Origin of the sequence: Microbacterium sp. cx-55, from assembly GCF_021117345.1 — a bacterium.
GTDB lineage: Bacteria > Actinomycetota > Actinomycetes > Actinomycetales > Microbacteriaceae > Microbacterium.
The window spans coordinates 286546-344216 of the sequence record NZ_CP088261.1; the positions used below are offsets into that span (position 1 = coordinate 286546).

A 57671-nucleotide genomic window follows, 5' to 3' on the forward strand; every position below is an offset into this window, starting at 1 on the left:
CCGCCCCGTCGGGCGCGCGAACGCGCTCGAGAACACCGTCTCGCGCATCGTGCAGACCATCCGGATCGGGGTTGTCGCGCCCGGCGAGGCGCTCCCGCCCGAGCGCTCGCTCGCGGAGCTGTACGGAGTGAGCCGCGACACCGTGCGCGAAGCGATCCGGGAGCTGGCCGACACCGGCTGGCTCGTGCCGCGGCGCGGACGCTACGGCGGCACGTTCGTGGCCGACCCGCCGCCCCGGCCCGAGACGCCCGCATCCGTCGATCCGACCGAACTCGACGACACCCTCGGGATGCGGCAGCTGCTCGAGCCGGGTGCGGCCCGGGCGGCTGCGCTCCGCACGATGACGGCGGACGAGCGCGACGCCCTCTGGCAGCGGCACACCGCCGCATCCGACGCCTCGCTCGATCAGTACCGCCGGTTGGACTCGCTGCTGCACCTGGCGATCGCCGAGGCGGCCGGGATCCCCTCGCTCGTCCCCCTCGTGGCGGACTCGCGGGCGCGGGTGAACACGTGGCTCGACGCGTTCCCGCTGCTGCCGCGCGCGATCGAGCACTCGCAGGAACAGCACGAGCGGATCGTCAGCGCGATCCTGGCGGGGCGGGCGGATGAGGCCGACGCCGCGATGCGTGACCACTTGGCCGCATCCGAAGCGCTGATGCGCGGCTTCCTGTCCTGACTGCTGGCGGGCTCTCCTCACCGCTCACGTGTCGCGATCGGTCGCCCCGCGGCGCCGATTGCGACACGTGAGCGGGTGGGGTGCGCGTTCACGTGTCGTGATGTGCGGGCGGATGCGGCGGGTTGCGACACGTGAGCCCGGGGCTCGGCGCGACTCGGAGAAGGCGGTGCGCGTTCACGTGTCGTGATGTGCTGGCGGATGCGGCGGGTTGCGACACGTGAGTGGGAAGGCGGGTGCGGCCCGGGGAAGGCGGTGCGCGCTTACGTGTCGTGATGTGCGGGTGGGTGCGGCGGGTTGCGACACGTGAGCCCGGGGATCGGCGCGAGTCGGAGAAGGCGGTGCGCGTTCACGTCTCGTGATGTGCGGGTGGGTGCGGCGGATTGCGACACGTGAGCGGGGGCTCGGGTGCGGCCCGGAGGGGGCGGGGCTCGGGCGCGAGCCGGATGGGTGGCGGATACGCTGAAGGGATGGCGAAGAAGGGCAAGAAGCGCGGGGCCCCCGAGGTCGAGTTCCGGAACACGGCGCTCGTCGACGCACTGCAGACACAGGACATGGCCGCGATCGCGTTCGCGCTCCGGCACGGGCCGACGGTCGTTCCCCTCATGCGCGCGGCTCTGCGCGACAACCCGCTCGACCAGGGCGAGGTGTGGACGTACCGCGACCCCGAGACCGGCCAGGTCGCGCTCCTGCTCTTCAGCGACGCCGCCCACAAGCCGGAGACGCTGCCACCCGCCGTCGGACTGCAGTCGCCCGAGTGGCTGCACGCCTTCCTGACGGCGTACCGCGAGGAAATCACCACGGTCTTCCTCGACATCGCCGGCCCGCATCCGGTGCAGGCGAGTCCCGCGGATCTGCTCGCGGCACTCGACGCCTGACCCGCCGGCCCGAAGCGAACTGCCTAGGGCGCTCCCGCGGGGGAAGAACGGCGTCGGGTGAGCCGAGTGGGCGGACTAGCGTCGGCCGACCGTCCGGCGCCCGACCCGACCGACCGTCCGGCGCCCGACCGGCCGACCGGACCGACCGGACCGACCGGACCGACCGGACCGTCCGCCCGGCGCCCGCCCGACTACGTCGCGAATCAGCGCACCCAGCATCCGGATGCTGCGCCTGCCCGCCGCGTCAGAAGCCGGGAAGCTCCGCGATCTCCGTGTCGTAGCGGCGTGCGGCGGCCGCCGCCGCGGATTCGCCGTACGGATCGTCGTCGGCGTCCGGCCGCTGTCGCGCGGGGCGCCCCTCGCTGCGTGCGCCGGCATCCGACCGCCGTGGCCCGGTGCGACCCGAACCCGCACGCTCGTCGGCGGCTGCGGCGGCCCGCGGCTCGAGTCCGAGACGCTCGAGGGCCGAAGTGAGGTTCTTCACTCCCGCGTCGATCAGGCCGCTGTAGCCGAGGCGGCCGGCCTCGGTGCGGCGCTGCGAGAGCTGCGCGACGGGTCGGATCTCGCCGGTGAGGCTGAGTTCGCCGACGGCGGCGACCTCGTGCCGGATCGCGCGGTCCGTCGCGGCGCTCGCGATCGCCAAAGCGATGGCGAGGTCGGCCGCGGGCTCGGTGAGCTTCATGCCGCCGACGGTCGAGACGTAGACATCGCGATCGGTGACGCGAAGGCCGGCTCGACGCTCGAGGACGGCGAGGATCATCGCGACGCGGGACGACTCGACGCCGTTCACGACGCGACGCGGATTCGGAGCCGAGGACGGGATGACGAGCGCCTGGATCTCGACCGGAAGAGCGCGACGGCCCTCGACGGCGACGGTGACGCAGGTGCCGCTGACCGGGTCGCCCTTGCTGAGGAAGAGTCCGGACGGGTCGGGGACCTCGCTGATGCCGTCGCCGGTCATCTCGAAACAGCCGACCTCGTCGGTCGGGCCGAAGCGGTTCTTCAGCGCGCGCACGAAGCGGAGCGAGGTCTGCCGGTCGCCCTCGAAATGGCAGACGACGTCGACGAGATGCTCGAGCAGACGCGGGCCCGCGATCGAGCCGTCTTTCGTGACGTGCCCGACGATCATGACCGGCAGATCGCGCTCCTTCGCGATGCGGATGAGCGTCGCGGCGACCTCGCGCACCTGGCTCGGGTGCCCCGCGAGTCCTTCGCTGAGCGACGATGACACGGTCTGCACGGAGTCGACGATGAGCAGCGACGGCTTCACCTCGTCGATGTGCCCGATCACCGTCGCGAGGTCGGTCTCGCTCGCGAGGTACAGCTCGTCGTGCATCGCCCCGGTGCGCTCGGCGCGCAGACGCACCTGCGCGGTCGACTCCTCGGCGCTGACGTAGAGCACGCGGTAGCCGTCGCGGGCCGCGCGCGCGGCGACCTCGAGCAGCAGGGTCGACTTGCCGACCCCGGGTTCGCCCGAGAGGAGGATCGCGGCGCCCGGAACAATGCCGCCCCCGAGCACGCGGTCGAACTCGGACACGCCGCTCGGGCGGCGCGGGGACTCCGCGGTCGTGAACTGCGTGATCGGTCGGGCGGCCCGCTCGGCGGTCGGCGCGACAGCGGAGAAGTTCCGCAGCACGCCGGTCTGCTGCGCGGCCTCGACGACCGTGCCCCACTGCTGGCATTCGGCGCACCGCCCGACCCACTTCGCGGTCGTCCAGCCGCACTCGGTGCAGCGGAACGGAGAAGGAGCGGGACGACGGGTGGCCATGGAATCAGGCTAGACGCCGCATCCGACACCCGATCCCGGATGCGGTCGCCTCCGGTGCGCCGCATCCGTCCCGCTCCGCGCTCACGACATCGCTCGACGCGCTACTTTGCTGCATACGCGCCACAGATCTGAGGCGCGGATGCAGGAAAGTAGCGCGCGTCGAGAGCGAACCCGAAGCCCACGCGTGAGCTCCAGCGCGAGCGCGAACCCCACCCGCCGCCGAGCGCGAACCCCACCCGCCGCCGAGCGCGAACCCCGCCCGCCTCGAGCGCGAACCCCACCCGCCGCCGAGCGCGAACCCCGCCCCGGCGCGGGGGTCAGGCGCCGAGCGCGAACCCCGCCGAGGCGCGGGGGTCAGGCGCCGAGGGCCCAGCCGCCGACGACCTCGGAGCTGAAGGGCACCGAGTAGGCCATGAGGGCGCCGGCCTGGGCGTCGCGGAAGATCCGCTGGATCGGCGACGTCAGCAGGTACCCGCCGCCGCCCCCCACCCGCACCGCCAGCGCGGCCGCCTTCTTCGCGACCTCGTTCGCCAGCATCTTCGTCTCGGTCGCGGCGGGCATCGCCTCGACAGAACGCTGGTCGGCGAGCCACGCGGTGCGCTCGGCGAGGAGCGACGCCGCGGTGACCTCGACCCACGCCATCCCGGTCTCCTGCTTCACCCACGAGGCGTCGGCTAGGCTCGCGCCGCCGCGGGAACGGGTGGCCGTCGTGGTCAGCGCGTCGAGCGCGGACTCCGCGATACCGATCGAGAGGAACGCGAATCCGACGGTGATCAGGTTCGCATCACCGGATGCGGGCGGCCCGGTCAGTCGGGAACGCAGCAGCGGGGTGCGCTCGAAGAGGATCGTGCGGCTGCGGGTCGCCCGCATGCCCATCGTCTCCTCGATCGGGGGGAACGAGATCGTGTCGTCGATGCTCACCCCGAAGAACGCGGGAGCGCCGTCGATGCGGGCGTTCAAGAACAGGTGGTCGGCGGCTTCGGATCCCGAGACGAAGAGCTTCCGACCCGTCAGGGTCCAGCCGTCGCCATCCGCGTCCGCATCCTGCTGGGAGGCGAGGAAGTGGTTGCCGCCGGCGGGCTCCGACAGGGCGTTGGAGAACCGCTTGCCCGCGCGCAGTTCGTCGGCGAAGAACGCAGCGGCGGCCTCGGGGGAGGTCGTCACGAGAGCGTGCGCGGCACCGATGTGCATGAGCCAGACGGTCGCGACCGCCGGGTGCGCGGCCGCGAGCGTGCGCACCACGGTTCCGAGCGTCGCGTACGAGAGCCCCTCGCCGCCGTGCGCCCGCGGGAGGAACGCGTTGTCGAGCCCGGTGGCGCCCAGCGCCCGGAGGTGATCGATTGGGAGTCGGGCGGCCGCATCGTCGGCGGCGACCGTCTCACGGAAGCCGGTCGCCAGCTCTCGAACGGTGTCGACCCAGTGCTGTTCGGATGCGGGAACGGAGACGGGCGAGGGACGGGTCAGCATGTCGAGGCTTTCTGGTCGGTGGGATCGGGGTCGGTCACGCGAATCGCAGCCGGCCGGCCTGACGGCGCAGCTGCGCACGCGAGGTCAGGACGAGAACGACGAGCGTCACGAGGTAGGGGAGGGTGGCGTACAGCTCGCTCGGCAGGTCGATGCCGGTCGACTGCGACAGGAGCGAGAAGCTCTGGAGGAACCCGAACAGGATGGCTCCGAGAGCGATGCCGACGGGCGTCATGCGGCCCATGATGACGATGGCCAGCACGATGTAGCCGCGCCCCGCCGTCATGCCGGGGGTGAACGAGCCGATCACGCCGAGCGAGATCGTCGCCCCCGCGAGTCCGGCGAGGGCACCGCCGATCAGGAGCGCCCGGGCGCCGACGGCGCGGGGGCGCACTCCGCGGAGCGCGGCGGATGCGGGGTCCGCCCCGACGGCACGGATCTGCAGGCCGAAGCGGGTGAAACGCGAGATCGCCCAGGCCGCGACGATCAGCAGCACGGCGGCGTAGACGAGCGGGCTCTGGCCGAAGATCATCTGCCCCACGAGCGGGATGTCAGTCAGCGGACCGAGGTCGATCCGGGCGATCGTCGGGACGCTGATGTTCGTCTGACCCGACGGGATCCACAGCTGGTACAGGTAGGTGGACAACCCGAGGCCGAGCATCGTGATCGCCAGGCCCACGACGATCTCGTTCGCGCGGAACGTGTAGACGAGCAGGTTCATCAGCAGCGCGAGGAGCGTGCCCGTGATCGCGGCGGCCAGGAGGCCCGCGGAGGGTCCGAACATGCTCGCGGCGAAGACTCCGGTGAACGCGCCGAGGATCATCATGCCCTCGATGCCGAGGTTCAACCGGCCCGCGCGTTCGACGAACCCTTCGCCGATTCCGGCGATCGCGAGCGGCGCCGCGAGAGCGAGCGCGCCGGCGAGAATCGAGGCCCACAGCTCGATGCTCATCGGGTGGCCCCTTCGGTCGTGCCGGATGCCGGACCCGGGCTCGGGCTCGGGTCGGCGCCGGGGCTCGAATCAGCGCTCGGGTCGGATGCCGCACCCGCGAACGCATCCGCATCCGGAGCCGCACCCGCATCCGCATCGTCATCCGGAGCCACGTCGTCCCCGCCCGAGGGCCTGCCCGTCGACGCGCGACCGGAGGCGAGCAGCCCGGGCCGGGAGGCGGCGATGACGGCGACGCCGAGCAGCAGCACGCCCTTGATGACGTCGGCGATGGATGCGGGGATCGTGCCGGTCGCGGACTGCATGCCGATCGCGCCGACCGTGAGCGCCGAGAAGAAGACGGCCGCCACGGCGATTCCCGCGGGCAGCAGGCCGCCGAGGAGCGCCACCGCGAGCCCGGAGAATCCGACACCGCCGGAGACCGAGCCGAGCAGTCGCTCGTTGACTCCGGCGATCTGCATCCATCCGACGATTCCGGCCCCGGCGCCCGACACGAGCATCGTGCCGTACAGGGTGCGGCTGCGGGTCGTGCCGAGCCGGCGGGCGAGGGCGGGGCGTGCGGCGAACACCGCGACGCGGGTGGCCTGCGGCGACCTCCGCCACCATTCGAAGACGATCACGGCGACGATCACCAGCAGGATGCCGACGTGCGCCCGGGTTCCGGGAATCAGATCGGGGAGTGCGGATGCCTCGGGGAGCTTCTCGCTCTGCGGCGTCGCGGTGGTGTCGGGGCTCGCGAGCCAGGTGCGGAGCGTCCAGCCGAGGAAGCCCGTCGCGACATAGTTGAGGAGCAGCGTGGAGAGGATGACGTTCACCCGCCAGCGCGCCGCGAGCCACGCGGGCAGCAGCGCGAACAGCGCCCCGCCGGCCGCGCCGGCCAGCATGCCGACCACCCAGTAGAGGGGCGCCGGGGCGGCGTCACCGGTGAGGGAGCGGACGCCGAGGATCGCGCCCGTCGCCGTGATCGCGCCGATCGTGATCTGGCCCTCCGCGCCGACGGAGAAGACCCCCGCGCGCAGGGCGGGGATCATGGTGATCGCGACCAGGGCGATCGGCGTCGCGCCCACGAGCAGCTCACCGATCCGGTACGGCGAGCTCGATACGCCCTCGACGAGCCCGCGCAGCCCCACGAGCGGGTCGGCGCCGGCGAGAACGATGAGGGCGGTCGCGACGATCAGGATGACCGCGATCACGGCCCCGGTCAGCACGGTGCCCCTCAGCGAAGTGCCCGTCAGAGAAGCGCTCGAGCGAGCGCCGGCGCGTGCGCGGATCGGCCTCATGAGTGCGACCCGTGGTCGTGGGGGATTCCGCACGCGTCGACCGGGCCGGGCAGCAGCACGTCGACGAACTGCTGGGTCGCCGCGTCGATCAGGCCGCGCTCGGTGAGCCCGAGGTCGGGAACGACGTAGAGACCCACGAACGACAGGATGATGTACGGCGAGGGGATGCGGCATCCGAGCGCGTGGGTGGCCGCGTGTCCGGCGGCCAGAGCCGCGGCGGTCTCTTCGAAGGGGGCGTCGCTCATCATGCCGCCGATCGGCAGCGGCACACGGGCGACGACCTCGCCGTCGGCGACCGTGACGAAACCGCCGTCCATGCGTCCGAGTTCTTCGACGGCGAGCCGCATCGATGCGTCGTCGGCACCGACAACGGAGATGTTCATGTTCGGGCAGTTCATCGTGATCGCGATCGCGCCGCGGCGCAGACCGAAGCCCTTCACAAAGCCGATGCCCGAAATGGCGTCCCCCTGATGGCGGTCGACGACGGCGATCTTCAACACGTCCTGCGTGGGATCCGAGACGACCTCGCCGCCCCGCACCCGCAGCGTCGCGGTGAACGCGCGCTTGAAGTAGCCGTTGTACATCTCCATCGCGCGGACGGATGCGGTGTCGGCATCCGCATCCGTGGGAACCGAGAAGAGGTCGCCGGGCAGCTCGTTGGGCAACCGCACGGTGCCGCGCGTCCACGCGGGCAGTTCGTCAGTGTTCGCGAAGAGCGCCGCGCCGTCCTGCGCGACCACCTCGCCTGCCACGATGACCGTCCGCGGGCGGACGTCGGCGAGGTCGGGGATGATCTGCAGGTCGGCGAGACGCGAGGGAGCGAGGAGCCCCAGCACCTGGTCGAGGCGGTAGTACTGGGCGGGCTGGGTCGTCGCCATCCGGTACGCGAGCTGCGGGTCGACGCCGAAGCGGATCGCCTGGCGCACGTGGTGGTCGATGTGCCCCTCGGTGTGCAGGTCGTGCACGTGCTTGTCGTCGGCGCAGAAGCTCAGGTGACGCAGCGCCGGGTCGATGGCGTCGAGATCGGCGAACAGCGGCACGGTGTTGTCGGTGAGCGACGAACCCATGACGGTGATCATCGCGCCCAGACGGGTGCGCTCGAGCACCTCGTCGACCGTGGCGGCGTTGTGATCGTCGCTGATGCCCGCGGCGAGATAGCCCCAGAGCGATTCGTGGGTCTGCGCGGCGGTGTGACCGGTGAGCCGGCGCCCGGCGACGAGCGCCTCGCGGAAGCGGCCGGTCGAGACGTCGCCGTAGTCGAACGGGTTGCTCTCGCCGAGCGTGATCGTCACGTCGTCGTGCAGACGGCCGCGGACGACCTCCTCGGAGATGACGGCGCCGCCGAGCTCGAGGTCGGCGGAGGTCGGGGTCGTCGGCGACACCTGCTGGAAGACGTGCAGGGGAGTGCCGGTCTGCAGCAGCAGGTCCATCCCCGCGGCGCCCCAGACGTTCGCGGCGCCGTTCGGGTCGGTGAGGACCGTGGTCGTGCCGCGTGCGACCGAGAGCCGGGCGAGCTCGCCCGGCGTGAGGTTCGTGTACTCGATGTGCAGGTGCGCATCGATGAACCCGGGGACGACGTGCGCGCCGCGGGCGTCGATCTCGGTAGTGGCCCCGGTCACGTGCCCCCACGGCGTGAGGGTGGCGATGTGGCGACCGGCGATCAGCACGTCGCGCTCGAGCCACTCCTCGGTGCCGGGGGACTGCACGAGTCCGCCGCGGACGATGACGTCAGGGGCCGTGTGGCCCGCGGCGACGGCGCGGAGCCGCACGAGCTCGTCGGTCGTGGGCAACAGGTCTGTCAGTTCGGTCATGAGGCATCCTGGGGGTCAGCGTGCGCAGCGGCGGCGCCTCGGTGCGCCGGGTCCGTCGGGGAAGTGTCGGGAGTAGTGCCGTCGAGCCCGGCCATCGCCGCGCCGACGCGCGCGGTGGTCGCTTCGGCGGCCGGAAGATCGGCGACGATCCGCCCGGAGAAGAGCACGACGATCCGGTCGGCCAGTCCGCGGATCTCGTCCAGATCGTGGGAGGCGACGAGCACGGCGGCACCCGCCTCGGCGGCCGCGATCAGGCGCCCGCGGATCGCCTGCGCCGCGCGCAGATCGAGACCCTGGGTGGGCCCGTACGCGAGCACGGCGCGGGGGGCGCCATCCGGGCGTCCGGGCCAGGCGCGCCCGAGTTCCCGGGCGACGAGGAGCTTCTGCTGGTTGCCGCCCGAGAGCGTCCCCGCGGCGAGTTCGGGCGAAGCGGGCCGCACGTCGAAGTCCGCGAGGTGACGAGCGGCGGCCTCCCGCGCGGGGGCCCGCCGGCGGCGCTCGCCGCGGGCGGAGTCGTAGAGCGAGAGGGTCGCCCCGAGTGGCACGGTCGGCACGATCGCGTCCCCGCGCTGCTCGGGGATCCACGCGACCCCGCCGCGAAGAAGATCGACGGCGTCCGGGTCGGTGCGCCCGTCGAACTCCACGGTGCCGGATGCGGGCGCCCGCAGGCCCGCGAGAACGTCCATGAGCGTGTTCTGACCGCTGCCGGCGACACCGGCGACACCGACGACCTCGCCCGAGCGGACGGTCAGGGAGAGATCGACGATCGCCGCATCCGTCTCCGAGGTCGCCGACACCCCGTGCGCGGACAGGACGGCGTCGCCGGGAGTGCGCGGGGCGCGGGGGGCGGGCTCGGGCAGGTCGCCGACCATCAGCCGGGCGACCTCGACGGCCGACAGGCCGCGCGCGGGTCCGTGGTGCACGAGACGGCCGTGCGAGAGCACCGTCACGTCGTCCGCGACGGCGCGGACCTCTTCGAGGCGGTGCGTGATGAGCACGACGGCGGTGCCGAGGTCGCAGAGGGCGCGCAGGTGGGCGAACAGTCCGCCGACCTCGACCGGTCCGAGGCTCGCCGTCGGCTCGTCGAGGATCAGCGTCGTGGCGCCCTCGGCCAAGGCGACGACGATCTCGCCGAGTTGCCGGTGCGCCTGGCTGAGCAGCGCGGTCGGCACATCGAGGTCGACCTCGACCCCGGCGCGGACGAGGGTGTCGGCGAGCAGTGCCCGGGCGGTACGGCGGCGGGCGATCCGCCCCGAGCCGACGAGCAGCAGGTTCTCCACGAGCGTGAGCTCGCCGACCAGGCTGAGCTGCTGGGGCACCATGTTGACGCCGCGGGCCTTGCCGTCGGCGCGGTCGCGGGGGGCGTAGGGCGATCCGTCCTGGGTCATGCGGCCCGCATCCGACGTTTCGATGCCGGCGAGGATCTTGGCGAGCGTGGACTTTCCGGCACCGTTCTCGCCCACGAGGGCGTGCACGGTGCCCGGGCGCACGACGAAATCGACGTCGTCGAGCGCCCGGACGGAGCCGAAGGTCTTGGCGACCGACCGGGCGACGAGCGCCCGGTCGGTCGCGGAGGGAGAAACGGTCATCAGGAAATGGTGACACTTCCGTCGGCGAGGCCGGCGATCAGCTCTTCCACCTTCGAGGCGATGTCGGCGGGGATCGTGCCGTCGACGTCGTTGATGTCCTGGTAGACGATGCCGCCGTTTTCGAGCGTCGAGGTGACGCCCTTGCCGCCGAAGGTGTCGTCGCGAGCCTCTTCGACCCACGCCTTCACGATGGGGTACATGTCGAGATCGACCGTGGAGACGTTGGTTGCGAGTGCTTCCTCGCCCGCGGCCGGCGAGACGCCGAGCGAGAGAACGCCGGCTTCGGATGCGGCCGCACCGACGCCCGCGGCGATGCCGTCACCCGTGGTGTACACGAGCTTCGCGCCCTGGTCGATCAGTCCGGTGGTCGCCGACGCGGCGGCTTCGGCGTCATCGAAGCTTCCGGCGTAGACGACGGGGAGCAGGCTCGCTTCGGGGTTCGCCGCGGCGACGCCCTGCTGGAAGAACCGGTCGGTCGCGGTGACGAAGTCGAGCTCCATGCTCTCGACGCGGCCGATGGGGCTCGCCCCGGTGAGGCCCGCGATGTAGCCGGAGAGGTAGCCGACCTGCGAGGAGTCGTAGGTCCAGGTCTCGACGTTGTCGGTGTAGCGGTCGAGGATGTCGAGGCCTCCGGATGCGGTGAAGTCGACGTCGGGGTAGTCGCCGGCGACGGAGAAGATCGCGTCGCCGAGCTCGATTCCGTGGCCGATGATCATGTCGAAGCCCTGGCTCGCGAAGTCGGCGACGACAGGCTCGCTCGTGGCCGGGTCGGCCATCTGCTCGCGGAGCTCGTACGTGATGAGCCCCTCGTCCTGCAGGCGGGCGAGGGCATCGGCGAGGGCCTGGTTGAAGGCGCCGTCGTTCGCGTTGCCCGGCGTGAGAGCGCCGACGCGGATGACGTCGTCGCCGGCGGACGATGCCGATTCGGAGGGAGAGGCGGCGCTCGAGCAGCCGGCGAGGGCCAGGACGGCCGTGGCCGCGGCGGCCAGGGCGAGGAGGGGTCGGGTACGCATGTGCGGGTCCTTTCGGGCAGGAGGTGCGGGGTAGGGAGGTGCGGGTAGTGCGACTGCGGGTGGTGCGAGTGCGGGTAGTGACGTGCGGGTCGTGCGGTCAGGGAAGCGTGCGGACGGTGGCGCCGGGAGCGAGGGTCGCGCCGACGAAGGCCGCGCTGTCGGGCGACCAGTGCGCGAGCACGGCTCCGGTGGCGCGGTCGAAACAGGGATCCAGGCGCACCTGGGCGGGGGCCGCATCCGGATGCAGCGCCGCGTCGTCGACGCAGACCACCGCGCGATCGTGCACCGTGCGCGCGGTGCCCGTCTCGGGCAGGCGACCGGCGCGCTCGAGGCCCACGAGCGCCGCCGTGGCGAGGAACCCGCGCAGCTCGGTGTCGCCGGCGCACAGCGCGGGGGACTTGACGCAGCCGGTGTTCCAGACGACGGTGCCGTCGCCGTCCACCGTGACCGCGCTGTCTTGGGTACCGAGCGCGGCGTCGCCCTGGGCGCGCACGTCGATGCGCACCGAGAACACGTCGCCCGTGCGGGTCAGGTCGATGTGCTCGGTGTACAGCGGCTCTGACTTCTGCCCCTGCACGGCGTAGGCATCGGGCCACTCGGCGACGAGCGGCGCGAGGGGCACCTGGTCGGTCGCGGCGAGCGCCGCACCGGTGGCGACCGTCGCCACCGCGACCGCCCCTGCGCCGCAGGCGGCGAGGGCGATCACGAGGCGACGGCGGCGGTTCATGCGGGCACGACCTCCGCGAGGGTCGACAGCTCGGCGTGCAGACCGGCCTTCGTGTCGGCGTCGGCGAACGAGGCGTCGATCGACCGTGCCGCGAAGCCGACCAGGTCGGCGTAGTCGAAGCCGAACTGCTCGGCCGCGACCGCCCAGTCCGATTCCAGCGTCGTGCCGAGGGGTGCCGGGTCGTCGGTGTTGAGGGTGACCGTGACGCCCGCGTCGAGCAGCGCCGGGAGGGGGTGCTCGGCCCAGGACGGGAAGATCCCGAGCGTGATGTTCGACCTCGGGCAGACGCCGAGGCTGATTCCGTCGGTCACGAGCCGCTCGATCAGCGCCGGGTCTTCGATCGAGCGCACGCCGTGGTCGATCCGCTCGGCCCGCAGCAGGTCGATGGCGTCCCAGACGCCTTCGGGGCCGCTCGATTCTCCGGCGTGCACGGTGCGGTGCAGGCCGGCGCCGGCCGCCGTCGCGAACGCGCGCCGGAACTTCTCGCCGGTGCGGCCGGAGACCTTCTCGTCGCCGTCGACGGACAGGGCGATCACGCGTCGCGGGCGGGCGGAGACGAGCGCGTCCACGGCGTCTTCGGCGCTCGCCGCCGACTGTGCGCGAAGCAGCGAGTAGGCCACGCCCACGCGGCAGAGGCCGTCCTGGTCGGCTTCATCGAACCCGGCCGCGAGCGCATCGAGCAGGGCGAGCTCGCGCCCGCGCCACGCGTTCCAGTGGGTCGGGTTCACGATGACGTCGCTGTACCGGATGCCCGAGGCGCTCTGACGGACGGCGAAGGCGTACGCGACGCGCGCCGCCTGGTCGGCGGTGCGGACGAGCCCGCACTGCCAGTCGAGGAACCGGAGGAACCCGCTGAGCCCGGCAGATCCGGCGCCGGCGCCACCCCCGGTGGTCACCTCGGGGGCGCGGAAGGTGTCGTGCGTGGAGATGTCGAAGAGGGTCGCCGCGGGGCCGGGCAGGGCGACGCCGTTCTCCTTGGCGAGGGTGAGCATGTCGAGAAGCGAGAACGTGCCCTCGAGGTGCACGTGTACTTCGGCTTTCGGCAGCGCGCGGATCGTCTGTTCGTCGATCCGCGGTGCGGGGTGGTGCAGCATGGGGCCCTTTCGGCGGCGGAGATGAGTGCAGGAGCACGCTATCCGCATCCGACGACTTGTTGACAAGTAGGTGAAATGTCGTTCGCTGGTTGTAACACCGGCGTAACCGGATCCTCAGATTGTCGGGGGCAGCGGGCCTAGAGTGGAAATCGCTTCGTAGCACTTGTTCACAAGGAGGATGCCGTGGCCCAGGAGTTGTCGGAGACCGATCTCGGTTTCCTGCGCGAGAGCATCGCGGTGGCCGAGCGCGCCCGCGACGCGGGAACGCATCCGTTCGGATCCATCGTCGTGAGCGCGGCCGGCGAGATAGTCGCGTCGTTCGGCAATAACTCGCTCCCGCCCGAGGGTGACCCGACGCAGCACGCCGAACTCCAGGCGGTCGCCGCGGCGTTCCGCGTGATGGGGGCCGAGGGGATGGCGGGGTCCACTCTCTTCACGAGCGCCGAGCCGTGCGCGATGTGCGCGGGTGCCGCCTACTGGACGGGCATCGACCGGGTCGTCTACGCGCTCTCCGAGCACCGTCTTCTCGAGCTGACCGGCGACCACCCCGAGAACCCGACGTTCTCGCTGCCGTGCCGGGAGGTCTTCGCCCGCGGTCAGCGGAAGATCGAGGTCGTCGGGCCGCTGCTGGAAGACGAAGCGGCCCGCGCCCACATCGGCTTCTGGGGCTGAGCACCCCACGCGGCCTCGCTCAGGCAGCGCCCCACGCCGCGTGACCGGCCTCGCTCAGGCGCCGCCCCAGGGCGGACGCACGGTGCGCACCAGCGAGTAGGCCACGATGTCGGGGTCGTGGTACTCCATGCTGTGCATGAGACGCCGTCCGCTCGCGCCGATCCCGACGATCTCGAACGTCATGACGGCCGTGCCGGCCGGGCGTTCGAACAGTTCGGCGAGCTCCGGCGGCAGCGTCGTCACACCGGGAGTCGACACCTCCCAGATGACGGGCTCGCCCCACGCCCGTGCGGCGGCGGTGAACACCGACTCGGTCGGCGCCGGCGGCTCCACCCGATCCGGCAGCGGCAGCAGGTCATCGGCGATCATCGCGACCGCGCCGTCGGCGCGCCAGCGTTTGCGGATCGCGAAAGCGGGCATGTCGGCGGCGAGTTCCATGACCGCGCCCGCGTCGGCGCCGAGCACGGTGAGGGTCGACGACAGCGTCTCGACCTCGGCCTGATACCCGAGCCGGTCCAGGAGCTCGGCGTGCTCGAACTGCTCCTCGAGGCGCACGCTCAGTCGCAGCGCGATCGGATCGACCGTCGTCACCGACCCCTGCCGGCGCCGCACGATGCCCTGCGCCTCGAGGGTCGTCATGGCGTTCCGCAACTGCTGGCGGGTGCACTCGAGGCGCGCGGTCAGCTCGAACTCGCCCGGGAGGGGCGTGCGGCTCTCGGCCGCTTCGCGGACGTACCGCAGCAGGCCGTGCAGCACCCGGAGGTGCGGACCGTCACCGTTCGGGCGGGGGAGCGGGAGGTATGTCACGGGCGAACCTTCCGAGGTGCGGGCACGAGTGCAACCATCATGGCCTAGCGTGCCGAGTCGGACGGCGCGGCGGATGCGGTTGCCGCCGCATCCGCGATGTGCAGGATGGGGATGCCGCTCGACCCGGCGTGCACCCGCCGGGTCAGGTGCGGGGTGAGGATTTCGTCCAGCACGACCTCGATGACGTAGTGCGTCTCGCCCTCGAGGAGGTGGCCGGCGATCGCGCGTCCGGCGCGGTCCTTCTCGCCGAGCGCCACGTGGACGTGCACGACTGGCTCGCCGTCCACGCTTCGGGTCACGGTGCCCGAACCGGTGCCCTCCGTGTAGGCGACAGTGACGGCCTCGCGCATCGGAAGCTCGGGGTTTGCGGCCGGCACCTCGGACGCGATGATGCGGGCGGTGCGGAGCGCTCCGCTGAAGGTCGAGATCACCGCCTGTGCCACATCGTGCCGACGGCACGCCTCGGCGAGCGACCCGATGACCTCGTCGCCCGGTTCCAACACGATCAGAATCCGTCTGCCGACGGTCGCCTGTGCGGTCTGCATGGGAATGCTCCGATCTCGGTGGGGAACCAGTTATCGACAAGTGTCTGCAAACTGTAGCGACACTCGGTTTCCGGCAGAGTTCGGGCTCAATGAATCAGCGGGTCGCAGTGTTTCGTTCGCGTAAATATTCGCGTCACGAAGCGCAACTTGTCGATCTGTGGGGCGACTCGGCGGGTATGGTGGCGGACCAGCAGGGCGATCCGAGCCCGGCCCCGCTGCCTCATCCAACCGTTGCTTCAAGGAGTTCCCCGTGCCCGCGAGCGAACAGCACGTCACCGGCCTTCCCGTCTGGGACGGCGACCGCGACCGCGGCACCGCGACGCTCTCGTGGCAGGGCGATCGCATCACGTCGGTGCAGCCGACGGCCGCCGCGCCGTCCGAGTTCAGCATCATCCCGGGCCTCATCGACACCCACGTGCACCTCGACGCCTCGGCGGGCGCGCCGGCCGGCGACTGGATGACCTGGCCACTGATCACCCCCGCCTCGGAGCGTTCGCTGCACGTCGTGGCGCACGCGCGGAACGCCGCCGCCGCCGGGGTCACCACCCTCCGCGACCTGTCGGGCAGCGACGTGCAGTTCTCCGCCGCTCGCGCGCTCGCGGCCGGCCTCATCCCCGGCCCGCGACTGCTCGTGCACGGCGCCGTCGGCATGACGGCGGGGCACGGCGATCTCTTCGTCCCGCCGCACTACCCGCACCGCCCGCCCGTGGCCGACTCGCCCGATGAGTGCCGCAAGCTCGTGCGCCAGTGGGCGCGATCGGGAGCCGACGGCATCAAGATCTTCACGAGCGGCGGGGTGCTCTCGATCGGCGACAAGGTCGGCTGGCGCAACCAGACTCGCCAGGAGATCGCGGCGACCGTCGACGAGGCGCACGCGCTCGGCATGCTCGTGGCTGCCCATACGCACACGGCCGAGGGCGTCGACATCGCCCTCGAGTTCGAGGTCGACTCCATCGAGCACGGCACCGGCATCGAGGAACGGCACTGGGAGACGCTCCTGGAGCGCAACCTTCCGGTGGCCCCGACGCTGCTCATCAACGACGCGATCGCCGACCGTCGCATCGCCGTCAGCGAGGACGCCGCCGAGAAGGCCCGCGCCGTCGTGACCGAACGCGACCACAACTTCGTCGGCGCCGCAGCGGCCGGCATCCGGTTCGTGCTCGGCACCGACGCCAACGGCGTCATGGTGCGATTCGGCGACCAGCTCGAAGAGCTCCGCCTGATGAAGCGCGCGTTCGGGTGGACCTCCGAGCGAGCGCTGCAGGCAGGTACGTCGGATGCGGCGGACGCCATCCGCCTCACCGGCACCGTCGGCCGGCTGCAGCCCGGCCACGGCGCAGACTTCGTCGTCGTGCGCGGTACGCCGTGGCAGAACATCGACGACCTCAGAACCGAGAACATCGTGGCCGTCGTTGCCCGCGGCGAGCTCGTGGCCGGCGCCCTTCCGGCGTAGCGGTCGCATCCCCCTGCAACACAGCCCCACCCCGAATCTGCCTCATCGGCATCAAGGAGACACAGTGACCCACTCTCGAACCCGCGGATTCCGGCGCCTCGCCGTCCCGCTCATCGCCGGCCTGTCGGTCGTCGCCCTCGCCGGTTGTTCCGCCGGAAGCGCCGATTCGTCCGCGACCCCCGGCGCCGACGTCGCCCAGGACATCTCCTTCGCGATCGCCGGTGATCCCACCTGCCTCGACCCGCAGCAGACGTCGCTCACCACGTCGTTGAACATCGGCCGTCAGCTGACGGACTCGCTGCTCGACCAGAACCCCGACACCGGCGAGATCGTGCCGTGGCTCGCGAGCGAATGGGACGTGAGCGATGACCTCACCTCCTACAGCTTCACGCTGCGCGACGGCGTGACCTTCAGCGACGGAACGGCGCTCACCTCCGACGTCGTGGCCGCGAACTTCGACGCGATCGTCGCGCTCGGCGCATCCGCGTCGCTCGCCAACGGCTACCTCGCGGGCTACGCCGGCACCGAGGTCACCGACGACACGCACTTCACCGTCGCCTTCTCGGCGCCGAACGTGCAGTTCCAGCAGGGCGCGACGACCATCTCGCTCGGCCTCCTCTCGGCCGACACGGTGGCCGCATCCTCCGAGGACCGCTGCCAGTCGGTCGTCGGAACCGGTCCGTTCGTGCTCGACTCCTACGTGCCGAACGACTCGGTCGAGATCGTCAAGCGCGCCGGCTACGACTGGGCGTCCGAGCTCCGCGGCCACCAGGGCGAGGCGTACCTCGACTCCGTAAGCTTCCCGATCATCGCCGAGCCGAGCGTTCGTACGGGCGGTCTCGAGTCGGGCGAGTACGACGTCATCCAGGACGTCCCCTACGTCGACGAGTCGCGGTTCTCCTCCGACGACTACCACCTCTACGCCAAGGCCAACCCGGGAGTTCCGAACTCGCTGGTCATCAACACGAGCCGCGGCGTGCTCGCCGATGAGGCCGTGCGCCAGGCGATCAGCAAGGGCCTGGACCGCGACCAGATCAACGTGCTGACCGGCTCGATCAGCGGCCAGGCGCCCACGAGCGTGCTGACGTCGTCGACCCCCGGCTACGTCGACCTCGGTGACACGCTCGCCTACGACGCCGACGGCGCGAAGGAGCTGCTCGAGGGCGATGGCTGGACGCTCGGTGCCGACGGCATCTACGAGAAGGACGGCCAGCCGCTGACCGTCACCGTCACCGCCTTCTACGCACAGGACGTGCTCGAGGCCGCGCAGATCCAGCTCCGCGAGGTCGGCATCGACCTGCAGCTCAACATGGTCTCCTCGGGTGACTTCTTCGGTGCGATCGCCTCCGGCGAATACGACATGCTCGGCGCCGGCCTCACCCGCACCGACCCGGATGCGCTGCGCACCCTGCTGTCGACCTCGTCGGCATCCCGCTGGGGCATCGTCGACGACGCGGAGCTCGAGGGCCTCCTGCAGGAGCAGTCCCAGACGGCCGACGTCGACGCCCGCCAGGACATCGTCGCCGAGATCCAGCAGATCGTCGCGGAGCGCGCCTACGTGATCCCCACGCTCGAGACCGTGCAGCTGCACGGCTCGCGTGCCGGCGTCGAAGGAATCACCTTCGACTCGGCCGCGCGCCTGCACCTGTACGACACTGCGGTGGTCTCCGACTGATGACCGTGCCGGCGCAGCGCGTGCGAACAGCGAGCGGAGGAGGTCGTGCGGCAGCCGTCGCGCGCTTCCTGATCCCGAAGATCCTTCAGTGCCTCTTCGTGGTCTGGGCGACCTACACCGTCGCCTTCGTGCTGATCCACGCGCTGCCCGGCGACCCTGTCCTCGCCGCGCTCTCGTTGCGCGGCGGGGATGCCACCTCGACCGACCCCGTCGAGCTCGACGCGCTCCGTGCGCGATACGGGCTCGACGGGCCGGTCTGGCAGCAGTACCTGGTGAACTTCCTCGGTCTGTTCCGGGGCGACCTCGGGGTGTCGATCGCGACGGGTCAGCCCGTCGTCGACATGATCGGCCGCGCCTTCCCGAACACCGCGGCGGTCGCCGTCTTCGCGCTGGTCGTCGGCTTCCTGGTGGCACTCGCCTTCACGGTGTGGGCGTACGTCGCCCGCCCGGCATGGATGCGGAACGTCGTGACCGGCATCCCCCCGCTCGGCATCGCGATCCCCGCGTTCCTCAGCGGCCTCGTCCTGATCAGCGTGTTCTCGTTCGGGCTCGGGTGGTTCCCCGCATCCGGCACGAACGGGTTCGTCTCGGTCGTGCTGCCCGGCATCACCCTCGCGCTGCCGACGGGCGCCATCTTCTTCCAGGTGTTCTCGGCCGCCGTCTTCGACGCCGGCGCGAGTCCCTTCGTCTTCACCGCGAACGCGAAGGGCCTCGCCCAGCGCACCGTGGTGGTGCGCCATGTGCTCCGGAACGCCCTGCTGCCCTCCATCACGATCATCGGGTTGCAGATCGGCTACCTCGCCGGGGGCACGGCGGTCGTGGAGACCGTCTTCTCTCGCGACGGAATCGGGCGTCTCACGGTGGACGCCGTGCTCGCCCGTGACGTCAACGTCGTGATGGGCGTCGTCGTGGTCGTCGCGATCGTCTACGCGGTGGTCACCCTCGTCGTCGACGGCCTCTACGGGGTCATCGACCCCCGCACCCGCACCCGCCTCGGTGGTCGGAAGGTGGTGACGCGATGAGCGTCCTCCGCAAGCCCGGTCTTCTGCTCTCGCTGCTCGTGCTCCTCGTGACCGTCGTCGCGATGATCGCGCCGCAGCTGCTGGCCCCCTACGACCCGTACGACTCGGTCGGCACGGCGAGGCTCGGCGCTCCGAGCCTCGAGCACCTCTTCGGCACCGATCATCTCGCGCGCGACGTCTTCTCGCGCGTGATCTACGGTGCGCAGTTGTCGCTGACATCCGCCGCCCTCGCCGTGATCGGCGGCGTGCTGGTCGGATCGATCGTCGGCCTGGTGACCGGCTACGTCGGCGGCGCCGTCGACTTCGTGACGATGCGCTTCATCGACGTGCTCATCGCGATCCCCGGCATCCTGCTGGCCCTCATCGTCGTTGCCTCGCTCGGGTTCGGCCCGCTCTCGATCGCCCTCGGCGTCGGGCTCGGGACGGCCGGATCGTTCGCCCGCGTCATGCGCGCGCAGGTGCTGCGCGTGCGGGGTGAGGAGTACGTGGAGGCCGCGCGCACCCTCGGCGCACGGGGTCCGGCGGTGCTTGTGCGGCACGTGCTGCCGAACGCCGCCCGCCCGATCATCGCGATGGCCTCGCTCGAGCTCGCCCTCGCCATCCTCGCGGTCTCGGCGCTGAGCTTCCTCGGCTTCGGTGCCCAGCCGCCCGCCCCGGAGTGGGGTTCGCTCGTGTCGGCCGGACGCGACTTCGTCGCCACCGCGCCCTGGCTGAGCCTGCTGCCGGGTGCCGTCATCCTCGCCGTCGTGCTGTCGGTTAACCGTGTCGCCCGTTTCATCGGAGGAGATCGATGACCGCCCTGCTCCGCGTCTCCGGACTCCGCGTCGACTACGGCACCGGTCGTCGGGCGCACGCGGCCCTCCGCGGCATCGATCTCGAGATCGACCGCGGCGAGATCGTCGCCGTGGTCGGCGAGTCGGGATCGGGCAAGAGCACGATCGCGCACGCCCTCGTGCGGCTGCTGCCGGTCGAGGCGCACGTGCGGGGAGGGGCGATCGTCTTCGACGGCACCGACCTGCAGAAGACCTCGACCGGCGCGCTCCGCCGCATCCGAGGCGGACGGATCGGCTTCGTGCCGCAGGACCCGTCGCACTCGCTCAACCCGCTGATGCGGGTCGGCGAGCAGATCGCGGAGACGCTGCGTCGACACCGCGGGCTGTCCCGGGCGGATGCGGCCGCGCGCGCGGTCGAGATCATCGGCGAAGTCGGCGTGCCCGACCCGGCGCTCCGCGCGCACCAGTACCCGCACGAACTGTCGGGGGGCCTGCGTCAACGCATCCTGATCGGAATCGCGTGGGCCTGCGAACCGGACCTCGTGATCGCCGACGAACCCACGAGCGCGCTCGACGCGACCGTGCAACGTCACGTGCTCGACCGGATGCAGGCGCTCGCGCTGGCGCACGGCACCGCCGTGCTGCTGGTCACCCACGATCTCGCGGTCGCGGCCGATCGCGCGCACCGGATCGTCGTGGTCGAGAAGGGCGTGATCGTCGAGAGCGGTCTCGCGTCGGACGTGCTCTCCTCTCCCTCGCATCCGTACACGCAGCGCCTCGTGGCCGCCGCGCCCGGGCTGAACAGCCGCCGGCTCCAGCCGTCCGCGGGGGTCGTGTCGGGAGCCGCATCCGCATCCGAGGGCGCCACCGCAGAGCCCCTCCTCCGGGTCACGGGTCTCGGCAAGACCTACGGCACGGGGGCGAAAGCCCTGCGCGCGGTCGACGCCGTCGAGTTCGACGTTCCCCGCGGCAGCACGTTCTCGCTCGTCGGCGAATCCGGGTCGGGTAAGAGCACGACGGCGCGGATGGTGGCGCGGATCATCGCGTCCGACACCGGCAGCATCGTCTTCGACGGCGCCGACATCACCGATCTGAACGGGGCGGCGCTCCGTCAGCTGCGCCGGCGCATCCAGGTGGTCTACCAGAACCCGTTCGGGTCGCTCGATCCGCGGATGACGGTCGCCCGGATCATCGCCGAACCGCTGCACGCGTTCGGAGTCGCCCGCGGTGAGCGCATCTCGATCGTGAAGGACCTTCTCGCGCAGGTGCGCCTCGCCCCCGAGCTGCTCTCGCGGCGGCCGGCGCAGTTGTCGGGCGGTCAACGGCAGCGTGTCGCGATCGCGCGGGCGCTCGCGCTCCGCCCCGAGCTCGTCGTGCTCGACGAACCGGTGTCGGCCCTCGACGTGTCGGTGCAGGAGCAGGTGCTGCAGCTGCTCGTCGACCTGCAGGCGGAGTACGCGCTCACGTACCTGTTCATCTCGCACGACCTGGGCGTGATCCGGCAGATCTCCGATCGCGTGGCGGTGATGCGCGGGGGTCGCATCCTCGAACAGGCGACCGCCGAGCGGATCTTCTCCGAACCCGGCGACCCCTACACGCGCGAACTCATCGGGGCGATCCCCGGCGCACAGGCCGTCTGATTCGCGTCAGGCGCGCAGGCCATCTGACTCGCGTCAGGCGCGCTCGCCGTCTGACCCGCGTCAGGCGCGCTCGAGGGCGGCCTGCACGCGGCGCACGATCCGCTCGCTCTCGTCGACGACGTGGGCGAAGATCCGCTCGCCCTTCTCCGCCGTGGCCGGGCGCGGGTCGCCGAACACGCCGGTGCGCGACAGGGGAGCGAGCGCCATCTGGCGCAGCCCGAAATCGGCGGGCAGTTCCGGGTACTCCGGCGCCATCCGCTCCCGCTGAACGAGCGCGGGGGCGGCAGCCAGCACCATCGACGTCTCGAGCTCGTCGGCGTGGCAGAGCCCGGGCGCCGCCCAGGGCGACTCCTTCACGGCGTCGCCGATCTCGACGAGACCCGGGTAGTCGAGCACGATCACCGGCATTGCGTCACGTGCCGCGAAGGATTCCGCGGCGCGCTGCAGCGGCACCCGGTTGCCGAAGTCGCCGTTCACGACGACCAGCATCGCGAACCCCGCGCGCTCGACCGCGGCGGCCACATCCGCGCAGATCGCCGTCACGGTATCGGCGCTGAGCGACACGGTGCCCGGGAGGGCATCGTTGCTCCACGTGTTGCCGAGCGGGATGGCCGGAAGGAGGGCCGCGTCGAGGCGTTCCGCGAGGCGTCGGGCGACCGCATCCGCCTGGATCGTGTCGGTCGACAGCGGAAGGTGCGGGCCGTGCTGCTCGAGCGCGCCGAACGGCAGAACCGCGACCCGGGATCCCGTTCCGAGGAACTCTGCGACGTCGGTCCAGGATGCGTGGGCGAGCTCGATCACACGCCTCAGCGTAGCGAGTCGGCGACCGTCCGCAGCTCCTGCGCCGAGTGGCGGAGCAGCTCCAGCTCGCGCTCGCTGTAGGCCGTCTCGGGGATCGGGAACGCGCCGGACGCGCTGACGATCGAGGGCACCGAGAGGGCGACACCGCTGATGCCGTGGTAGTCGTTCAGCACGGTCGACACCGGCATGACCGCGTGCTCGTCGTGCAGGATCGCCTCGACGATGCGGGCGCTCGAGAGGCCGATCGCGTAGTTCGTCGCGCCCTTTCCGAGGATGACCTTGTAGGCGGCGTCGCGGACGTCGACGGCGATCTCGTCGAGCTCGTCGGGGGTCATCCGCGGGTGCTCGGCGGTCTGCCAGTCGAGCACGGGGACGGTGCCGATGCTGGCGGCCGACCACAGCGGGAACTCGGTGTCGCCGTGCTCACCGACGATGTGCGCGTGCACGCTCGAGGGCGAGACGCCGGCACGCTGCGCGAGCTTCCACCGCAGCCGGGAGGTGTCCAGCACCGTGCCCGAGGCGAAGATGCGCTCGGGCGGCAGGCCGGTGGACTCCTGTGCGAGGACGGTCAGCACGTCGCAGGGGTTCGTGACGATGACGTAGATGGCGTTCGGGGCGACCTCGAGCAGCTGGGGCAGCATCGTCTTCAGGATGCGGGCGTTGGTGCCGGCGAGTTCGATGCGGGTCTGGCCCGGGTTCTGCTTCGCGCCGGCCGTGATGACGACGACGTGCGAGCCTTCGACGACCGACAGGTCGCTGCCGCCGGTGATGTCGCTCGAGCCGGTGAACTGGGTGCCGTGGGCGAGGTCGAGCACTTCGGCGTCGACCTTCGCGGTGGCGATGTCGTAGAGAGCGATGTGACGGGCGGAACCGCGGATGAGGGCGGCGTAGGCGACGCTGGAGCCGACGCTTCCGGCGCCGACAACGGTGAGCTTGGAGTTCTCGATCGCAGACATGGCTTCAGTCTGTCAGCGCCCGGACATCGGGGCGAGCGCCGGAGCCGTGAGTAATCCCGGCTAACTCCTCCAATACGCCGCGCACACGCGATGGCAGGCGCCGCGCGCGCGGAATTGGAGGAGTTGGCGAACCTGGGGACCGGTGATGACCCTCGCGAAATCGCCGCCGCGGCGGCCGTCGCGGTCGTAGCCTGATCTGCGGAGGGCGGATGCGGCATCCGCCCGGGACGGACTTCGCATGGAATTCGGTATCCACATCGCGGACTTCACTTGGAAGAGCGGCTCCGCTCAGCTCGGTCCGGCGCTCGCGGCGCATGTGCGGAACGCCGAGGCGGCGGGCATCCAGCGCATCACGGTCATGGACCACTTCTGGCAGCTGCCGGGTATCGGGCCGGTCGAGCACGAGATGCTCGAGGCGTACGCCACGCTCGGCTTCATCGCGGCGCACACCGAGAAGGCGCTGCTGCACACGCTCGTCACGGGCGTGATCTATCGGCATCCGTCGCTGCTGGCGAAGCAGATCTCGACCCTCAATGTGCTGTCGGGTGGGCGCGTGGGCCTCGGGATCGGGGCGGCGTGGAATGAGGAGGAGTGCAAGGGTCTCGGATTCCCGTTCCCGCCGGTCGCGCAGCGCTTCCGCGAGCTCGAGGAGACCCTGCAGATCTGTCTGCAGATGTGGTCGGACTCGGAAGAGCCCTACGAGGGAGCGATCTGGCAGCTCGAGCGCACGCTGAACTCGCCGCAGAACGTCACGAAGCCGTACCTGATGATCGGCGGCGGGGGAGAGAAGAAGACCCTCAAGCTGGTGGCCCAGTACGCCGACGCGTGCAACCTGAGCGCGATGGAGGGCGTGCCGACGCACAAGCTCGACGTGTTGCGTGAGCACTGCGCGGCGGTCGGCCGCGACTACGACGAGATCGAGAAGACCGCGATGATCGCGATCAACCCCGGATCGACGCCGGATGCGGTCGCCTCCCGCGTCGATGATCTCGCTGCGGCGGGGTTCACGGCGACGTACGTCTTCGCCGCCGGCATCGATGAGCCGTCCCGCGCGGTCGACGTGATCGCGCAGACCGCGGCCCTCGTGAAGTAGCGGATCGCCGCCGATTGGCGGCTCCCCGGAACCTGACGTAAGCTTTCCGGCGGTGACGTGTCCGAGCGGCCGAAGGTGCAACACTCGAAATGTTGTGTAGGTTCACCCCTACCGTGGGTTCAAATCCCACCGTCACCGCCACCGAGAAGGCCCCGAGATCCGCGGAATCACGCGGGAATCGGGGCCTTCTCGCTGACGGTCAGGGGTGGGTCCGCGGCCCCGCTGTGTGCTGCCTGCAGACCACGTAGTGAGGCTTCGTCAGTCTGCGCCTTCATCACCTCGACGGTGCAGCGGACCGACGAATGCTTCCAGGATTAGGAGAGTCACGATGACGAGAGATCCACCGGCTGTCAGCGCGGCTCCGACAGGTACGAGGCTCAGTGGGTGTGCCTCGTAGGTATCCGGGACACCGGTCGGGACCCACTCGACGGTGCTCCCGGCCGACAGGAGAATGATGCCGACTATGATTCCGATCACGCCTATGACCCAGAGAGCCCAGTAGCTGATTCGTGGCCAAGCGCTGGCAAGCGTGGATGTTTTCATTTTGTGCAGTAAATCATGTTGATCGGGCTGAAGGCCACCTGGTTATAGGCGGTCGAATCGAGCTTGCGTGCAGTGACGCCTCCGTTCTTCGAGACCTTCCACTTCTGCAGCGTGAAGTACCGATATGTACCCATGACGTAAGCCTTGTACGACGTACCTGCCGAAAGCTTCGGAGAGGTGCACCCCATAGAGCCTGTCACGCTCGCGGTAACCGAGATCCCCAGAGTCGATGCGACCTGTTGTGCTGAAATACCCAGGGAGGCGTTTACGGTTGCGCTCGCCGTGTAGCTACCTGTAATTGTGCATGTTGAGTTTGCGGCCCCGATTCGACACCCGCAGATCAGCTTGTTGTAGTTCGGCTGCTGCGTCTTTGTAGTTACGTTGACTGCGACGTACTCGTAACCGCTCACCGAAAGGGCCGGGTCCGCTACCACCGGGTACTGGTCGGCCGACAGGCCGCTCGGGTCTACGACTCGGGTTACGGTGTTACCCGAGACAATGTAGTGGGTGGGTACCGCGCTCCCGTGGCATCCTTTGCCCATGGAGCCGTGGCGGTCGCCAGCTCGCCCCCCGCCGCGTCAAGCACGGTGAAGCCACCATCATCGGTGGGAGAAAGCGATCCTCCAGATTCGGCGCGGATCACATAGGAGAACTCCGACGGCGCACTTGGGTCAGAGAGAACCGACAGAATCTGCACAGTGCCGTTCTCCGCAACCAACGGAACGGTGGATGCGGAATCGCCTCCATACGTCACCACGGCGTTACTGATCTGAGCAGTGTCGCTCGCAGCCGCAAGTGGGAGCGTGATGGAGATCGGCTCGCTGGCATCTCCCGTGACCACGATTCCGTCGTGCGGATCTTCGGGGAGTGAGACTGAGACCCCCGCGACATCTCCTTCCGCTGCGACACCTGGCGTCGAGCTAGCAGGAAGGAGGACGCTGGGCAGCTCAGCAGCGTCGAGGGCCTGTTGGCTAACTGCTGCGACATCGTCGCCCTCATCCGCTTGTGCGACAGACGCCGCGCTCAGCGAGCCGACGGCAAACACCACCGCGAAAACCACAATTGGAACGCCCCTTCCGAACGCGACGGAAGGACTGCTGCACGGATAGGTGACAGGTCACTCGACCAAGCGCGATGGGTCTGTAGCTCGAGTAACAGTGCCGAGCGTCGAGCACGCGTCTGTCGAACCCTCAATCGCCACCCCCGGCGTCGCTTCCCAATTACGTTTCGTGACGGATCAGCGCCGGTTTGCATAGACGCGCCGGCTCGGCGGCCCTACTTTCCCATCAGCGGGGTAGGCGCGCTTACAACTGTTTTACGCGGTCTTTCCGACATTCGAATTGAGGGATTCATGGGTACGAAGAGTCGTACGCGCTGGAGGGTGAGCGCAGCCGGCGTTGCTGTCCTTACCGTGATCAGCGCGCTATTTGCGAGCGTTCCTGCTCACGCGGCATGGGCGGCGGTCTACACGAACAATTCTGCGAAGCAGCTCACGTGGTACGGGCCCACGGCCTCGGCAAGCATCAGCGGAACGCGTACCTCGTACACAGGATGGGTGCCCGGGAAAAACGCGGTGACGTTCGCCCGAAGTGGCTCCATTCAATCTTCGTCAAATGGAACGACGGTGGCCGTTATTCACGGCCTGGGCTCCTACAGGAGTTACGGGCGTTGGGATTACGCGCTTGACCCGAGCGACCCGGGAACCGTCTCGCTAAAGGTCGATCGCTGGGGAGGAACCGGCGCGATGCGAATTGCGGGACCGGCTCATGCACAAAACGAAACCGCGATCGATGACGCAGTCGCAGCGCTACCTGTGCTCGGCGAAATTGCCGACTCCGGTGACGACCTCAGCAAGGATATCGAAGCGGCCATCACGGACGACGTGGATGTCAGCACGGTGCGCAGTCTTGGAGCTGTAGGGTCGGCCGATTACTGGATCGGTTTGTCGGAAGGCGGTGAGATCGCACTGATTGCGTCGGGGCTCGATGGGGTTACGGCCGTTGCCCGGGCAAGCGTCGAGCAGTTTGCGACCGAGGGCCTCTCCCTAGCTATATCTGGCCCGGACGGGTACACCGAGCCGGTGTACCTGCTGCCCGAAGAGACCGCGATCGACGGAGCCGGTCTAATAGAGGTTCAGGAGAACCTCTATCGCGAGCATGCCCTGACCAGCAAGCGTGCGGCAACCACGATCGAACTTCCGACGGGCGTCAGTCTCACTCGACTGAGCGCATTCAGCGACGAGGAATGAGCCAGTTCGCTACGCGATAAAGCACGTTTGCTGCACCATCTCCGGCTGGCGATGGTGCAGCAAACGGCGTGGGCTCATCACCGCGGCCGTTTTCTTGGGACTGATCGGAGTTGTGGCGGGGTGTGCATCCGCGCCGACCGAAAACCCGTCGAGGACGTTTGCGATGCTTGTACCTCCCTCAGAGGCCCCTAGCGCGTCTCATTCCGCGGCAGACCTGATCGTCGAATTCGCGGTGTTCGCGGACGAGCAAACTGCCGAGGACCTGCTCTCCGGAGCCAACGGCGGTATCAGTCTGGACAGGGACAGCAGTCGATGGCTGGCCAACGACGGGGACTTCGGCGTTTGGATCGCGAAATCGCCGTCGACAGGAGAAGGCCCGGCGTCAATCTGTCTCGCGATACGGGTCTTGAGCGACCCACAACTGGGCGCTACAGGATGTGCAACCAAGGAAGAACTCGCCAACAACGGCTACCTCTGGGTCGGCGTACAGCTGGACGGACAGACCGGCGCCTACTTCTATCTCGAGCCCGATGCAGTGTCCGGTGCAATCCCGGTCTCCGATGCGCGGCAAGTATCCACTCGGGCGCGGCTGTTCACAGGATCGTCGCCGCCAGGATCGTCCTGACCGCGTTCGAGTCCTGCCGTGCGCGGTAGCTCTACTGGCTAACGGGCGTGAGGAACGAATCGGTGTCAACTTGACCTGTCACCAGTTCGTTCCTCACGCCGGCGCTACGAGGCCGGGCGCGGTGGTTGGCTCTTCAGGAGAGGGTGTCGATGACTCTCCGCGCCCGCGTGTAAGTGGCGTGCGGGTAGAGCATGACGGCTTGAAGTTGCTTTAGGTGGTCGGGGAGCTGTTCGATGACGGCGGCAACGACGGGTTGGAGGGTCGCGGCTACCCGGAGTGCGAAATCGCGCAGGTGTCCTTCGGGCAGCTGCGCGTCGACTTCGAGGCGCAGCACGCTGCTGGCGCCGAATGTGCCGAGCGTGTTCACCGCGTCGACGGTGAAGGCGAGTTCAATGTTGTCGAAAACTGCGGGGTCGTGGGCGAGGACCTGCTCGGGCAGCGTGAACGGGAGCGAGCTGTTGAGGTCGTAGAACGGAGCGAGCACGCTACGGCCGGCTACGTGGGTGAGGGAGTAGTTCTTGGAATGGCCGTCGTTGTGTCCGATGATCCAGGAAAAGACGAACAGTTTCACGAACCGCTCCTTGGCTGCCTTAGCGTCGGTGGCGCTGAGGTTGCGGTCGAGGACGGCGAAGATGTCGCGATAGCCGGGGCCTCCGTCGGCCTCGTACTTCTGGACGTGCGAGGTTCCGGTGGCTTGTGCGAGGTCTTCCTGGTGGATTCGGTTGATGGCACCGTCCACGTCGAAACGGTCGAAGCGTTCCACGATGAGGACGTGATCGCCGTCGAACTCACCGATGGTGGAGGCGGCCGCCTCAATCCCGAGCAAGCGCGCGACCTGCAGTGTGATGTGCTCGGTGACATCAGAGCCGGGCAGGGGGTGGATGCCCGGCTTGAAGATGTGCGTCGACGGCTGCCGACCGGAGGGCTCGTACCACTGGCCGTCGCGAAGGGTGAGTGCAAACTTCCCCTGTGCGCCACCGAGTGAAAAGCCTTCTTCGGCGGCGCGGTGCTGCAGCCAGTCGGAGTCGTCGCGACGGATCTGCCGGATGCGGTCGCCGATCTCCTTCTCGGTCACGGGCGTCAGGTTCTCTTCCTGCCGGGGAGCTGTGCCCGCAGGGTAGAACTCAAGCGCGCCGGCGACGTCGGCGCCGTAGGCGGTGAGCAGATCGAAGGTGCTGTCGCTGGTCAGCTTCGCTTCCCGCGCCCAGCGAGTGCGAACATCGGCGCGATCGGGGAGGAGGTTATCGAGGAACCGCGTGGTGTCGCCGTTCCCAAACGTGGTCGCGACGACGGGGAGCGTCACAGAAATGGGGACAGGGTTCTCCGACTCGACGTACTCGGGCAGATAGCGCAGTTGCAGATTCGCGCCCCGTCGGCTGATTGTGGCGACGCGGACGTCGTAGAGGTACACGTCAAGGGTGCGGATCATTCGGTATGCCCTGCGGTATTCGATTCAGCATCCGGTTCAATCTTCTTGGCGGGTTCGGCGCCGACTTCCACCGCTCGCGGCGCGCTGTAGAGGACGGACCCGGGGAGGGTAAGGCTCTCGGTGAGGCCTCGGGTGGCTTTGAGGATGGATGCGAGTGCGGCCGAGTCGAGGTGAGCTTCGATCTGCTTCATGATGCTCGATGTGTCGAACTTGGGAAGGAGCGCAGGGCCGATCTGGGGCAGGATCTGCTTGTTGAGTGCATCGAGGGCACCGGAGGAGATCGACGGGTTGATGCGCTTGACCAGTGCGGCTGCCGCGGCCTGGGCGGCGTTCGTTGTGGTGGCCGCAGCGGGGGTAAGAATGCGACGTTTCGGGGTGGCTTCCAGGTGGATGTCGAGCTGGTCGAGGATGAGCAACACGGTGTCGAAGGAGACGCCGCCGTGGCCGCGTTCGACGCGGGCAAGCGACTGGCGAGTGATGCCGACGGCGTCGGCGACCTCCTGCTGGGTGAGGCTCCGTTGCGCGCGCGCGTTCTTCACTAGTCGGGCGAGATCCGATGGGGACTGCAGCTTCACGTCGACCGCCCGATTCGTGTCAAGAAAATATAACAGTGTCACTGTGTTAGAAAAACATACCATCTTCTGGATGTGAAGTAAATCAACCATCACGCGGGTGTGCGAAAAATGCAACACGTATCTCGCCTGCCCGTTCAGTGATGGGCAGGCGCATGGTGACGACGGCGTCCCGCGCGGCGGCCTCGGCGTGGGCGACCGGGTTGTGCCGACGACGTCACGAATGTCGCAGGCGTTACGTCCTCCCACTGGAAGTTCGTCGCGGGGACTAGAGGCCGTCGGCTACGGTGCGGTTCTATGACAAGTTTACTTGCCATAAAGACAAGGAAGCTTTACTTTTGAGTCATGACAGATTTCAGTAAACGGGAGCGGGCCGCGGTCGTCACGGGGACGGTCGTGTTCTTCGCCGGCGCGGTTGCCGCAGGTGTGTTGCACGCGCAGGGGGTTCTGCCGGCGTGGGCGGGATGGGCGCTTGCTGTGATCGCGATCGCGATCGCGGGCCTGGTGCTTCTCGTGGCGACGACGCTGCGTGCATTGCTTCGCGGCGATACCGAGGGCGTGGAGCGTCAGGACGCGGCGCGTGCCTCGATGGTCACGGTCGTGATCATCGTGGTTGCGGGGTTCGCGTACTCGCTGCTGGAGGCCGCGGTCGGGCTCCCGCGGGTGACCGCAGCCGTGCCCGCGGCGGCGGCGGGTGCGGTGTGGATGGTCGCGTTCGCCTGGGGTCGTTGGGGCGAGGGCGAGGCGTGATTGCCAACCGCCTGCCCGCGCTGCGCGCCGAGCGCCGCTGGAGTCAGGCCGAGCTCGCGCACCGGATCAACGTGTCACGCCAGACCGTGGTGTCATTGGAGAACGGCCGGTACGAGCCGACGTTGAAGATCGCGTTGCGTCTGTCGGCGGTGTTCGGGCAGGCGGTCGAAGACATCTTCACGGCCGATCCGGAGGACCTCGCCCTCGTCCGGACAGAACCGCGGCCGGCGACACTGCCGTGATCAGTCGGCGGCGGCCGATTACCCATTCCCCGACGCCTGAGAGGATCGAACATGACAGAGGAACGCACCTGGCGCGGATGCGTCTTCATCGGAACGAGCCTGGACGGCTACATCGCGGGCCCCGACGGGGACCTCGCCTGGCTGACCGACCCGGAGCCGCGGGAACACAGGACCGAAGAGGGGACGCATCCGGCACTGGTCTGGGAGACGTTCTTCCCCTCGGTCGACGCCCTCGTCATCGGACGGGCGACGTACGACACGGTGTCGGGCTTCGATGAATGGCCGTTCGAGGGGAAGAACGTCATCGTGCTCAGCACGACCCTCGACGCCAGCGACCACGCCCAGATCGTGCGGTCCGTCGACGAGGCGAGCGCCGCGCTCTCGAGGATCGACGCCGAGCGCGTCTATGTCGACGGCGGTCGAACCATCCAGTCGTTCCTCTCGGCGGGCCTCGTCGATGAGATCACCGTGTCGATCGCCCCGGTGCTGCTCGGCCGCGGAACTCGCCTCTTTGGAGAGCTTGACCGCGACGTTCTGCTCCCCCTCCGCGGCCACCACTCAACAGCCGGCGACGGACTCGTGCGAGTGACATACGACGTCGCGCGCCGCTGACGTGGAGGCGGAGGTCGCCGCGACGACCGGCCTCGCGTACACGCCACGGCTAGGGAAGCCCCCGCACACACCCGGATGCCGGATGATGGGGCGATGCACGCCGAACCCCATCCCCCGGATGTCGAGTGGCCCCGGCAGCCGTGGTTCCTGCGCGGTCCGCTGCTGAACATCATCCTGATGGGTGCGGCGATCGCCGCCCTCGTCACGGAGTTCTCGATCATGCTGATCAGTCGGGAGTGGTCGTTCGGATACGTCGGGCTTCTGCTGTCGGGCATGGGCCTGTTGGTCTTGTTCCGGGCACGGTGGGTGGGGCTCGCACTGACGACCGCCGGAAGCGCCGTCTGCGCATTGCTCGCCGTGGAGTTCGTCGGGGTGTGGACGGTCACCGTCTTCGCGATGTTCTTGTTCGCGAAGCAGGCCGGTCGGGTTCTGCTCGCGGCCGGGATGAGCGCAGCCGTGCTGTACATCGTGCTGGTCATCCGCGACGGGGGAGACTTCGAGTCGCCCCCGGCTCTCGTGGCCGCGACGTTCTGTGTGGCCGCCGCCGCGGCGGGCAGCGTCATCCGGCTGCAGTCGGAGTCGTGGGATGCGGCGCGCCAGCGGGCCGCGGACCTGGCGGCGACCCAGGCGGGGGAGCTGCGCCGAGCCGTGACGGACGAGCGGATGCGGATCGCCCGCGATCTGCACGACATCATCGGCCACGAGCTCGCGGTCGTGAACATCAACGTCGGGGTCGCGGAGATCTCGCTCCCCGCGGAGGCGGACGGCGCGCGAGCCGCGCTCACGTCGGCGCGGGAGGGGCTGCAGCGCACGCTCCAGGAGACGCAGCAGATCCTCGACCTCCTTCGGGACGCCGGCGGTGACGCCGATCGCCGCTCCGAGTTGGCGCTCGTCGAGTACATCCCGGCCCTGGTCGAGCGGATGGCGAACGCGGGCGCGCCGATCGACGCGCACGTCGCGGGGGATCTCCCAGAGCTCGACGCGGACGTGTCCTCGGCGGCCTACCGGATCGTCCAGGAAGCGCTCACCAACGCCGGCAAGTACGGGACCGGTGCGGCTCGTGTGGCCGTCACGAGCCAGGGCGATCGGGTGATCATCGACGTCGAGAACAGTCGCGCCGCGGTCGCATTCGCCGCCGACGCGCGCACGGGTTACGGGCTCGTCGGTATGCGCGAGCGCGCGCACTCCGCCGGCGGCACGATCGAGATCACACAGACGGGGACGCGCTTCCGCGTGCACGTCGAACTACCGACCACGGGGAGCGCGGAATGATCCGGGTGCTGATCGTCGACGACCAGGAGATGATCCGCGCGGGCCTGCGCACGATCATCTCCTCGAGCCCCGAGATCGAGGTCGTGGCGGATGCGGCGGACGCCTTCGTCGCCCTCGATCTGCTCGCGAAGACGCCCATCGACGTCGTGCTCATGGACATTCGGATGCCGGGGATCGACGGGGTCGAGGCGACCGCCCGCATCCGCCGAACCCACGGGCCGGATGCGGTTCGCGTCATCATCCTCACGACCTTCGAGCACGACGAGAACGTCTACGCCGCGCTCAGCGCGGGCGCCAACGGCTTCCTCGGCAAGGGCGTCGGACCGGTCGAGCTCATCGCCGCCATCACCGACGTGATGTCGGGCGGCGGCGCGCTCTCGGCCTCCGCTGCCGCTGCCGCGATCAGCCGGGTGGCCGAGGCGCCCGTGCAGCGCGTGGACGAGACGCTCGCTCAGAAGTTCGAGACGCTCACCCCTCGCGAGCGCGCGGTGGTGGTCGCGGCGACCCGGGGATCGTCGAACGATGAGATCGCGGCGGAGATGTTCGTGTCGCCCTTCACCGTGAAGACGCACGCCAACCGGGCGATGACCAAGGTCGGCGCCCGTGACCGGGCGCAACTCGTGGCCTTCGCGTACCGCGCGGGACTCGCCGCCGACCAGTAGACGCGGGGCGCGGGTGCACCATCCGCATACCGAGAATGGGGCCGTCGCCTAAGCGGCGACGGCCCCGTTCTTCGGAGGGTGTCAGCCGACGAGGATCGGCTCCTTCTCCTCGTTCTTCTCCTTCGCGTCGAGGGAATGCCCCTCGACGTCGACGTCCGGGAGGATCCGGTCGAGCCACTTCGGGAGGTACCAGGCGGCCTTGCCGAGCAGCGAGAGAAGCGCCGGCATCAGCACGAGTCGCACGATGAACGCATCGGCGGCGACACCGACCATCAGCCCGAAGGCGATGGATGCGCCGATCGCGAACGTGCTGGTGGCGAACCCGGCGAACACCACGATCATGATCGTCGCGGCCGCCACGAGGACGGGCCCGGAGCGCGCGAATCCTTCGCGAATCGCGGCCTTCGGGTCCATGCCCTTGCGGTGCATCTCCTGGATCCTCGAGACGAGGAACACCTGGTAATCCATCGCGAGGCCGAACAGCACTCCCACCAGCAGGAGCGGCAGCAGGCTCAGCATCGGATCGCCCTGCGGGGCGGCGATGAGCGGGTCCAGCCATCCCCACTGGAACACGGCCACCGAAGCGCCGAACGACGCGCCGACCGAGAGGAGGAACCCGAGGGTCGCGATCACCGGGATGAGGAGCGACCGGAACAGCACGATCAGCAGGATGATCGAGATGACGACGATCACGATGATGTATTTGATCAGCGCCTCCATCAACTGCGCGTCCTGATCGATGCCGATCGCCGTCTCGCCGGTGACCTCCAGGTGGACGCCGGGTTGGGCGTCGGCGTTGTCGCGCACGCTGTGCACGATGTCTTTGGTGGAGTCGTCGATCGGGCCGCCCTCGGGGATCACGATGATCCGAGCGAAGGTGCCGTCAGCGCTGAGCTCCGCCGGGATGACCCGCTGCACACCGTCGAGCGCGGCGAGGTCCGACTCGATGGTCGCCGTCGACGACGCGACATCGTCGCCTTCGGCCAGCACGATGAGCGGGCTCTGCACGCCGCCGAACTCGTCGAGCACCAGGTTGTATGCCGCACGTTCCGTCGACGCCGGGTCAGCGCCGCCGGGGACGTTGAAGGCCGTCTTCATACTGAGCAGTGGCAACGCGACCACGACGAGAACCAGCACGCCGGTGAGCAGCGAGATGAATGGACGGTTGACGACGACGCTGCCCCATCCGCGCATGATCCCGCGCTTCTGCTTCTGCCCCTCGTTCCAGAGTTCGCCCCGTTCGAGTGCCTTGCGCTGCTTCCGGGACAGCGCGCGGACGCCGAGGAACCTCATGAGCGCCGGCAACAGGGTGAGTGCGAGCAGCACCGCAATGAGCACGCCGAAGGCGGCGGCCATTCCCATCTCGGTGATGAAGCTGAGGTTTGCGACGAGGAGCGCCACGAGGGCGACGATCACGGTGAGGCCCGCGAAGACCACAGCGGTGCCGGCAGTTCCCGTTGCCCGGGCGATCGCGTCATCCACGCTCCGCCCACCGCGGAGTTCGTTTCGGAACCTCGACAGGATGAACAGGCTGTAGTCGATGCCGACGGCGAGCCCGAGCATGGCGGCGAGGATGATGCTGTTGTCGCTGATCGGCACGATGGAGCCGAAGGCGAGGATGCCCATGAGCCCGACGCCGACACCGAATGCGGCGATCAGGAGATTGGCGCCGGCGGCGAGCAGGGAACCGAAGGTGAGCGCGAGGACGAGGAACGCGACGAGCACGCCGACGCCTTCACCGATTCCTGGTTCGGGTGCGCCGAGGGGAACGAGGTTGCCGCCGAGTTCGACACCCAGGGCCGGCGGAGCGTTCTCCTGCAGCGCGAGCGCAGCGTCGTAGTACTCGATCTGCTGGTCGGCGCTGAGGTCGCCGTACGTGATCGTCGACACCGCGAGGGTCAGGTCTTCGGAGATGTAGGGCTGCGCCGCATCCAGCGGATCGGTCACCGCCTGCACACCGGGGAGGTTCGCTGCATCCGCGAGGAACGCCTCGATCTCGGCGGCGGTCGCCACGTCGGTGACATCGCCGTTCTCGGGGGCGAAGACCAGCTGAAGGCTCGCGCCGGTCGAAGCCGCGGCGGGGAACTCGTCGTTCATCCGCTCGAGCGCGAGCGACGCCGCGGAATCCGGGATCGAGGTCTCGGCGGTATCACCGGAACCCGAGCTGCTGCCGATCGCGAAGACACCGATGAGTGCGGCGAACACCACCAGCCAGGCGATCACCACCACCCATCGGAACCGAGCGCTGAAGCGCCCGACGTGAGACAAGAACGTAGACATGAGGGTCCTTCGAGGTCGAGAAATGAGGTCGAGCTCCAGAATCCCCGGGATGGCGCTCGGGGCAATCGTGCGGACGGACCGGCCCGACTACTGCAAATGAAGTAGCCGTACTGCGGATGCAGCAGACCGATCGATCCGTCAGGTGCACGCCCGCGTGACGGTCGCAAGGAAATCTGGAACAGCTCGAGATCCCCGGCGCAGATCGCGCCACGGCGAGCTCCACAGAAGGCAGCGCATCGTGACCGGAAGCCCCTCCGACCTCCGCCCCGCGGAGTTCACCGAAGTGACGACGTCGAGATCTCGTCGCAAGACCGAGCTGGTGTGGTTCCTCTGCGCCTTCGCCGTGTACACCGTGTGGACGGGCGCCGTCGTGACCGGGATGGCGGCTCCCATCGACGCCCTGATCCAGACGCCGCCGCTCGAGCCTCGCACCGCACCCGGGCAGGCGGTCGAGGCGTTCGCCCTGGTGACGCATCCGTACGTCGTCCTTCTCGTCACTGCGGTCGCGGCGCTGAACGCGCTTCGCCAGCGGCAGCGGCGGCTTGCACTCGCCCTGACGATCGCCGCGGTGGGGCTGGTGCTCTGGGACGTGCAGCGCGCGATGATCGGCAGGCCGCATCCGGTGTCGGACTTCGCGGACTCCGTGTCGGCGTGGGGGTCGGCATACCCTTCCGGGCACATCGTCGGCGCGACCGTGCTGACGTGGGTGGCGGTGACCCTCGCGAACGCGGAACGCCGGTCGCCGCGCTCGCAGCGTCGCCGGCGAGCGCTCGGGATGCTGTTCGTCGCGCTCGTGGGAACGAGCATGTGGGCGATGGGCACCGACCGCCTCACGGACCTGATCGGCGGCGTGCTGCTCGGCACCAGCATCGCGACCGGCGCGCTGTGGGTCAGCGGGGTCGAGGCGATCGGTCGCGCCTGGCGTCTTCGCGAGCTTCCCGCGGAGTCGGGCGGCAAAGCGGCCGTGATCTACAACCCGACGAAGATCCTCGACCTGGACCTCTTCCGCCGGCGCGTTCAGTTCGCGCTGGCGCGCAGCGGATGGGAACCGCCGCTGTGGATCGAGACGCGGCAGGACGACCCCGGGAAAGCGATGGCGCAGTACGCGCTCGCACAGGGGGTGGACCGCGTGCTCGTGGCGGGCGGCGATGGGACGGCGCGTACCGTGTGCGCCGAGCTGGCCGGCTCCGGTGTGCCCGTTGCCCTGATTCCTGCCGGCACCGGAAACCTTCTCGGCCGCAACCTCCGAATCTCGCTCGACGAGGATGAGGCGCTCGACCTCGCGCTGCACGGGCGAGCGCGGTCGATCGACCTGGTGCACTGGAACGTCGACGGTGTCGACACGCCGTTCGCGGTCATGGCGGGGGTCGGGCTGGATGCGCAGATCATGCGCGACACGAGCGCTCGACTGAAGAAGTTCATCAAGGGCGGCGCGTACGTCGTCGCGGCGGTGCAGCAGATGCGGATGCGGCCCTTCCGGGCGACCGTGACGATCGACGGGCAACGCGTCCACGACGGCGACTCCGTCATGGTGCTGGTGGGGAACGTGGGTCGTTTACAGGGCGGGTTGGCGCTCATTCCGGCGGCGGAGCCGGATGATGGCGCGCTTCACGTTCTGATCGCCGCGGGCGGAGGCGGGGCGAGGGGGCTGCTGCGTCTCGTGCTCGGTGTGCGTCGGAAGGACGCCCCCGACGCGCCGCTCCGGCGCCTCAGCGGCGAGCGGGTGGAAGTGGTGCTCGATCGCCCGGTCGCTTACCAGCTCGACGGCGACACGGCGGGCCTGGCGCAGACATTCCGGGCGCAGGTGCAGCCGGCGGCGCTTCTCGTCATGAGCCCGCACTGACGGCAGGGACTCGGTGGCGTTCGGCGGAGTCGGCGACCTCGCGGACGACCTGCGAGGCGAGGAAGATCCCGACCATCACGACCCCGCTCACGACCATCGCGCCGATGTCGACGACATCCGACAGCGCGGTCCGGGTGCGGCCCGCGAGTGCGGCGACGCTCACGCGACACCGCCGAGGGCGTCGCTGCGCGAGGCGAGGGTGAAGGTGCTCACGTACGCGGTGGCCAGCGTTCCCACCTGCAGCAGCGTGCCCGCGGCGAGCCCGAGCAGGCTGTAGGCGGGGTCGCCCAGGCGAGGTGCGTCGGCGGAGGGGGTCGAGGGGCGGGCGGCTTTCGGCATGAGGACTCCTTGATCGGGTGGCCGATGATGGTTTCCAGCCTCCTCGCGCCGCCCGCTCCTGTCGTCGTGCCGGGGGATGAAGCGATGTCATCCAGATGGAGTAGATGCGGAGCTCCCTCGGCCCTCGGCCCTCGGCCCGGGCGAGGAGATCTGCCGGAGCGAGGACCGCATCCCTCGTTTCCCTCCTCGCTTCGGCAGATATCCTCGCTTCGGGCCGGGTTCCCGCCGCTCGCGACCGCCCGACCCGCCGGCCCGCCGCCCGCCGCCCGACCCTCAGCTCCCCGGCGCCGGGACCAGCGTCAGGTAGTCCAGCATTAACTTGTACCCCGAGGCGCTGCTGTTCTTGCCGGTCGTCGTCAGTCTCACCAGATAGCTCCCGGGCGCGGGGAACGTGTACGCACCGAAGGTCAGGTCCTTCTGGGCGGCGGTCGTGTTCCAGAAGAAGTCCTGCGGGCTTCCGGTGTTCGTTCCGTTGACGGACAGCTGGGAGATGCCCGTTCCTCCCGACTTGAAGGCGCGGGCCCCGATGTCGTACGTGCCGGCCTGCGGCACATCGACGCTGAACTCGATGTAGTCGCCGACCGCGTTGTTGTTGACGCCCAGCTTCTTTCCGCCGCTCGCGTTCGTGTCGTTGTAGAGCGAGACGGAATCGCTGAGGGAGCTGACGGGCAGCGTCTCGGCCTCGTAGACGCTCGGCACCGCGATCGGCGCGGGGTTGGGTTGCTGAGCGCCCCCGAGCGAGAACTTCACGTTGAAGTCTTTGCCCCGCGCGTTGTTCACGTTAATCTTCAGCTCGATCGTCGGTGTGTACTGCAGCACCGTGACCTCGGGGTCCTTCGAGATGAGCCCCGTCGCCGCCGAGTCCAGGCTGAGGTAGATGTGCCCGGCGTTCTTCTGCGTGGGATCGGCGACGGACAGTTCCACGCTATCGGCAGTGGAGCTCAGCATGACCGACGCCTTCTTGTCGGATGTGACACCGCCGGCGGATGTCGACTCGTCCTTCCAGAAGTTGATCCCGGTGACGTTCAGGTCGTTCTCGCGCACCGCCTGCACGGACGCGGAGTTCTCGAGGATGCTGATGTCGGGGGCCGCGGCGTAGCCGCTCACCTGTGCACTCGTCTTGCCGGGGAGCAGGACGTAGGAGTACGCCGCGTTGGTCGGGTTCGTCCCCTGGTCCACCGCGAGCGAGAGGAAGTTCCGAGTGATCGGCGTGGTGTTCGCCCACTCCGATGAGGAGTTGAGCTGCTTCCAGTTTCCGGTGCGCTGCTCGCGCAAACCCTTCACCGTCGCGCCGCCCGGGAAGTAGTAGCCGATGTCGGAGCCGGGAACGCTCCCCGCGAGATGCGCGGTGTTCACCCCGGCCGCGGTCTCCGTCCAGCCGAGCGTGGACGGCCTTGCGGCGCCGTTGATCGACAGCGCATTGTCGCCCGCGGTGTTCAGCTTGCGGTTCTCGACGATCGTCTCGGTACCGATCCCGTCGGTACTCGTGATCCCCGCGCCCAGCGCGACGATCTCGTCGTCGAACATGAACCACGACTTCTTGCCCTCCAGCGTGCGTCCGACCGGGTGCAAATCCATGCCGGTGACGCCGTAGCGGTCGAGGATGCTCGCGCCGCCGACCCAGGACTTGTCGGTGCGGCTGTTCGCGGGCTGGGTCGTGTTCTTCAGAACCGTCGTTCCCGGGAGACGGTAGCTGTCGACGGTCGGCCAGAAGCCGTCGTGGAACTGGCTGAGGTCGTTGTTGTAGAGGAAGGTCATCCCGTCGCCGGTGTGCCAGCCCTTCGCGTTCTCCGAGTTGATGGCTTCGTAGCCGCCGATCCGGCTCGAGGCCATGCTGATGCCGAACCCGTACCCCGGTCGCAGATGAACCGTGCGATCCATACCGGTGAACTGGCGATTCGTCACGAGCTCATCGCGCACCGGCACGGAAGCATCGCCCAGAATGCCCTTGGCGAACACGATGAGGTCCACCGGCACCGTCGAGAGGAACGTCTTGTCCGCATCCACCGACAGCCACGCCTTGACCATGCTCCGGAACGCTGCGGCGTCCGCGGCGGGAGCGATCTCGGACAGTCGCGAGATGGAGGCCAGCACCGACACCGCTGCCGCGTCGTCCTGCGCGCCGAAGCGGCTCACCTCGCGGCCGCGCACCATGTCCATCAGGTTGCCTTTGTAGATGAACGGTTCGTAGGCGTCGTACACCCACTCGATCACATGGGCGCTGTTCGGGTCGACCACATCCCACGTGGAGCCGTCGAGCAGGTACATGAGGTCGGCGATCCCGGAGAGGAGGGAGGCGCCGTATCCGCCGTTGTAGGCGTAGAAATTGTGCTGGACGAAGGATCCATCCGCGTAGAAGCCGTCACCCGTCGTGACGTACGGGAAGAGAGCGCTCAGGCCGTCCCGACCCGCGGCGACGCGTGCGGCATCCTGTGCGTTGATTCCGGAGATCGCGATCACCTGGCTCTCCCACAGCCGATTGGCGCCGGTCATGGCGACCGTCGGCTGGGCGTAGGAGATGGCGGCCATGTAGTTCGACACCTGGGTGCTGGTCAGGTCGCTGTAGATCAGCGCGACGATGTCGTTCAGCGCCAGCGGCGCTCCGATCTGCCAGTGCCACCAGTTCTGGTACAGGGTGGCGCCGTTGTAGTAGACGTTCGCATTCATCCAGTCCAGCGCGCCGATGAGGTCGGCCCGCAGCTGAGCGCTCCCCTGCAGGGCGGAGCCCTGGGTCACATACGCGAGGGCCATGTCGCGAAGGTGCTGGTAGGTGCGCGTCGCGCTCGCCGAATCGTTCCCGAAGGGCGAGTCGTCCCAGAGCCGGTTCCGGTCGGCGTTCTTCTTCATCGAATCCCAGTACTGCTGACCGGATGCCGTGATGCTCGCGACGCGGGCGGAGATATCCGGGTCGGACCCGTCGAACGTCTGGCCGCCCGACAGCATGGTGGCGTACTTCTGCCGTAGGCCGTCGAACTCGGTCGCCGTCGTCACGGTGCGCGGCGCGGTCTCGAGCGCCGCGACCGGTGCGGATTCTGCGCGTGCGTCGGAGGGGTGGAGCACGAGGCCTCCCGTGATCATCGCGAGCGCGACGGTCCAGCCCGTCGCCCGCCGCATCGAAGTACCGAACACCATCGAAGTACCGAACATCGTTGTCCTTAATCGCTGAGGGTCAGGGGGAGGGAAGGTGCGTTGCGCGCCGTGCGCAGCGCAGGGTGAGAATCTCGAAGGGACGCAGGGTGAGGATGATGCCGTCGCCCGACGCGAACTGGCGGCCGCCGACGATCGTGCGCTCGAGCAGGTCCACTTCGTGCACGCGCGCCCCGGGAACATCGATGTGCAGCGCCGTGGTGCGGCGGCCCCCGGATGCCTCGTACAGGCGCACGATCACGTCGCCCGAGCCGTCCTCGGCGAGCTTCACCGTCTCGACCCGCACGTCGGGATCGGTCGAGCGGATCAGCGGCGCGACCGCCTGTGCGCCGCGCACCCGGCGCACGCCGCCGTCCAGACGATGCCCCTCCTCGGCCGCCTCGCGGAGGCCCGCACCCGGTCGGATGGCGAAGGCGATGTCGTGCGTGCCGCGGTCGGCGTCCGGGTCGGGGAATGTCGGAGCGCGCAGCACCGACAGGCCGACGGTCGTCGTCGTGCCGCCGTCGGGGCGCGTCTCGCGTTCGACGGAGTGCCCGTAGGTCGAGTCGTTCGCGATCGCGACGCCGTATCCCGGCTCGCCGACGTGGATCCACCGTTGCGCCACGATCTCGAACCGCGCCGCGTCCCACGAGGTGTTGCTGTGGGTGGGTCGCTCGAGATGACCGAACTGGATCTCGGCGCTCGAGCGGTCGGCGTGCACGTCGAGGGGCACGTACATCCGGAGCAGGCGATGCCGCTCCTGCCAGTCCACGTGCAGCGTCACGTCGACGGCGCCACTGCCGGGCCGGAGGCTCACGGTCTGCACGATGGTCGAGGCCCCGGTCGATCGGGTCGCCCGGATCTGCGCGACCTCACTGACCACCTCCGCGGTGACCTCGTCGGCGTGCCCGAGATCGACCGCTCGCGCGCGATAGTGGCGGTCGATGTCCCAGGCATCCCACTTGTCGGGGTGATCGGGGTGAACCAGCAGGCGACCCGCGCGTGCCCCGGGGGCGATCGCCTCGCGGCCGGAGGCGTCGCGCAGAGACCGCAGCAGGCCGTCGCCGTCCACCTCGGCTCGCACGAGCCCGTTGTCGAGGATCCATCCGTCGTCGCCCGCGGGCACGAGGGTGACCGGCGCCCCGATCGCGGCCGGCGCATCGATCGCTCCCGCGGGCACTCCCGCGATCCCGAGCGGCGCCGAGTTTGCGGTCAACGCGAGGTCGCCGTGGCCGGTGAGCGCGGCGATGCTCGTGCGGACGATCTCGTCCAGCTCGCCCTGCAACCGCGCGTGGTCGGCCTCGGCCTCCCGGTGCACCCACGCGATCGAACTGCCGGGGAGGATGTCGTGGAACTGCAGCAGCAGCGTCCGCTGCCACGCGCGCTGCAGCGCCTCGAGCGGATACGGCAGCTCGGCGCGGACCGCGGCGGTGGTGGCCCACAGCTCGGCCTCGTGCAGCATCCGCTCCACACGCCGGTTGCCCTGCTTGGTGCGCAGTTGGCTGGTCAACGTGCCGCGATGCAGCTCGAGATACATCTCGCCCGACCACACCGGCAGTGCGGGGTTCTCGCTGGCGGCGCGCTCGTAGAAGTCCCGCGGTGTCCCCAGGACCACGCGCGGCGAGCCCTCGAGGTCGGCCTGCCGGTGGGCGGATGCCACCATCTCGCGGGTCGGCCCGCCGCCGCCGTCGCCCCAACCGAACGGTGCGAGCGAGACCGTTCCCGTGCCGTGATCGAGGAACGTCCGCTCGGCGTGTGCGAGTTCGGCGGGAGAGAGCTCCGCGTTGTAGGTCTCGATCGGGGGGAAGTGGGTGAACACGCGAGTGCCGTCGATGCCCTCCCACCAGAAGGAGTGATGCGGCATCCGGTTGGTCTGATTCCACGAGATCTTCTGCGTCATGAACCAGTCGGAGCCCGACAGTCGCACGATCTGGGGCAGCGCCGCGCTGTAACCGAACGTGTCGGGCAGCCACACCTCGGTGGTCTCGACGCCGAACTTCTCCAGGAACCAGAGCTTGCCGACGATCAGCTGACGTGCAGTCGCCTCACCACCGGGGAGGTTCGTGTCGGGTTCGACCCACTGCCCGCCGACGAGCACGAAGCGTCCGGCGCGCACCTGGTCCCGGATGCGGGCGAAGAGGTCGGGATAGTGCTCCTCGACCCACGCGAGCTGCTGCGCCGAGGAGCAGGAGAAGCGGAGGTCGGGGTGCCGCTCGAGCAGGTCGAGCACGTTCGAGAACGTCCGGGCGCACTTGCGGATGGTCTCGCGCACCGGCCACAGCCACGCGGAGTCGATGTGCGCGTGGCCGGTGGCGACGATCGTGTGGGCGCTCGCCGCCGCCGGGGCGGCCAGCGCGGGGGCGAGCACCGCGTGCGCGGACTCGATCGACCCGAAGAGGTCGTCCGGGTCGATGGCGTCCAGCATCCGGTCCAGCGCCTGCCAGATCCGGGCGGCGCGGGGTGTGCCCGGGGGGAGCTGCTCGGCGAGACCGGCGAGCACGTCGATGTCGCGGAGCAGATCTTCCGCGCGCGCGTCGATCAGCGCGAGTTCCATCCGCTCGAGCCGGTAGAGCGGCGGAGCATCCGGTGCGGAGGGCGCGCCGAGCGCCGTCGGGCGCCAGTGCGACTCCGGGGGGATGGTGGGGTTCGCGGCGAGCTCCAGGTACGCGTCGAGATGGTCACCGTCGACCGGCAACCACGCGTTCCGCGGCGAGATGCCCTTGATCACGGTGCCGTCGGGGCGGAAGGCGAGGGCCTCCGCCTGGAACCCGGGGGCGAGATCGTGGAACCCGAGGTCGACCACCAGCTCGACCCGGCGGTGCGCATCGCGCACCCAGTCCGGCGGAACGTCACCGTGCACCTGCACCCAGAGCGTGCTCCACGCGCGCCCCCAGCGGTCTCCGACCGAGAACGCGGCGAAGTCCTGGGCGCGTGCGACCGCGAAGGGCACCGGCTCGCCGGGCACGGGCCAGGCCGTCATCGCCACGGGCGCCGTGTGCACGATCGCGGCCTCGCGAAGGGTCTCCGCCACGAACCGGGTCAGCCTGTCGCGGACGCTCACTCCGACGCTCCGCTCCATCGGAAGCCGGCGGGAAACAGCGGGTCGGCGGTGTCGTTCGGAATGTCTTCGTGCGAGACCCGCACCGCATCCATGCTCCGCGGGATCTCGAAGGGCAGGCGACCACGCGGACGGATGCGGCCCGTCAGCGCCGCGACGAGGGCCGCGTCGCTCGTGCCGTACGTGCCGACGAGCACCGTCGCGAGCGGCAGGATCGGCGTGAGAATGGCGGGCCGTTCGAGTCCCGCATCCACGATGAGTGTGGTGACGGCAGCGATCCCCCGCAGCCGCGCCACGAGACCCGGCCGGTACTCCAGCGACCCCTGATGGAAGAGCGACTCGAAGAGCAGATCGTCGCGCGGCTCGAACGGCGTGGGCAGGCGGACGATCGCGAGGTCGGCGTCTTCGGCCCGGCCGACGACCGTGCCGAGCTCCGCCGCCGCCGCGGCCGACATCCCTTCGACGTACACGCGTCTCCCCTCGTTTGGACGCAGGGGGAGCAGCGGGCCTTCGTCTCGCAGGACGGTCACGGATGCGGCCTGGGCACGGAAACCCGCGTCGCTGTGCGCGGGCGAGCCGACGATCCGCTCCGCGGCATCCTCATCGACGTACGGATCGTCGAAGAGTCCGAGGCGGAACTTCAGCTCGAGCAGGCGCCGCGCGGAGACGTCGATCCGCCCCTCGGTGATGTGTCCGGTGCGCACGAGGTCGACGAGCAGGTCGGTGCATTCTTCGCCGCCGAACTGATCGCACCCGGCGTCGATGACCGTGATCAGACGCTCGGCGGGCGAGAGATGCTCGACCCCCCACGCCTTCGCCGGCAGCACCTGGCCCTGGGCGACGTTGTCGTGGATCAGCTCCCAGTCGGTGACGACGACGCCGTCGAAGCCGAGCCGCTCTCGCAGCAGTCCCGTGATGATCGCCCGGTTGTAGCCGAAGCCCACTTCCTCGACGGGCTCGCCGTCGAGTTCGAGACCGATCGGCATTCCGTAGTAGGGCATCATGCCGGCCGTGCCCGCGGCGATCGCCGCCCGGAACGGGGCGAGATGCAGCGCGAACCCGCCGCCGGGGTACACCTGCTCCCGGCCGTACGGGAAATGCGCGTCCTCGCCGTCTTGCTGCGGGCCGCCGCCGGGGAAATGCTTCGTGACGCACGCGACCGAATCGGGGCCGAGGTCGGGGCCCTGGAACCCTTCGAGGTACGCGACGAGAGCGCGGGTCGTGCGCTCGGCATCCGCGCCGAACGTCTGGAACTGCCGCCCCCAGCGCGGTTCGCTCGCGAGATCGACCTGCGGGTGCAGCGCCATCCGGATGCCGACGGCGAGGTACTCGCGGCGCGCGATCTGCGCATGCTCGCGGATGTCGGCGTCATCGAGGGCGGCGAGTCCGAGCGGCTCCGGCCACTGCGAGAACCCCCGGGCCGCGAAGGACGCGCCGGCGTTCTCGGTGAAGGCGTGGCGCGGATCTGTGCTGACCGTGACCGGGATGCCGTGCTCGGTCTCGGCGGCCAGCCGCTGCAGCGCATTGGCCCAGCGCGCGGCCTCGCGAGGGGTGCCGAGCCCGTGCACGTTGAAGTGGTTCATGTGCTTGTCGCGCACGACGGTGCGCGTCGGCGACTTGCTGAGCGATCCGGTCGTCTCCACGAGCGATCCACCGGGACCGGACTCGATCACGGTGTGGAACATCAGCCCGACCTTCTCCTCCAGGCTGAGGCGACCGAGCAAGTCGGTCGTGCGCTCGGCGGGCGTCTGCCGCGGGTCGCGGTACGAATCGCGCACGCCTCAGCCCTTCAGTCCGGTGAAGCCGATCCCGCGAACGATCGAGCGCTGGAAGATCACGAAGATGAGGATGGGCGGGATGCTCGCGATCAGAAGCCCGGAGATGAGGTAGGCCGGATCCGTCGCCTGCGCGAGTCGGGGCAGGGCCACCGCCAACGGCTGGGTCATGGGATCGGTCAGCACGATGAGCGGCCAGAGGAACTCCTTCCACGCCGTCATGATCGACAGCAGCGACACGACGGCGAGGATGGGGCGCGACATCGGGAGCACGATGCGCCAGAAGATCGTGAACCATCCGGCGCCGTCGAGCTGCGCCGCTTCGAACAGGTCGCGGGGGATCTCTTCGAAGAACTGCTTGACCAGCAGGATGGTGAAGGCGTTCGCGCCGGCCGGAAGCCACACGGCCCAGGGCGTATCGGTGATGCCGATGCCGAGCAGGGGCAGATCGAGCACCGTGAGATAGAGCGCGATCAGGGTGACGGTTCCCGGCACGAACAGCGTGAGCAGGATCGCGCCGTAGACGAACCGGCCGTACCAGGGGCGGATGACTGCGAGTGCGAAGCCCGCGGTCGCCGACACGATCAGCTGGACGATCCAGGAGCCGCCGACGAGCACGACGGTGTTGCCGAGGTAATGACCGATGTCGAGCAGGGTCCACGCGGTGGGGATGTTCTCCCATTTCGCGGGATCGGGGATGAGGCTCAGCGGATGCTGCACCAGGTCGGTCGTCGTGGAGATCGCGGCGCGCAGCATCCAGATCAGCGGAACCGCACCGAGAGCGATGAGCGCGGCGAACAGGGCGATGTGCATCGCCCGCCAGCCGACGAAGATGCGCGGGCGACGCCAATCGAAGCCGGACAGGATGGCGCGTTCGCGCGGCGTGGCGGCCGGGCGCGTGCGCCGGGGGGTCGGTGTCGTGACGGTCATCGGGTGCTCCAGGAGCGGGTGAGCCGCAGGTAGATCGCGGACACGAGGACGAGGACGAGGGCGAGGAGGACGCTGAGAGCGGTTGCCACTCCGTAGTTTCCGAAGAGGAACGCGTAGCGGTAGATCATCAGCAGAATCGTGACGGTCGCGTTCGCGGGCCCGCCGTCGGTCATCACGTAAGGCTCGGTGAACACCTGGATGGCGCCGATGATCTGCAGCAGGAGCAGCACCAGGATGATGCCGCGCATCTGGGGCAGGGTGATGTGCACGATGCGCTGCCAGACGGACGCGCCGTCGAGTTCGGCCGCTTCGTAGAGCTCGGTGCTCACGCCGGTGAGCGCCGCCAGGTAGATGAGGATCGCGGTGCCGGCGCCCGACCAGGTCGCCACGATCACGAGGCTCGGCATCGCCAGCTCGGGGGACTGCAGCCAGGGGAGCGGGCCGAGCCCGACGAGGGCGAGCAGGCTGTTGATGACCCCGGATTCGCCGGGGCTGAAGAACACCTTCCACAGCAAGACCGAGACCACGGGCGGGATGACCACGGGCAGGTACGCGAGGACGCGAGCGAGGGTGCCGCCGCGGCGGAGCTCCGACATCAGCACGGCGCAGAACAGCGGCACCGGGAGGCCGATCGCGAGCGAGAGCACGGTGAACCAGAGCGTGTTCAGCGCGGCGCGGCTGAGCAGCGGGTCGGCGAACAGGATCTCGAAGTTGCGGAAGCCGACCCATTCGGCGGGATCCACGAGGTTCGTCTGCTGGAAGGCGAGCACCACGCTCTGCGCGATGGGCCACCATGCGAAGTACCCGAAGATGATCAGGGTCGGGGCGAGGAAGATCAGCCCCGCCCACGCGGCCTGGCGGCGGGTGCCGCCGCGGCGCGTCCGCGCGGGCGGGACGGGTGCCTGCGCGGCACGACCGGAGGTCGCACCGCGCAGGCGTTCGGGCGTCATCGTCATGACGCGTTCTGAGCCAGGATCTGGTTGACCCGCGTCTCGGCGTCATCGAGCAGTGCGTCGATGTCGGCGTTCGGATCGGTGAGCACCGCCTGCACCACCGGGTCGAGCGCGGCGTAGATCTCCTGCGAGGCGACCGCGGGCTCCGGCACGTACTCGAACGCGTCGAGCGAACCGACGTAGGGCGCGAAGTTCTCGACCGGCACGTTGACGTACTCCGCGATCGCGTCACGGTAGGCCTCGTATGCCTCTTCGCTGAAGATCGGCGCGACCGGAACCCCGACCGGCAGGCCGTCGGCGGCAGACGCTTCGGCGGTTTCGGCCGCGACCTCGAGGTCGTAGTTCGGCCGCAGCGCACGCCAGTCGATCCACTTGACGGCGGCCTCCTTCTCGGCCTGAGTGGCGGTGGCGCTCACCATGAGCACGGTCGCGCCGGCGAGTGTGGCGTCGGCACCGCCCTGCGGCATGGGGCCGGCACCGAAGACATCCGGGTCGCCGCCCGCGGCGATATAGTTCGGGTAGACGTCCGGCGGGGCGGTGACCCACATGCCGACGTTGCCGGCGGTGAACTCGGCGACCAGGTCTTCCTGCTTGCCGAGCACGTTGTCGCCCAGGGAGTCGTCCTCCCAGCGCATCGCCTTCCACATCTCGAGCACGTCGTGTGCGGAGCCGTCGTTGAACGCGGCCGTCCAGGTTCCGTCGGAGGCCTGCTCGATCATGCGTCCGCCGAAGCTGTAGTCGTAGCCGGTGAGGTGCCATCCGCCGCTGTTGTTCGTGCTGATCTCACCGAATCCGGTCTTGCCGGTCGTGTCGGAGATCTTCTTGGCGTACTCCCGCACCTCGTCCCAGGTCTCCGGGGGGCTGTCCGGGTCGAGCCCGGCCTGCTCGAAGAGGTCGCGGTTGTAGACCAGCCCGAACGCGTAGCTCTTCTCCGGGATGCCGTACACGGCGCCGTCGCTCTCCAGGAACTGCATGACGCGAGGGTTCAGGTCGTCGAAGCTGTCGAGTTCGGAGGCGACATCGGAGATGTCGGCGACCTGGCCGCGCTCGATGAGCGCGGGTGGTTCGGTGAGCGGCACCCGCAGGAGCGTGGGTGCGCTTCCGCCGGCCAGGCGCGTCGCGAAGGTCTTCGCGTCCCACGGCACGTCGGATGCCTCGATGGTGATGTGGGGGTTGGCCTCCTCGAAGGCGGCGACCTGCCGCTCGAAGAGCGCGACGGCCGCCGTGTTCGTGGCCGCCGGCTTGCCCATGATGGTGATGGTGACCGTTCCATCGCCGTCACCGCTCGCTTCGCCTCCGCCTCCGCCGCTGCTGCAGGCGGCAGTGCCTGCGAGCACGGGGACGAGGACGAGTGCCGCGAGGGCGCATCGGGTGCGCTGATGCATGATTCCTCCGTTCGGTTGCGACCGCGGATGGCGGTCGCGGGGGTGGCCGACGGATGCGGGAATCGGAAACCCGCGGTCACTCCGTCGTGCGCTGCGCCCAGTATGCGGACGCCTTGCACAAAACACAAGCAAATGGATCAGAAGAGAAATTGTGACTTTAAAACTTGTAAACAAATACCGATGTGTGGTTCGCTCATCGGCATGGCCGAATCCGTCACCGAAGACACCGCCGCCCACCGGCCGTCGGCGATGCTGCTCATGGGAGCGCGCGCTTTCGACGATCTCTTCGACGACGCTCGGCTGCGACGACTCCACAAACTCGTGCGCGTCGATGACCCGGTTCGCCTGGACTCCCTCGACGGCCTCGCCGCGCGTCGGCGGCTGGCCGATGTCGACTACCTGCTCACCGGATGGGGTGGGCCGGTGCTCGGGGCGGACGTCCTGGCGGCGGCGCCGAAGCTCCGCGGGGTGATCCACACCGGCGGTTCGGTGAAGCACCTTCTCGCTCCGGCGTTCTGGGGTTCCGGGGTCGTGGTCACGAGCGCCGCAGACGCGAATGCCATCCCGGTGGCCGAGTTCACGCTCGCCACGATCCTGCTCGAGGCCAAGCGGGTTCCCGCCTACATCGACGGATATGCGCGTTCGAGGGAGGTCGGCGGCGCGTGGCGAGACGCCATCCCGCCGGCCGTCACGTTCGGGGGAACGGTGGGAATCATCGGTCTGTCGCGGGTTGGGCGGCGGGTCGCCGAGCTTCTCCGCCCCTTCGGGATGAGGGTTCTGGCGGCCGATCCCCATGCGGATGCGGCGGCCGCCGCATCCGTCGGCGCACGGTTGATGGGGCTCGACGATCTTCTGCGCGAGAGCGATGTCGTGACGATCCATGCCCCCGAACTGCCCGAGACGCGTCACCTGCTCGACGCGCGACGGCTCGGGATGCTGCGGCCCCACGCCGTGCTCATCAACACGGCGCGCGGCTCGCTCATCGACACCGCGGCCCTGATCGCCCGGTGCCGAGCGGGGATGCTGCGCGCGGTGCTGGATGTCACCGATCCCGAGCCGCTTCCGGCCGACTCCCCGCTCTTCGACACCCGCGGGATCGTGCTCAGCCCGCACGTCGCCGGTGCGATGCACGCCGAGACGATGCGTCTGGCGGATTCGGCGCTTGACGACCTCGCATCCCTCGTGCAGGGCGTGCCCGCCCGGCACCGGGTGGACGGTGCGTCGCTCGGCATCATCGCCTGAGAAGGGAACGCGCGGGGGCGAGCCGCCGAAGCGGCCCGCCCCCGCGCGCGCGGTCATCCGACCACGACCCCGGTGACGAGGGGCGTGGTGACCACACCCGACGTGGTGTCGGTCGTTCGCACGTCGTAACTGTGCACGCCCTTCACCCAGCGGCGCGTGACGGCGTACACGGCGCCGTCGGTCACGTCGGTGTCGGCGGGATCGACCGCGCTCATGCGGTGGATCACCCCGTCGAGCACCAATTCGACCGCATGCGGCGCCTCACCGTCGGGGTCTGTGTAGGTCGCCTGCACAGTGACATCGGTGCCGGTCGTCAGCGTGCCCGACGTGTGGGAGACACCCGACAGGGTGGGGGCGGTGCCGCTCGGCTGGTTGGTGAAGCTGACCTCGTCGACGAACAGCTCGCCGTCCGTGTCGGCGGTCTGCTGCAGCCAGAACACCAGTTTCGCCTGGGAGGGATCCAGCCCGGGGAACGCGTCGAGGTCGAACGAGTAGGTCGTCCAGCCCGTCGCGATCGGAATGGGCGTCGTGCCCGTCACCCGATGGTTCGAGTCCGCGTCGGACACTTCGATCCGCAGCCTCAGGTTGGGGGAGGGGGAGCGCATCGTCACCGTCAGGTAGCGGTACCCGGCGGCATCCATGGAATGGTGCCAGGGCTGGAACTTGGCCTGCGACATCGCCGAGGCCGGATTCTGGAACAGCCGTGCGGCCGTCCGCCCATCGACCGTGGTATTGCTCGCCGTCCCGACACCGGCGTGGTTGTTGTACCAGTTGACCCAGGTGTAGCCCTGCATCCCGAAGACGCCGTCCCGCCCGAATCCGTCGTACAACAGCGGGCTCTCCGGGTTCGGCAGCGGGGGCGCCACGGTGTAATGCGTCGACGAGTACGAGTTCGCGCCGCTGGCCTGGGTGCCCCGCACGTCGACCCTCGTCGTGGTGAAGGGGGCGAGCGCGTCCACGTTGACGGTGCCGGTGGAGACGCCACCCGCCGCGGTCATGGGCGTCCAGTTCGGGCCGAGGGCGTGCTGGGTGAGCGATGATCCGCTCTGCGCGAAGACGGTGACGTCTCCGGTCACGGCGTCGCCGATCTGCGGCGAGGTGACGTTCAGGGCCGTCGGCGGGGTACCTGCAGACCACGCGGCGTCGCCGATCGCGGTCATCCCGAACAGGGTCGAGAACAATCCGCTCTGGATGCTGACGCTGTACTCGTTGTACCGCCACTGCTGGCCGCTGTCCTGCCACACCGGGCGATCGGCGTACCAGGGGCTCGCGCTCCGCACATCGAGCGGGTCCTTGGCGTTGGGCCCGCTGACGAGCGCCCCGGGAAGCACGACGCCGGTTCCGCTCTGGCTCTGCGCTTCTTCGTCGAGGCGGGTGTGCAGGTACTTCACCGAGTTCTCACCCACGCCCGAAACCCAGCTCGTGCCCCAGGGGTTGTTTCCGAAGACCCAGTAGAGACCCCGTTGGACGGCTTTCAGCGCGCGCTGGTCGCCGAACAGCTCGTAGTAGCGCATCGCGTCGGCCACGTAGCCGATGTGCGGTTCGTTGACGCCGAAGTTCTTGAACTGGTTGACGACCCCGTACGGGGTGTCGTCGGTCGTGGACAGGAAGTAGTCCAGTTGCTTCTTCAGGTAGCGCTGGATGGCGGTCTTTCCCGTTGCGGTCGCCGCGGGATAGAGCTCGGCCATCGACAGCGGCCCCATGTCCCAGTAGTTCGTGCTCGACAGGATCGAGTACTCGGTCGCCGCGATGGTCGTCTCCGCCGAGGCGCGATAGGCGGTGTCGCCGGTGAGCAGGTGCAGCTGGACCTCCGCGAACAGGAGCGAGTTGGCGATCCCGCCGCGCGTCGTGGAGTAGCCGCCGATCGGATCGGATCGGTGCGAATCGGCGTACTGGTAGAACGCGACCGCTCCCTCTTCCGCCTCCGCCGCGAAGGTCTGCCACTCGGCGACGTCGGCTGTGGGCACTTTTCCGTCGGCGATGGCCTTCTCGATCGCGCGTGCCGTCGCCGCGAGCGAGCCCGCGGCCTTCGCGGATCCGCCGACGCCATAGCCGGAGATGCGCCGATCATCGGCCGTTCCGACGATGCCGTCGGTGTGCGCATCCGGATGCTGGAAACCGCCGCTGCCCTTGATGTCCCAGAACGCGCCGTCGAAGGCGTCTCGCATCCGCAGCAGGTATTCGCTCCCGAACCGGGCTTCGTCGACGAGGTCGGGGACGCCGTTGTCGTCGTTGTCGAAGGCCACTTCGGCGGTGTCGCCGTATCGGAGGTAGGTGATGGCGATGTTGCCGCCCACCCACTGGTTGCCGCCGTAGATCCCGTAATCGCCGGCGTCGTACCATCCGCCGGTCAGGTCGTAGTGGATCGTGCCGTCGGCGGATGCGGCGTCGTCGAGGTGGCCCGGCCCGTGGAAGATCTTCTCGGACGGGGCGATGCTGCTGTATCCCGCGGGGTAGGCGTCGGCCGTTGCGACACCGGAGCGCTGCAGGCGGTAGAACGCCGTCATCTCGTCGAGATAACCGGCCCACACGTTCTCGGTCACGGAAAACCGGGGCGAGAGCACGCCGCTCACCTCGAGGGCGTAGTCGTCGCCGACCGCGGTCAGCGTGGTGAAGTCGACCACGTAGACGCGATCGCCCCACACCGTGCCGCGGTCGAGCAGGGTGCAGCTCGGCACCACGACAGTGGACCCCTGCAGGATGCGGCACGTCGTCGACCCGGGAAGAGCGCCGTCGGTGATGACCGAGCCGACCTTGTGCCCGGATGCGTCGTACCCGGCCTGACTGATGGCCACCCGTTCGACGGTGGCGGCTGCGGCCGGGGGCGCGGCTATCACCGCCCCGCCGACGGCGACCGCGGTCGCGATGGCTGCTCCTCGCCAGATGGATGTCACTCGTCGTCGAGCCATGGCTCCTCCTCAGGGGATGTCGCGGCGTCATCGCCGGCGACGCGAGCCAGTATCGACGTCAATGTCACAGATCCGCAAGTAAACGAACGAAACCGCAATACACATCTCATTTTCGAGTCCTGATGATCAGGAACGAGCGTCGACGTTAGGCTGAGGGTCGTAGTCCGCTGTGGAGGGAGACCGCGATGCTCGCTGCCGAACGTCGCGCGCGCATTCTGAGTCGCGCGCAGCAAGACGGAGCCGTGCGCATCACTGCGCTCGTCGACGACCTCGGCGTCTCGCACGTCACGATCCGGCGCGATCTCGATTCGCTCGTCGCCGACCAGATCCTGGAGAAGGTGCGCGGCGGGGCCATGCTGCGCGCCGATCGGCCCCTTCCCGGCCAGTCGTCGACGCTGCCGTTCACGGGAGCGATCGGTGTCGTGATGCCGACCTCGTACTACTACCGCTACGTGGTGGAGGGGATCGACGATGTTCTCGCCAGCGGCGGCGAAATGAAGCTCGTGATCTCCGAGTACGACCTCGAGGAGGAGTACCGCCTGATCGACGAGTTGGTCGCGAGCGGCGTCGCGGGTCTCCTGTGGGTGCCGACCGTGTCCGAGCGGGTGGCGCCGCCGGGATTCCTCGACATGCTCGCCCGGCTTCCGGTTCCCGTGGTCTTCGTCGAGCGGGAGACGCCGGGAGGCGGCCTCGGTTCTGCTCCGTCGGTGCGTTCGGCGCACGAACGCGGTGTCTTCGCCGCCCTCCAACATCTGGCGAATCTCGGACACCGACGTCTCCTCATGGTGAGTCGCGGCAGTTCGCAGAGCTCCGAGTTTGCGCGAAGCGGGTGGCGGGACGCGCTCGAGCGGCTCGGTCTGGACCCTGGCAGCAGCATCCTCGGCCCTGATGAGCTCGGCGCCGGGCCGCGCTGGGACCGTGGCGCGGCGGATGTCGTCCTCGACGCGGTCGAGCGGACGGGGGCGACGGCCCTGTTCTGCCACGGCGATGAGAACTCGCTGTTCGGGCTGCTGCAGAACGCGCGCTCGCGGGGGCTCGCGGTGCCCGAGAAGCTGTCGATCGTCGCTTACGACGACGATGTCTCGGCGCACGCCGACCCGCCGATCTCGGCGGTCGCGCCCGACCGGCGGCGGGTGGGCGCCCTCGCGACGCGCATGCTGCTGGACCTCATTCGAGAGCCGAGCGCGGAGCCTCCGCTTCATCTGCATGTCGAGCCTCGCCTGGTTCTGCGGGCATCGACGGCGCCGCCCGCATGACGCGTGCGGTCGTCTTCTCGGGGGGCGGCGACTACGTCGACCCCTGGCATCCGTTCGCCGAGACGAGCGCGATTGTGGCCGATGTGCTGCGGGCGGACGGGTTCGACGTCGACATCGTCGACCGGGTCGACGCGCTCGCACGGGTGCTGCCGGATGCGGATCTGCTCGTCGTGAACGCCGGTGGCGGCCCGGAGCCGCATCCGCTCGATCCGCTCCTGGCCTCCGCCCTCGACGGGCTGCGGGGCGGACTGCTCGTGCTGCACGTGGCGGCCACGCTCCTGCCCGAAGACGACGGCTGGGAGGCGCGGCTCGGCGGTCGGTGGGTGCGCGGCACCACGATGCATCCGGAGCGCGGCCCGATGGAGCTCCGCGCCGTCGTCGCCGATCCGCTGACGGAGGGCATCGATCCGCTGCGCACGAGCGACGAGGCCTACTCGTGGCTGCGGGTGGGCGACGGGGTGCGCGTGCTGTACGTGCAGGAACACGGCGGGGAGCCGCATCCGGTCGTCTGGACGATCGACCGCGACGGAGTGCGGGCGGCCTACGACGCGCTCGGGCACGACGCGGAGGCGTACGACGCGCCCGCCGTGCGCGAGTTGCTGCGCCGGCTCGCCCGCTGGGCCGCCGTGCGCTGAGGCAGGCGCACGCGCCGCGGCGGCCACGGCGGCGGAAGGGTGCGTCGTCACGTCGTTGTGCCTTTCCGAAGCGAGCGCGAGTCGACGATGATCCGCGCATCTGGATGATAATACGCATTATCATCCAGATGACACGAGCCTACGCCGAACGACCCTGTTCTCGCCACCGGAGATTTTCTTCACGAGCGCGACCTCACGGTGGCGGAAAGCGCATTCCCGTGCCAGGGTGGAAAGCGCTTACCCGCCCTGATCTCCGAAGGAAACGCCATGTCATCGTCGACACTCGCTCCCGCCGTCGCGTCCCGCTCCGTCCCGGTGCGGGAGATCGGCATCATCATGAACGGCGTCTCCGGGCGCATGGGGTACCGCCAGCACCTCGTGCGATCGATCCTGGCGATCCGAGACCAGGGCGGCATCGAGCTCGCCGACGGCACGCGGGTGACGGTCGTGCCTCTCCTGGTCGGGCGCAGCGAGGCGAAGCTCGCCGAGCTCGCCGCACGCCACGGAATCGCCGACTACACCACCGACCTCGACGCCGCACTCGCCGACCCGCGGTGGGAGATCTACGCCGACTTCCTCGTCACGAAGGCGCGCTCCGCGGCGCTCCGGAAGGCGATCGCCGCCGGTAAGACCATCTACACCGAGAAGCCGACCGCAGAGTCGGTCGACGACGCTCTCGACCTGGCGCGACTCGCGGCGGATGCCGGGATCCGAACCGGCGTCGTGCACGACAAGCTCTACCTCCCCGGGCTTCAGAAGCTCAAGCGACTCATCGACTCCGGCTTCTTCGGCCGTATCCTCTCCGTCCGCGGCGAGTTCGGGTACTGGGTGTTCGAGGGGGACTGGCAGCGCGCGCAGCGGCCGAGCTGGAACTACCGCGCCGAGGACGGCGGCGGCATCATCGTCGACATGTTCCCGCACTGGAATTACGTGCTGGAGAACCTCTTCGGTCGGGTGACCTCGGTCTACGCGCAGGCCGCCGTGCACATCGGCGAGCGGTGGGATGAGAACGGGAATCCGTACGCCGCGACGGCGGAGGACGCCGCCTACGGCATCTTCGAACTCGAAGGAGGCATCGTCGCGCAGATCAACTCGTCGTGGACGGTGCGGGTGAACCGCGACGAGCTGGTCGAGTTCCACGTCGACGGGACGCACGGATCGGCGGTGGTCGGGTTGTTCGGCGCGAAGATCCAGCACCGCACCGCCACCCCCAAGCCGGTGTGGAACCCCGACCTCGAAGACGATCACGACTACGACGCCGACTGGCAGAACGTTCCCGTGAACGACGTGTTCCAGAACGGCTTCCGGCAGCAGTGGGAGGAGTTCCTCGCGTCGTACGTGTCGAACACCCCCTACGCGTTCGACCTGCTGGCCGGAGCGCGGGGCGTACAGCTCGCCGAAGCGGGTCTGCGCTCGAGTCGCGAGGGTCGGCGGATCGAGCTGCCGACGCTCGCCCTCGACAGGCAGCGCGGCGAGCGATGACGCTCACGCTCCTCTGTGCTGACGGCGCCCTCGTGCGGCAGAACCTCAATGAACCGCCGCCGTACACCCGCCCCTCCGGCGTGCTTCGAAGTCGCGTCGTGTACGCCGCCGCGCACGTCGTACCGCTCCGCCACGGCGACAACACGCCCGGTCGGCCGGCGCAGATCGACTGGGACGCGACCCTCGGGTTCCGGCGGATGATCTACTCCTGGGGCCTCGGGGTCGCGGACGCGATGGACACCGCACAGCGCAACATGGGGCTCGACGCGGTCGCGACGCGCGAACTGATCGCCCGCTCGGCGCAGGTGGCGCGCGAAGAGGGCGGCTCGGTCGTGGTCGGGGTGAACACCGACCACGTCGAGAGCGAGCACATTCCGTTGCGCGAGGTCGCAGACGCCTACCGGTACCAGCTCCACTTCGCCGAAGAGCAGGGCGCAGCCCCGGTGCTGATGGCCTCACGGCATCTGGCGCGTGCCGCGGAATCACCCGACGACTACCGCCGGGTGTACCGCGACGTCCTGCGCGCGGCGTCCGGCCCGGTCGTGCTGCACTGGCTCGGGACCGCCTTCGACCCGTCGCTGGCGGGCTACTTCGGCGCGGACGACTGGCGGTCCGCATCCGACGTCCTGAGACAGGTCATCGAGGAGAACGCCGACCGCATTGCGGGGGTGAAGATGAGTCTGCTGGACGCCGCCGCCGAGGTCTCCGTGCGGGAGCGGCTGCCCGACGGCGTGCGCATGTTCACCGGCGACGACTTCCACTACGTCGGGCTGATCGGCGGCGCCGACGTGCCGGGCGCCCCGCAGCCGGCGCGCGACCC

49 protein-coding genes and 1 tRNA gene (2 of these 50 only partly in view) are annotated in these 57671 nt (G+C 69.3%); 23 read left to right on the plus strand and 27 right to left on the minus strand.

Features of this window, described 5'->3' with window-relative positions; translation table 11 throughout:
- Together LQ938_RS01340 and LQ938_RS01345 are read left to right on the plus strand one after the other, a co-directional pair.
- Nucleotides 1-676, plus strand: the 3' portion of a protein-coding gene (locus LQ938_RS01340; RefSeq protein ID WP_223722270.1) for a FadR/GntR family transcriptional regulator. Its footprint begins 44 nt before the window's first position; the window shows 676 of its 720 coding nt (coding positions 45-720); its start codon lies off the left edge, out of view; it ends in the stop codon at nt 674-676.
- A 467-nt stretch (nt 677-1143) separates the two neighbouring features.
- Nucleotides 1144-1551, plus strand: a complete 408-nt coding sequence (locus LQ938_RS01345; RefSeq protein ID WP_223722271.1) for a dehydrogenase — start codon at nt 1144-1146, stop codon at nt 1549-1551.
- Between the two features lie 244 nt (nt 1552-1795).
- Here the strand turns inward: LQ938_RS01345 and radA are convergent, their stop codons facing one another.
- From radA to add, 9 genes are all read right to left on the minus strand, one after another.
- A complete protein-coding gene (gene radA, locus LQ938_RS01350; protein ID WP_223722272.1) occupies nt 1796-3319 on the minus strand; it encodes a DNA repair protein RadA in 1524 nt (507 codons plus the stop codon).
- Nucleotides 3320-3673: 354 nt separating this feature from the next.
- Nucleotides 3674-4786 carry an acyl-CoA dehydrogenase family protein gene (locus LQ938_RS01355; RefSeq protein WP_223722273.1) on the minus strand — a complete coding sequence of 371 codons (1113 nt, stop codon included), beginning with the start codon at nt 4784-4786 and terminating at the stop codon, nt 3674-3676.
- A gap of 34 nt (nt 4787-4820) precedes the next feature.
- Nucleotides 4821-5735, minus strand: a complete 915-nt coding sequence (locus LQ938_RS01360; protein WP_223722274.1) for an ABC transporter permease — start codon at nt 5733-5735, stop codon at nt 4821-4823.
- Entirely contained in the window at nt 5732-6940 is a 1209-nt protein-coding gene (locus tag LQ938_RS01365; RefSeq protein ID WP_223722275.1) for an ABC transporter permease, read from the minus strand. Before LQ938_RS01365 ends, LQ938_RS01360 begins: the two co-directional genes overlap by 4 nt.
- A 68-nt stretch (nt 6941-7008) precedes the next feature.
- On the minus strand, nt 7009-8823 hold the full coding sequence (locus LQ938_RS01370) for an adenine deaminase C-terminal domain-containing protein (RefSeq protein ID WP_223722276.1): 1815 nt from the start codon (nt 8821-8823) through the stop codon (nt 7009-7011).
- Nucleotides 8820-10412 carry an ATP-binding cassette domain-containing protein gene (locus LQ938_RS01375; RefSeq protein WP_223722277.1) on the minus strand — a complete coding sequence of 531 codons (1593 nt, stop codon included), beginning with the start codon at nt 10410-10412 and terminating at the stop codon, nt 8820-8822. Before LQ938_RS01375 ends, LQ938_RS01370 begins: the two co-directional genes overlap by 4 nt.
- Nucleotides 10412-11425: a BMP family lipoprotein gene (locus tag LQ938_RS01380; protein ID WP_223722278.1), complete on the minus strand. Its 1014-nt coding sequence runs from the start codon at nt 11423-11425 to the stop codon at nt 10412-10414. Before LQ938_RS01380 ends, LQ938_RS01375 begins: the two co-directional genes overlap by 1 nt.
- A 97-nt stretch (nt 11426-11522) precedes the next feature.
- The gene (locus tag LQ938_RS01385; RefSeq protein WP_223722279.1) at nt 11523-12152 is read right to left on the minus strand and encodes a hypothetical protein; all 630 of its coding nucleotides are present in this window, start codon (nt 12150-12152) and stop codon (nt 11523-11525) included.
- Nucleotides 12149-13246: an adenosine deaminase gene (gene add, locus LQ938_RS01390; protein ID WP_223722280.1), complete on the minus strand. Its 1098-nt coding sequence runs from the start codon at nt 13244-13246 to the stop codon at nt 12149-12151. Before add ends, LQ938_RS01385 begins: the two co-directional genes overlap by 4 nt.
- Before the next feature lie 183 nt (nt 13247-13429).
- On the opposite strand from add, the gene LQ938_RS01395 reads away from it, so the two are divergent.
- Complete coding sequence (locus LQ938_RS01395) at nt 13430-13918, plus strand: nucleoside deaminase (RefSeq protein ID WP_223722281.1); 489 nt, start codon at nt 13430-13432, stop codon at nt 13916-13918.
- A 54-nt stretch (nt 13919-13972) separates the two neighbouring features.
- Here LQ938_RS01395 and LQ938_RS01400 read toward each other — a convergent pair whose 3' ends face one another.
- Together LQ938_RS01400 and LQ938_RS01405 are read right to left on the minus strand one after the other, a co-directional pair.
- Nucleotides 13973-14725, minus strand: coding sequence for a GntR family transcriptional regulator (locus LQ938_RS01400; protein ID WP_223722282.1), 753 nt, complete (start codon nt 14723-14725; stop codon nt 13973-13975).
- A 44-nt stretch (nt 14726-14769) separates the two neighbouring features.
- Nucleotides 14770-15270, minus strand: a complete 501-nt coding sequence (locus tag LQ938_RS01405) for a PPC domain-containing DNA-binding protein (protein ID WP_223722283.1) — start codon at nt 15268-15270, stop codon at nt 14770-14772.
- A gap of 250 nt (nt 15271-15520) precedes the next feature.
- Here LQ938_RS01405 and LQ938_RS01410 point away from each other — a divergent pair, with 250 nt between their 5' ends.
- The 5 genes from LQ938_RS01410 (at nt 15521) to LQ938_RS01430 (ending at nt 21833) form a co-directional block, all read left to right on the plus strand.
- A complete protein-coding gene (locus tag LQ938_RS01410) occupies nt 15521-16723 on the plus strand; it encodes a metal-dependent hydrolase family protein (RefSeq protein ID WP_223722284.1) in 1203 nt (400 codons plus the stop codon).
- 64 nt (nt 16724-16787) lie between these two features.
- Nucleotides 16788-18398 carry an ABC transporter substrate-binding protein gene (locus LQ938_RS01415; RefSeq protein WP_223722285.1) on the plus strand — a complete coding sequence of 537 codons (1611 nt, stop codon included), beginning with the start codon at nt 16788-16790 and terminating at the stop codon, nt 18396-18398.
- On the plus strand, nt 18398-19420 hold the full coding sequence (locus LQ938_RS01420; RefSeq protein ID WP_223722286.1) for an ABC transporter permease: 1023 nt from the start codon (nt 18398-18400) through the stop codon (nt 19418-19420). The genes LQ938_RS01415 and LQ938_RS01420 overlap by 1 nt, the downstream gene beginning before the upstream one ends.
- Nucleotides 19417-20214, plus strand: coding sequence for an ABC transporter permease (locus LQ938_RS01425; protein ID WP_223722287.1), 798 nt, complete (start codon nt 19417-19419; stop codon nt 20212-20214). The genes LQ938_RS01420 and LQ938_RS01425 overlap by 4 nt, the downstream gene beginning before the upstream one ends.
- A complete protein-coding gene (locus LQ938_RS01430; RefSeq protein WP_223722288.1) occupies nt 20211-21833 on the plus strand; it encodes a dipeptide ABC transporter ATP-binding protein in 1623 nt (540 codons plus the stop codon). Before LQ938_RS01425 ends, LQ938_RS01430 begins: the two co-directional genes overlap by 4 nt.
- Before the next feature lie 60 nt (nt 21834-21893).
- Here LQ938_RS01430 and LQ938_RS01435 read toward each other — a convergent pair whose 3' ends face one another.
- Complete coding sequence (locus tag LQ938_RS01435) at nt 21894-22634, minus strand: creatininase family protein (RefSeq protein ID WP_223722289.1); 741 nt, start codon at nt 22632-22634, stop codon at nt 21894-21896.
- Nucleotides 22635-22639: 5 nt separating this feature from the next.
- Nucleotides 22640-23590, minus strand: a complete 951-nt coding sequence (locus tag LQ938_RS01440; RefSeq protein ID WP_223722290.1) for an L-lactate dehydrogenase — start codon at nt 23588-23590, stop codon at nt 22640-22642.
- Between the two features lie 238 nt (nt 23591-23828).
- Between LQ938_RS01440 and LQ938_RS01445 the strand changes: the two genes are divergently transcribed.
- Both LQ938_RS01445 and LQ938_RS01450 read left to right on the plus strand, forming a co-directional pair.
- Nucleotides 23829-24683, plus strand: coding sequence for an LLM class F420-dependent oxidoreductase (locus LQ938_RS01445; protein ID WP_223722291.1), 855 nt, complete (start codon nt 23829-23831; stop codon nt 24681-24683).
- A gap of 51 nt (nt 24684-24734) precedes the next feature.
- Nucleotides 24735-24824 (plus strand) — tRNA-Ser (locus tag LQ938_RS01450).
- Between the two features lie 117 nt (nt 24825-24941).
- Here the strand turns inward: LQ938_RS01450 and LQ938_RS01455 are convergent.
- A complete protein-coding gene (locus tag LQ938_RS01455; protein ID WP_223722292.1) occupies nt 24942-25226 on the minus strand; it encodes a hypothetical protein in 285 nt (94 codons plus the stop codon).
- The gene (locus LQ938_RS01460; protein WP_223722293.1) at nt 25223-25660 is read right to left on the minus strand and encodes a hypothetical protein; all 438 of its coding nucleotides are present in this window, start codon (nt 25658-25660) and stop codon (nt 25223-25225) included. The genes LQ938_RS01455 and LQ938_RS01460 overlap by 4 nt, the downstream gene beginning before the upstream one ends.
- Nucleotides 25661-26781: 1121 nt before the next feature.
- On the opposite strand from LQ938_RS01460, the gene LQ938_RS01465 reads away from it, so the two are divergent.
- Entirely contained in the window at nt 26782-27474 is a 693-nt protein-coding gene (locus tag LQ938_RS01465; RefSeq protein ID WP_223722294.1) for a hypothetical protein, read from the plus strand.
- 163 nt (nt 27475-27637) lie between these two features.
- Nucleotides 27638-28099: a hypothetical protein gene (locus tag LQ938_RS01470; RefSeq protein ID WP_223722295.1), complete on the plus strand. Its 462-nt coding sequence runs from the start codon at nt 27638-27640 to the stop codon at nt 28097-28099.
- Nucleotides 28100-28232: 133 nt separating this feature from the next.
- Here the strand turns inward: LQ938_RS01470 and LQ938_RS01475 are convergent, their stop codons facing one another.
- A complete protein-coding gene (locus tag LQ938_RS01475) occupies nt 28233-29528 on the minus strand; it encodes a HipA domain-containing protein (RefSeq protein ID WP_223722296.1) in 1296 nt (431 codons plus the stop codon).
- Nucleotides 29525-30220 carry a helix-turn-helix transcriptional regulator gene (locus LQ938_RS01480; protein WP_223722297.1) on the minus strand — a complete coding sequence of 232 codons (696 nt, stop codon included), beginning with the start codon at nt 30218-30220 and terminating at the stop codon, nt 29525-29527. The genes LQ938_RS01475 and LQ938_RS01480 overlap by 4 nt, the downstream gene beginning before the upstream one ends.
- 225 nt (nt 30221-30445) lie before the next feature.
- On the opposite strand from LQ938_RS01480, the gene LQ938_RS01485 reads away from it, so the two are divergent.
- The 5 genes from LQ938_RS01485 (at nt 30446) to LQ938_RS01505 (ending at nt 33638) form a co-directional block, all read left to right on the plus strand.
- Nucleotides 30446-30850, plus strand: coding sequence for a hypothetical protein (locus tag LQ938_RS01485; RefSeq protein WP_223722298.1), 405 nt, complete (start codon nt 30446-30448; stop codon nt 30848-30850).
- Nucleotides 30847-31092 carry a helix-turn-helix transcriptional regulator gene (locus tag LQ938_RS01490; protein WP_308015755.1) on the plus strand — a complete coding sequence of 82 codons (246 nt, stop codon included), beginning with the start codon at nt 30847-30849 and terminating at the stop codon, nt 31090-31092. The genes LQ938_RS01485 and LQ938_RS01490 overlap by 4 nt, the downstream gene beginning before the upstream one ends.
- 51 nt (nt 31093-31143) lie before the next feature.
- On the plus strand, nt 31144-31704 hold the full coding sequence (locus tag LQ938_RS01495) for a dihydrofolate reductase family protein (RefSeq protein ID WP_223722299.1): 561 nt from the start codon (nt 31144-31146) through the stop codon (nt 31702-31704).
- 93 nt (nt 31705-31797) lie between these two features.
- Complete coding sequence (locus tag LQ938_RS01500) at nt 31798-32976, plus strand: sensor histidine kinase (protein ID WP_223722300.1); 1179 nt, start codon at nt 31798-31800, stop codon at nt 32974-32976.
- Nucleotides 32973-33638, plus strand: coding sequence for a response regulator transcription factor (locus LQ938_RS01505; RefSeq protein ID WP_223722301.1), 666 nt, complete (start codon nt 32973-32975; stop codon nt 33636-33638). Before LQ938_RS01500 ends, LQ938_RS01505 begins: the two co-directional genes overlap by 4 nt.
- A gap of 81 nt (nt 33639-33719) precedes the next feature.
- Here LQ938_RS01505 and LQ938_RS01510 read toward each other — a convergent pair whose 3' ends face one another.
- Nucleotides 33720-35918, minus strand: a complete 2199-nt coding sequence (locus LQ938_RS01510) for an MMPL family transporter (protein WP_223722302.1) — start codon at nt 35916-35918, stop codon at nt 33720-33722.
- 238 nt (nt 35919-36156) lie between these two features.
- Between LQ938_RS01510 and LQ938_RS01515 the strand changes: the two genes are divergently transcribed.
- Complete coding sequence (locus tag LQ938_RS01515; RefSeq protein ID WP_223722303.1) at nt 36157-37761, plus strand: diacylglycerol kinase family protein; 1605 nt, start codon at nt 36157-36159, stop codon at nt 37759-37761.
- Here LQ938_RS01515 and LQ938_RS01520 read toward each other — a convergent pair.
- From LQ938_RS01520 to LQ938_RS01555, 8 genes are all read right to left on the minus strand, one after another.
- Complete coding sequence (locus LQ938_RS01520; RefSeq protein WP_223722304.1) at nt 37745-37924, minus strand: hypothetical protein; 180 nt, start codon at nt 37922-37924, stop codon at nt 37745-37747. The genes LQ938_RS01515 and LQ938_RS01520 overlap by 17 nt on opposite strands.
- Nucleotides 37921-38100: a hypothetical protein gene (locus LQ938_RS01525; RefSeq protein ID WP_223722305.1), complete on the minus strand. Its 180-nt coding sequence runs from the start codon at nt 38098-38100 to the stop codon at nt 37921-37923. Before LQ938_RS01525 ends, LQ938_RS01520 begins: the two co-directional genes overlap by 4 nt.
- A 273-nt stretch (nt 38101-38373) precedes the next feature.
- Nucleotides 38374-41247: a polysaccharide lyase family 8 super-sandwich domain-containing protein gene (locus LQ938_RS01530; protein WP_223722306.1), complete on the minus strand. Its 2874-nt coding sequence runs from the start codon at nt 41245-41247 to the stop codon at nt 38374-38376.
- Between the two features lie 22 nt (nt 41248-41269).
- Complete coding sequence (locus LQ938_RS01535) at nt 41270-44287, minus strand: alpha-mannosidase (RefSeq protein ID WP_223722307.1); 3018 nt, start codon at nt 44285-44287, stop codon at nt 41270-41272.
- A complete protein-coding gene (locus LQ938_RS01540) occupies nt 44284-46062 on the minus strand; it encodes a glycoside hydrolase family 3 protein (RefSeq protein ID WP_223722308.1) in 1779 nt (592 codons plus the stop codon). Before LQ938_RS01540 ends, LQ938_RS01535 begins: the two co-directional genes overlap by 4 nt.
- A gap of 3 nt (nt 46063-46065) precedes the next feature.
- The gene (locus tag LQ938_RS01545) at nt 46066-46989 is read right to left on the minus strand and encodes a carbohydrate ABC transporter permease (protein WP_223722309.1); all 924 of its coding nucleotides are present in this window, start codon (nt 46987-46989) and stop codon (nt 46066-46068) included.
- Complete coding sequence (locus tag LQ938_RS01550) at nt 46986-47945, minus strand: carbohydrate ABC transporter permease (RefSeq protein WP_223722310.1); 960 nt, start codon at nt 47943-47945, stop codon at nt 46986-46988. Before LQ938_RS01550 ends, LQ938_RS01545 begins: the two co-directional genes overlap by 4 nt.
- A complete protein-coding gene (locus LQ938_RS01555) occupies nt 47942-49327 on the minus strand; it encodes an ABC transporter substrate-binding protein (protein ID WP_223722311.1) in 1386 nt (461 codons plus the stop codon). Before LQ938_RS01555 ends, LQ938_RS01550 begins: the two co-directional genes overlap by 4 nt.
- Nucleotides 49328-49528: 201 nt before the next feature.
- Here LQ938_RS01555 and LQ938_RS01560 point away from each other — a divergent pair, with 201 nt between their 5' ends.
- The gene (locus LQ938_RS01560; protein WP_223722312.1) at nt 49529-50569 is read left to right on the plus strand and encodes a hydroxyacid dehydrogenase; all 1041 of its coding nucleotides are present in this window, start codon (nt 49529-49531) and stop codon (nt 50567-50569) included.
- 53 nt (nt 50570-50622) lie between these two features.
- Here LQ938_RS01560 and LQ938_RS01565 read toward each other — a convergent pair whose 3' ends face one another.
- Nucleotides 50623-53478, minus strand: a complete 2856-nt coding sequence (locus tag LQ938_RS01565; RefSeq protein ID WP_223722313.1) for a glycoside hydrolase family 9 protein — start codon at nt 53476-53478, stop codon at nt 50623-50625.
- Between the two features lie 185 nt (nt 53479-53663).
- Between LQ938_RS01565 and LQ938_RS01570 the strand changes: the two genes are divergently transcribed.
- From LQ938_RS01570 to LQ938_RS01585, 4 genes are all read left to right on the plus strand, one after another.
- A complete protein-coding gene (locus LQ938_RS01570; protein WP_223722314.1) occupies nt 53664-54734 on the plus strand; it encodes a substrate-binding domain-containing protein in 1071 nt (356 codons plus the stop codon).
- Nucleotides 54731-55369 carry a ThuA domain-containing protein gene (locus tag LQ938_RS01575; protein ID WP_223722315.1) on the plus strand — a complete coding sequence of 213 codons (639 nt, stop codon included), beginning with the start codon at nt 54731-54733 and terminating at the stop codon, nt 55367-55369. Before LQ938_RS01570 ends, LQ938_RS01575 begins: the two co-directional genes overlap by 4 nt.
- A gap of 267 nt (nt 55370-55636) precedes the next feature.
- Nucleotides 55637-56851, plus strand: a complete 1215-nt coding sequence (locus tag LQ938_RS01580; RefSeq protein WP_223722316.1) for a Gfo/Idh/MocA family protein — start codon at nt 55637-55639, stop codon at nt 56849-56851.
- Nucleotides 56848-57671, plus strand: partial view of a DUF993 family protein gene (locus tag LQ938_RS01585; protein ID WP_223722317.1) — the 5' portion only. Its footprint extends 376 nt past the window's final position; the window shows 824 of its 1200 coding nt (coding positions 1-824); the start codon lies at nt 56848-56850; the stop codon falls past the right edge of the window. Before LQ938_RS01580 ends, LQ938_RS01585 begins: the two co-directional genes overlap by 4 nt.

What these genes read in the sequence shown, in the direction of transcription:
- LQ938_RS01345 (WP_223722271.1), top strand. Translation starts at nt 1,144, where the DNA reads ATGGCGAAGAAGGGCAAGAAGCGCGGGGCCCCCGAGGTCGAGTTCCGG.
- radA (WP_223722272.1), bottom strand. Translation starts at nt 3,319, where the DNA reads ATGGCCACCCGTCGTCCCGCTCCTTCTCCGTTCCGCTGCACCGAGTGC.
- LQ938_RS01355 (WP_223722273.1), bottom strand. Translation starts at nt 4,786, where the DNA reads ATGCTGACCCGTCCCTCGCCCGTCTCCGTTCCCGCATCCGAACAGCAC.
- LQ938_RS01360 (WP_223722274.1), bottom strand. Translation starts at nt 5,735, where the DNA reads ATGAGCATCGAGCTGTGGGCCTCGATTCTCGCCGGCGCGCTCGCTCTC.
- LQ938_RS01370 (WP_223722276.1), bottom strand. Translation starts at nt 8,823, where the DNA reads ATGACCGAACTGACAGACCTGTTGCCCACGACCGACGAGCTCGTGCGG.
- LQ938_RS01375 (WP_223722277.1), bottom strand. Translation starts at nt 10,412, where the DNA reads ATGACCGTTTCTCCCTCCGCGACCGACCGGGCGCTCGTCGCCCGGTCG.
- LQ938_RS01380 (WP_223722278.1), bottom strand. Translation starts at nt 11,425, where the DNA reads ATGCGTACCCGACCCCTCCTCGCCCTGGCCGCCGCGGCCACGGCCGTC.
- LQ938_RS01385 (WP_223722279.1), bottom strand. Translation starts at nt 12,152, where the DNA reads ATGAACCGCCGCCGTCGCCTCGTGATCGCCCTCGCCGCCTGCGGCGCA.
- add (WP_223722280.1), bottom strand. Translation starts at nt 13,246, where the DNA reads ATGCTGCACCACCCCGCACCGCGGATCGACGAACAGACGATCCGCGCG.
- LQ938_RS01405 (WP_223722283.1), bottom strand. Translation starts at nt 15,270, where the DNA reads ATGCAGACCGCACAGGCGACCGTCGGCAGACGGATTCTGATCGTGTTG.
- LQ938_RS01420 (WP_223722286.1), top strand. Translation starts at nt 18,398, where the DNA reads ATGACCGTGCCGGCGCAGCGCGTGCGAACAGCGAGCGGAGGAGGTCGT.
- LQ938_RS01425 (WP_223722287.1), top strand. Translation starts at nt 19,417, where the DNA reads ATGAGCGTCCTCCGCAAGCCCGGTCTTCTGCTCTCGCTGCTCGTGCTC.
- LQ938_RS01430 (WP_223722288.1), top strand. Translation starts at nt 20,211, where the DNA reads ATGACCGCCCTGCTCCGCGTCTCCGGACTCCGCGTCGACTACGGCACC.
- LQ938_RS01440 (WP_223722290.1), bottom strand. Translation starts at nt 23,590, where the DNA reads ATGTCTGCGATCGAGAACTCCAAGCTCACCGTTGTCGGCGCCGGAAGC.
- LQ938_RS01445 (WP_223722291.1), top strand. Translation starts at nt 23,829, where the DNA reads ATGGAATTCGGTATCCACATCGCGGACTTCACTTGGAAGAGCGGCTCC.
- LQ938_RS01455 (WP_223722292.1), bottom strand. Translation starts at nt 25,226, where the DNA reads ATGAAAACATCCACGCTTGCCAGCGCTTGGCCACGAATCAGCTACTGG.
- LQ938_RS01470 (WP_223722295.1), top strand. Translation starts at nt 27,638, where the DNA reads ATGCTTGTACCTCCCTCAGAGGCCCCTAGCGCGTCTCATTCCGCGGCA.
- LQ938_RS01475 (WP_223722296.1), bottom strand. Translation starts at nt 29,528, where the DNA reads ATGATCCGCACCCTTGACGTGTACCTCTACGACGTCCGCGTCGCCACA.
- LQ938_RS01485 (WP_223722298.1), top strand. Translation starts at nt 30,446, where the DNA reads ATGACAGATTTCAGTAAACGGGAGCGGGCCGCGGTCGTCACGGGGACG.
- LQ938_RS01495 (WP_223722299.1), top strand. Translation starts at nt 31,144, where the DNA reads ATGACAGAGGAACGCACCTGGCGCGGATGCGTCTTCATCGGAACGAGC.
- LQ938_RS01500 (WP_223722300.1), top strand. Translation starts at nt 31,798, where the DNA reads ATGCACGCCGAACCCCATCCCCCGGATGTCGAGTGGCCCCGGCAGCCG.
- LQ938_RS01505 (WP_223722301.1), top strand. Translation starts at nt 32,973, where the DNA reads ATGATCCGGGTGCTGATCGTCGACGACCAGGAGATGATCCGCGCGGGC.
- LQ938_RS01510 (WP_223722302.1), bottom strand. Translation starts at nt 35,918, where the DNA reads ATGTCTACGTTCTTGTCTCACGTCGGGCGCTTCAGCGCTCGGTTCCGA.
- LQ938_RS01525 (WP_223722305.1), bottom strand. Translation starts at nt 38,100, where the DNA reads ATGCCGAAAGCCGCCCGCCCCTCGACCCCCTCCGCCGACGCACCTCGC.
- LQ938_RS01530 (WP_223722306.1), bottom strand. Translation starts at nt 41,247, where the DNA reads ATGTTCGGTACTTCGATGGTGTTCGGTACTTCGATGCGGCGGGCGACG.
- LQ938_RS01545 (WP_223722309.1), bottom strand. Translation starts at nt 46,989, where the DNA reads ATGACCGTCACGACACCGACCCCCCGGCGCACGCGCCCGGCCGCCACG.
- LQ938_RS01550 (WP_223722310.1), bottom strand. Translation starts at nt 47,945, where the DNA reads ATGACGATGACGCCCGAACGCCTGCGCGGTGCGACCTCCGGTCGTGCC.
- LQ938_RS01555 (WP_223722311.1), bottom strand. Translation starts at nt 49,327, where the DNA reads ATGCATCAGCGCACCCGATGCGCCCTCGCGGCACTCGTCCTCGTCCCC.
- LQ938_RS01560 (WP_223722312.1), top strand. Translation starts at nt 49,529, where the DNA reads ATGGCCGAATCCGTCACCGAAGACACCGCCGCCCACCGGCCGTCGGCG.
- LQ938_RS01565 (WP_223722313.1), bottom strand. Translation starts at nt 53,478, where the DNA reads ATGGCTCGACGACGAGTGACATCCATCTGGCGAGGAGCAGCCATCGCG.
- LQ938_RS01570 (WP_223722314.1), top strand. Translation starts at nt 53,664, where the DNA reads ATGCTCGCTGCCGAACGTCGCGCGCGCATTCTGAGTCGCGCGCAGCAA.
- LQ938_RS01575 (WP_223722315.1), top strand. Translation starts at nt 54,731, where the DNA reads ATGACGCGTGCGGTCGTCTTCTCGGGGGGCGGCGACTACGTCGACCCC.
- LQ938_RS01580 (WP_223722316.1), top strand. Translation starts at nt 55,637, where the DNA reads ATGTCATCGTCGACACTCGCTCCCGCCGTCGCGTCCCGCTCCGTCCCG.